Genomic DNA, 57,671 nt, shown 5'->3' with positions numbered 1-57,671 from the left:
CTAAGAATGCATCTTGAGGTACTTCAACGTTACCTAGTTGCTTCATTCGCTTTTTACCTTCTTTTTGTTTTTGTAGCAGTTTCTTCTTACGGCTCACGTCACCACCGTAACATTTTGCGATTACGTTTTTACGTAATTGCTTAACTGTTGTACGGGCAATAACATGCTGACCAATCGCTGCTTGAATCGCAATATCAAACTGCTGACGTGGAATTAAGTCTTTCAGTGCTTCAGCTAACTGACGACCACGTGATTGTGCAATATCACGGTGAACAATAATCGCTAACGCATCAACACGCTCACCATTAATTAATACGTCAACACGTACCATGTCTGAAGCTTGGAAATGCTTGAAGTTATAATCAAGCGATGCAAAACCACGGCTTGTTGATTTTAACTTATCAAAGAAGTCCATGACTACTTCAGCCATCGGTAATTCGTACGTCACCGCAACTTGCTTACCATGGTAGCTCATTTTAGTTTGCATACCACGCTTTTCAACACAAAGCGTAATTACGTTACCTAAAAACTCTTGCGGAACTAATATGTTAGCTTCAACAATTGGCTCACGGATTTCAAGAATATTATTCACTGGCGGTAAGTCAGACGGGTTATCTATCTGTTTAGTTCCGTCTTTAGTCTCTACTTCGTAGATTACTGTTGGCGCAGTGGTAATAAGATCAATGTCGTATTCACGCTCAAGACGCTCTTGAATGATTTCCATGTGTAGCATACCTAAGAAGCCACAACGGAAACCAAAGCCTAGTGCTGTTGAGTTTTCTGGCTCGAAGAATAACGACGCATCGTTCAAGCTTAATTTATCAAGCGCATCACGGAATGACTCATAGTCATCTGATGAAATTGGGAACATACCTGCATAAACCTGCGGTTTAATGCGTTGGAAGCCCGGTAAACGCTCAGGCGCAGAATTACGTTGTAAAGTGATGGTATCACCTACAGGTGCACCATGGATTTCTTTAATACCCGCAATAACAAAGCCTACCTCACCGGTTTTTAAGATACCCGTGTTAGTTTGTTTTGGTGTGAAAATACCCACTTTATCTGCGATATGAACTTGATCATTCGACATGATCTTAATTTTATCGCCCGAGCGTAATTCACCATGTTTGATACGTACTAGTGATACAACGCCTTGGTATGGGTCAAACCATGAATCAATAATAAGCGCTTGTAGTGGCTTGTCTTTGTCACCTTCTGGCGGCGGAATATCTTTAACAATAATTTCGAGTACTTCTTCAATACCAATACCCGTTTTAGCACTACATTGCACTGCATCTAGGGCATCGATACCAATGATGTCTTCAATTTCTTCTGCTACACGAAGTGGATCGGCTTGTGGTAAGTCGATTTTATTTAGAACTGGAATAACTTCTAAGTCCATTTCGATTGCTGTGTAGCAGTTAGCTAAAGTTTGAGCTTCTACACCTTGACCCGCATCAACAACTAAAAGTGCACCTTCACAGGCTGCAAGTGAACGTGATACTTCGTATGTGAAGTCAACGTGTCCTGGCGTGTCGATAAAGTTTAACTGGTATGTTTCGCCGTCTTTAGCTTTATAATTTAGCGTTACACTTTGCGCTTTGATGGTAATACCACGCTCACGCTCTATGTCCATTGAGTCTAACACCTGCTGCTGCATTTCACGGTCTGTTAAACCACCACAAACTTGGATAAGACGGTCAGAGAGAGTCGATTTACCATGGTCAATATGGGCGATGATCGAAAAATTACGGATATGCTTCATAAACTGGATTCTAAACTTCTATATAAAATGGACTAAGTGTATAAAGCGACAATTTTACATTTAATTGGCTTTAATCACCATCTATTTGAGTGAAAGGAATAGTAATTGGGTGAATTTTTATTACTTTAATATCATGCTTCAGGCTCTTAACCCTTGATTTTGCTATCGCATAGCCCGTCAAACCACCAATCACGGCGGCTAAAATTTGCCAGCCTTCGGCAAGCGAAAAAGCCGAAAATGCGATTAAAGCAAACCCTAAACTAAACAAAAGGGGTAGCATGTAAACAGCCATAGCGTGTTTAACTAAGTGGCTATCATCGAGTGCTAAAGTTACTTTTTGCCCTACTTGGAGCTCTTTTTCGAAGGTATAAGGAAAGGTTTTTTTAGCTGTTCCAAACAGCTTTGCAAAAACTTGCGAACCACAACGACCATTACAGCCGGCACAGGCTTGCTTTTGTTCTGCTTCTAAATTCGCTGTCGTGCCTTTAACTGACACGACAGTGAGTGTTTGTTCAATCATGATTTAAAGAGGTCGCGCTACCGACTCAGCTATAGCTTTGGCTGTCATAGCTGGGATATTACCAACAACCGATACATCAAAGCTACCACCATTGTGCACATACACAGTCGTTGCACCTGAGGTTAAAGCGCCGCTTGCACGCTTTCCAGGTAACGGTCTTTGAATAAAAACAGACACTTCAACAAACCCATCTGAATATAAATAATAGTCAGCAAGTTCATTATTTAAATCAAGTTTATGGCGATCTGACTTTAATAACTTAAAGCCATCAGGGAGCCAACCAATTTTCCAATCATTCGCTGCGCCGTCACCATCGCTGGCTAAATCGTTAGTCGCCAACACCGCAGGAAAGTCACGGTTTTGCATTTCAACTAACATAGGTGCTGGCTGCTCTGTTACGCTGATATGAGTTAACTGTAACTGCTCAAGCATTTCACCTTTGTGATTCACATAGGCAGATTTAAGCAACAACGATGACTCAGTATCTAGCCAAATCCAATAGTTATATTTGTATTCATCTTTTGATTCGATACGCACTAACTGTGCTGAGCGCCCTGCAATACGGCCTTTTCCGCCAAGCACAAAATCATAGTGAGCGCTTAGTCGATTAATATCTTTAAAAAGTACTTCAGGAATTGGCCCGGCTATAGAGTCTGTTTTCACTGAATAAGGCTCAGAATGAGGCTCAAAATAGGTCACTTGATCGTCAACGCGCACCATTTCTAGGCCAGCGCCATTGAGTAAACTTAAATGCTCAAGCTCAATATCGCCTTGTTTTGCATGTAACCAGCGATAGGGTTCCATGGCTTGGCCTTTTACAACCACAAATGATGCGTCAAAGTTGCGAGTATGAACGGCCATAGCCATATCATTTAATAAAGTCTTGGCGGGATTTTCGTCGCTGGCAATGGCTGGAGCCGTTAATACCAGCGACAAAATAAAAGTAAAAACTTTCATTTAATTAGTTTTTTTCCTCGTCTGCATTTTCTGCAGTTTGCGATTTTTCTAGCGAATATGCAACACGTGCTTGACGTTGGTGCTCAAGCACTAATGCACCAATACGCTGTTGTTGTAACTCACGTAAACCTTGCTCTGCATTTTCTAATGCAGGTTGCTCAGATGAGTAACTAACAGGAGAAGCCATACCGGTTAATGGTACAGTTTGTAATGTTGGGATGTCATTTTGTGGCACTTCACTGTTTTGTGGCAAAGTTTGTACGCCCACAATAGCAAACATGGCAACACTAGCAGCAATGGCCACTTGGGCAAATGGACGACGCCAATTAAATGCTACTACGTTATCAGTGCCTGTTGCCGCCACGATTTCTTCGCTTTTTGGTGCCGTTGTTTTATTCGCGAAATCTGCGTAAACAGGTTCTTGCTCTAGTGATTCAGCCACTGCATCTGCAATGTCAAAATTAAAAGCGTTGTTATTTGCCTCAGCACGCATTACATCACCAATCAATGCGTAACGACCAAATGTAGACACATCGTCGTTTGTGATCGCTTGATCAGTTAACTGCTGCTCGCCGTCAAGTAACGCGGACAACTGCTCATTATCCAACTTGTTAACGTCTGCTTTTGTCATACTAAGACTCACCTATTAATGGATTCAATTTATTATCAATCGCCTCACGGGCACGGAAAATACGTGAACGCACCGTTCCCACAGGGCAATCCATAACCACGGCTATTTCTTCATAGCTCATACCTTCAATTTCACGAAGGGTAATCGCGGTTTTTAGATCTTCAGGCAAACTATCAATCGTATTAAAAATTACAGCACGTACTTCGTCACTTAATAACAGGTTTTCTGGCGATGCGTTTGAACGCATTGCATCTGCACTGTCATAAAATTCTGCTTCTTCGGCATCAACATCGTTAGCTGGGGGTTTGCGGCCCTGCGCAACTAAGTAATTTTTAGCACAATTTACGGCGATACGGTACAACCAAGTATAAAAGGCGCTATCACCTCTAAAGTTAGGTAAAGCACGGTAGGCTTTAATAAAAGCTTCCTGTGCGACATCAGCAACATCACCTTGGTTCGATACATAACGTGAAATCAAACCTGCAATTTTATTCTGATATTTTCTAACTAATAGGTTGAAGGCGTTTTTATCTCCTTGCTGGACCCTTTTAACTAGCGCTAAATCCAAATCCTGCTCGCTCATTCGAGCCGGTACTCCTCTGTTTGATTCTTGCTTGCTATTCATATACTCGCCATTGTTTACACAAACTCTGACTGCACCATGAATATAAAAGTTCAGTTTAAAATGATTTTTTTATAAAATAGCACGCAAATAAATTGAGTCATACCAATCTTATTACACGACAACCTCAATAACTGCTTAAGAATCAACGGTTATCTAAATTAAACTCACAATTTAAAACAGCTAACAATAAACTGTTTATGTGACGATAAAACTAATAAGATTGGTATAACGTATTAAAATGACTAATAGTGTTAAAGCAAATATGGTACATATACGTATACCACATAAAAATTTATTTGCTCAAACTTTTGACACTACTAGCCGAGCATTGTAACCGCAAAGACCACAGACATGAACCAAAATAAACATCACATTACTGATGTCGCTATCATTGGCAGCGGCGCCGCTGGCCTATCTCTTGCCTTATCACTTGCTAATCACTGTAAGGTGACAGTACTTAGTAAAGGCGCATTAACTGAGGGTTCTACCTTATATGCTCAAGGTGGTATTGCAGCAGTATTTGATAAAAAGAATGACAGCATTGAATCTCATGTTGAAGATACTCTCGATGCAGGCGGCGGATTATGTGACCGTGATGCGGTTCACTACACAGCGAGCAATGCTAAAAAATGTTTAAAGTGGCTTATTGAGCAAGGCGTACCTTTTGATATGGAATTCGATTCAAAAGGTAAAGAGCGTTTTCATTTAACTCGCGAAGGTGGTCACAGTCATCGCCGTATTTTACATGCCGCCGATGCCACTGGCCGAGCAGTGCAAACAACCTTAATTAGCCAAGTACAAGCCCACCCTAACATCACCTTGTTAGAAAATTACAATGCCATTGATTTAATCACAGATAAAAGCTTAGCCAAAAAAGGCAAGCATGTTCACGGCTTGTATGTTTGGAACTGTGTTGATAAAAAAGTTGAAACTATCGCTGCCAAGTTCGTATCACTGGCAACAGGTGGCGCAAGTAAAGTGTACTTATATACTTCTAACCCAGATGTATCAAGTGGTGATGGTATCGCAATGGCATGGCGTGCGGGGTGCCGTGTAGCCAATATGGAATTTAACCAATTCCACCCAACAAGTTTGTATCACCCAGAGCTGCAAAACTTTTTGATCACCGAAGCAATGCGCGGTGAAGGTGCGTATTTAAAACGCCCTGATGGCACTCGCTTTATGAAAGACTTTGATGAGCGCGAAGAACTTGCCCCTCGCGATATTGTTGCTCGTGCTATCGATTTTGAAATGAAACGCCTTGGTGCGAACTGTGTGTACCTTGATATTAGCCACAAAGATAAAGATTTTATCATTGAGCACTTCCCAACTATCTACGCTAAATGTTTAAGTGTTGGCCTCGACATTACCAAAGAAGCTATTCCTGTGGTGCCTGCTGCACACTATACCTGCGGCGGTGTTATGACCGACTTTAATGGCCGTACAGATTTAGATAACTTATATGCGGTTGGCGAAGTAGCTTACACAGGCTTACACGGTGCTAATCGTATGGCGAGCAACTCACTACTTGAGTGCATTGTATTTGCCCATGCTGCCGCGAAAGATATTCTGAGCAAAATCGATGCAAGCCCTGCCCTTGAAGCCTTACCATTATGGGATGAAAGTCGCGTAACTAACTCAGACGAAGAAATCGTTATTACCCACAACTGGCATGAGCTAAGGTTATTTATGTGGGATTACGTGGGTATTGTACGCTCAACAAAACGTTTAGAACGTGCGCTTCACCGCGTTGAATTACTGCAGCAAGAAATTCACGACTATTACGCAAACTTTAGGGTGACAAATAACTTATTAGAACTTCGAAACCTAGTACAGGTTGCAGAGCTTATTATTCGCAGCGCCCTTGAGCGTAAAGAAAGTCGTGGTCTTCATTACACGATTGATTACCCAGAGCAAAACGAAAATCCAACACCGACAATTTTAACGCCTAAGTCGGTTGCTGCACTGCAATAATTGCACGCTTTAAGCGCGAGAAACTTTCTTCATCAACACTGGCTGAGCTTATAATCAGCCAGTGTGATTGATAAAACCCAGCCAACCTCAGCACTACAAAATTAGCAAACACATAACTTTTAGCCGTTATTTGGCCTTGTACTTTCAGTCTGTCGTTTGCAAATCTAAGCTCTGCTTGCTCTAAAATTATAAAACCCTTTTCAGGTTGTGCTTGTTGGACTTTTTTAAAACTAAGAATGGCTAAGAAAAAGCACGCAAAGCAAACCAACAGCTGAGCGATAACATGCTGATAAGCAAAACATAAAATAATGGCTGTTAAGCAAAAAAAGACCACAAAGGGTTTGTGGTCGGGGGTGTTATTTGTAACGGTAAACCTATACACGAACTCGGTCTAAAATTAACGCAACCATGCCGTTTAGCTCAGGGTCTTTACACTCTTCATGACCCATAAACCATGCAAATAAATCAGGATCATCGCACTCAAGTAAGCGTTGAAAAACGGCTTGCTGTTCTTTTGATAGTGAGTCAAACGCTTCTTCAACGAATGGCATAAATAAAACATCTAGTTCTAACATACCGCGACGGCATGCCCAACGAATACGTTCTTTACTGTGAATTTCAGTCATTTTAAACCTCGCACTTATTTGTCTGCAGTTTACCAAATTGCTATCGAATAAACAGCTATTTAAATTGCTACCCTAACTAAGTTATCATTAGCGCTCATTCATATCGTAAAGAAGGTTTTTATGTCGACTGTTTACGCATGTCCTTTATCTTATTCACTTATCAGCCTAACTGGCAAAGATAAGTTGTCTTACCTTCACGGACAAATTACGCAAGATATCAACAAATTAACTGATGATAACTTCCTTTGGGCTGGCCACTGTAATGCAAAAGGCAAGCTTTGGGGTGTATTTAGGTTGTTTTCACACCTTGATAGCTATTACCTTGCAGGGTCAAAGCCTGAGGTAGAGCAATCGCTAGTCGAGTTAAAAAAATACGCCGTTTTTTCGCAAGTAGAAATTCAGCAATCTGAAAAACCGCTAATTGGCTTACTAGGTGATGACCTAACAGCGACACTAGAAACCTTAGCAATTAATTTTGACAGTGAGCACAGCGCAGTCGATTTTGCTGGCGGTAAAGCGTTAAAGCTTGCAGATAACCGCGTATTGCTTATGGTCAACGAAGAATTTAGCTTACCTGATAACGTCACAGCTCTTGATGATGACGCGTTATGGCAACAGGCAGCTATTGCCGCAGGCGAGCCGTCATTAAACAGCGACGCTATTGGCGAATACGTACCGCAAATGGTTAACTTGCAAGCGCTTGGTGGTATCAGTTTCAGAAAAGGTTGCTACACAGGGCAAGAAACTGTCGCCCGTATGAAATACCTAGGCAAAAATAAACGTGCTATGTACATAGTTTCGGGCAAAGCTGAAGGCTTACTTGACGAGCTTGAACTAGAAACACAAATGGGCGAAAACTGGCGCCGTGCTGGCAAGCTTATTAGCCAAAGTTTTAATCAACAAACGCAAACCTTAATGGGCCTTGTTGTGCTTCCGAACGATAATGAAGCTGGCCAAATTTTGCGAGCTAAACACCTCCCTCAGGTAGAGTTATCTATTCAAGCTCTGCCTTACTCTCTCGAAGATGAATAAATAGGAATGACTATGATCGTAGCAGCAAACAAAGTGGTAAAAATGCATTATTCAGTATTGGATAATAACAAAAACACCATCGACAACTCTTTCGATGGCGAGCCACTGGTGTTTATCGTTGGCACGGGTTTCTTAATTCCAGGCCTCGAAAATGCGCTATTAGGTAAAGAAGCGGGCGACACATTCAGCGTAACTGTTGAGCCAGAGCAAGGCTATGGTGAGCGTCACGATGACCTAATGCAAGCAGTACCAAAATCAATGTTTGAAGGTATGGAAATTGAAGTGGGTATGCAGTTCCGCGCTACGACTGACGCTGGCGACCAATCAGTGATGATCATCGAAATTCAAGACGAAGACGTTATTGTAGATGGTAACCACCCACTTTCAGGTATTACCCTTCATTTTGATGTTGAAGTACTTGAAGTACGCGATGCAACTGAAGAAGAATTAGCACATGGTCATGTGCACGGTGAAGGTGGTTGTGGTCACAGCCACTAAACCATTACTATAAAAAAAAGCGCCACTGGCGCTTTTCTTATATCTGTTCGACTACTTCTTCTGTATCCACAGAAGCGTCTGTCACAGGTTCAGCAATATGTTCTCTAAGCGCAGCCAGTAAACCTTCTTGGTCATTGGTTCCTAAGCGATAGTACGTGCCGTCTTTCATTGCCAATTCAACAGCACTAAATCCAGATACACTGTAAACCCAGCCATCATGGGTGATACGCAGACCAATACCATGACGAAATGAATTACTTACCGCTCGAACAGATTCAATCTCATCAAAAGTCACGGTTTTTCCAAATACACCCGGACCGAATGCCCAGCTTACTGTTTTATCGCTCACCTTAATCGTTAAACCATGAAACAAAAAGGCCACCAGCACTAAGATAGCGCTAAACACCATAAGAGGAATATCTGCACCAATTAAGTTCCAAGCTAAGGCAATGAAGGCGCCAATCCAGCCTAAGATAACAAAAATAAAAATAGCGTACTGTTTATGTTGATACATTCTGAAGTATTCTCTTAAAAGCTATAAACAAAGGTTGCACTCAGCTCAGAGTCGTACTTGAGCTTATCTTCCTCTGGTTTTGAGTTATAGCGATACATGTAAGTAAATTTGAGTGATACATCACCCATAATTTTGCTGATCAGGGATGTTTCTGACTTTAAACGCGAGTTTAACCCTGACAATGATTGTTCATAACTGACATCTTGATTAAAGCGAGTGCGAGCAGAAACCGTACGCTCCCACTGCAGCGCTAGACGAAGCAGATAACCGGTTTTTGTTTCATCTTCTTCTGTTGCAGTCTCTTGATCAGCCACCGAGCGGTATAAACCAGGGCCCACATCGATATCGACTTTATTCTTGCTGCCTTGGTAAATGCGGTTACCGTAACCCGTCGCTATGGTGCTCTTAAACTCAAGACCACTAAACTTATCTCGCTCATAGTCACCGTAAATGAAAAATGACTCATTTTTCACATTTAGCTTATAGTTACCTTGGCCTGATACAAAAATACGGTCAGCAGAAACTTCTTCATCACCGGTTTCTTCATTACGGTCACGTTTGTATAAAGTATCGAGCTTAAATTGGTTACGCCACTTTTCGAAATCTTGGTAAAGGTTACCTTTAAGTTTGAAACTAGTTGAGTTGGTATTACCGCGGCTTACCATAAAACCAAACTCCATATCTCCGTACAGCAACTCGCCTTTATGAATTTTATGGATTTCTTCTTCTGATAATTGCCCGTACTCATGAAAGTCTTCAAACGGATCAACAGCAAAAGCCTGCCAACTGCAAACTAGCAGGGCGGGCAAAATAATTCGTTTTATTGAATTAAAACAACTAAAAGTAGAGTCAAACATCGGCTGGAGAGTTATTCGCTATCTTTCCAAAGAATGTGGCAAAACGGTGCATCTTTGTCTCGGCTAATTAAAATTTTCGCAAACAAGATATCTTGATTGTCGAATTCAAGTCCTACTAAGACTTGCACAAATAGCTCAGGTTCAATTTCTAGTGCAACAAAATCTTGCCACTGCTCGTCAGGCTCACCTTCTTCAATAAAGCCAAGCTCTTCTCTGTGCTCGTTAAAATCAGCAATATCTTGCTCGCTTAAATTATCAGGTGCTAACTCTAAAAAGATATCATAAGCCTGATGAGTTACTTCTTCTTCACTGTATAAGCGTGGACCAGCCATTCCTTAAACCTCTGCACATGTGTATCGCTTTGAATCTGGCTATGATAACAAACCTCTTTTGAGTTTTACCAAAAAAAAAGCCAGGTTGCCCTGACTTTTTTGTAATTAATAACAGATTTTACTCCGCACTTGCTGTGCCTTTTATCTTTTCGCGCATTGATTGCACGAGCGTATAAAATAGCGGAACAAGTAAGGTGCCAAAAATGGTTGCAGCTAACATCCCGAATAACACGGTAATACCGAGCGATATTCGACTGCCAGCCCCTGCGCCACTTGCAAACACCAGCGGTAATACGCCAAGTACAAACGACAATGCCGTCATCAATACGGCCCTAAAGCGTAATCTTGCCGCATTAAGAGCCGCTTCAAAAATACCTTTACCTGCCGCACGCTCTTCCATAGCAAATTCAACAATCAAAATAGCGGTTTTGGTGGATAGGCCAATCAGTAGCACTAAACCAACCTGCGCATAGATGTTGTTTTCCATACCAATCACATACAGCGCAAGCATGGCACCAAATAACGCCAACGGTACCGCTGCAATGACCGAAAACGGAATTGTCCAGCTTTCGTATTGCGCAACCAAGAATAGATACACGAATACCACCGCTAAGCCAAATAAGATTGGCGCCATATTACCCGCTTCAATCTCTTGTTTAGACTGCCCAGCCCACTCATACACATAGCCTGTAGGTAATTGCTCAGCTAGCTCTTGCATTGCTTTAATGGCATCACCACTGGCATAACCCGCTGCAGGTTGTCCGCTAATGCTTGCACTACGATATAAGTTAAAGTGCGTTAAGCTTGTAGGGCCTAAAATTGGCTCCAGCTTAGCCAATGTAGTGAGCGGCACCATTGCTCCCTCATCATTACGTACATAGTAGTACTGTAAGTCTGCTGGGTTTTGACGAAAACGGCTTTCCGCCTGCATGATAACGCGGTAAGTACGGCTAAATTGGTTAAAGTCATTTATGTATAACGAGCCAAGTTGCGCCTGCAAGGTTAAGAAAATATCGCTAAGCGCCACCCCTTGAGCTTTTGCCTTATTACGGTCAATTTCAAGGAAATACTGTGGCACATTTGCTCTAAATGTACTGTAAACATTTGACAGCTCTGGACGCTGGTTCGCTTCATAAATTAAGCCATTTAACACTTGTGCAAGTTCAGCAGGCTCGCGTCCTTCACTGTCTTGTAACCTAAACTCAAAGCCTGCGCTTGTGCCAAGTCCAGGTATTGAAGGCGGATTAAAGGCCATGATTTGCGCATCTGGCATCGCCCAAAACTGCCCCATCAGGCGCGTAAGTACTGCACGTAAGCCAAGCTCTGGGCTGGTACGCTCTTCCCAATCCTTGAGTACCACAATACCAAGCGCATTATTAGAACCCGCACCACCGAGTAATGAAAAGCCAGAAACCGCAATAAAGTCAGTTGCCGCTGGTTCATTTTTTACAATCTCGCCCAGCTTATGCATTACATCTTGGGTACGACCGCTAGCTGCCGCATCTGGTAATTGCACATCAACAAAAAGAAAGCCTTGGTCTTCTGCTGGTACAAAGCCTGTAGGCACTGTTTTTACTAGCCAACCTGCAGCCGCAAAAATAACCACCGCAAACAATGCCATTCTCGCGGTACGTTTGAGGATAAAGTTAATAACTTTACTGTAGCCATTGGTCGAACGAGTAATGATATTTTCGAATGGGGCTAACCACTTAATCGGCTTCATGGCTTTTTCATTTAACAATAAAGCACACAATGCAGGGCTTAATGTCAGTGCGTTTAAAGAAGAAATGAGTACCGCAAATGAAATCGTCACCGAGAACTGTTTATAAAGCTCCCCGGTTATTCCCGGCATAAAGCCTACTGGCACAAACACCGCAAGCAATACTAAGGTCGTTGCCACGATTGGCCCCGATACCTGCTCCATCGCTTTGGTAACCGCTTCTTTAATTGGCAGCTTTTCTTCTTTTAGTATTCGCTCAACGTTTTCAATAACGATAATGGCATCATCGACCACGATACCTATTGCAAGTACTAAACCAAACAAGGTGATTAAGTTGATGGAGTAATCCATCATCATCATAAACGCGAAAGTCCCCACCAAAGATACCGGAATAGCCACCGTTGGAATGAGCGTAGCGCGCCAATTTTGTAAGAATAAAAATACCACTAAAATAACCAAGCCAACCGCTTGGACAAGGGTGACGACCACTTCATCAATCGAGCGATTGATGAACTCTGTGGTGTCATAAGGAATTGAGTACTCAACACCATCAGGTAGCTGTTTAGCCAGCTCAGCCATACGGGCTTTTACATCAGCAGCTACTTGCGTCGCATTCGCTTCTGTAAGCTGATAAATAACGATGAATGCAGTGTCTTGCTGGTTTAATTTTGCTGTTGTGCTGTAGCTTGCTGCACCTAATTCAATACGGGCAATATCATTTAAGCGCACAAAGTTACCATCTTTGCTCGAGCGGATAATGGTTTGGCCAAACTCTTCAGGGGTTTTTAAGCGCCCTTTAGCCTGAATCGAATACTCAAATTGCTGACTCGGTGCTGAGGGTGCAGCACCCAGCTTACCCGCGGCTACGATGGTATTTTGCTCTTGCAGTGCCGCTTGAACTTCTGACACAGTTAAACCTAAAGATGCCATTCGATCTGGGCGTAACCACAAGCGCATTGAATAGGTTTGCTCCCCCATTACTTCAGCAGAGGCAACCCCATTAATACGGCCAAGTGGCTCGGTTAAGTAATTGGTTGCATAGTTACTTAAGAAAATAGCGTCGATATTTTCTTGATTAGAGTACAGGTTGATACCGAGAAGCATCGAACTCGACTTTTTCTTAACCGATACACCTTGGCGTTTAACTTCTTCAGGTAACCCTGCTTCAGCAAGTGCCACACGGTTTTGTACGTTAACTTGGGCTATATCTGTGTCTGTACCGACTTTAAAGTAAACAGTTATGTTGGCCGTGCCGTTATTCGACGATGTTGATTCGATATACATCATATCTTCAACGCCATTAACTTGCTCTTCTATGGGCCGGATCACCGACTCTTCAACAATTTGCGCACTTGCACCCGGGTAATTAGCACTAATTTGTACTTGCGGAGGGGTTATTTGCGGGTACATATTCACTGGCAGCAAGGCCATTGAAATTAAACCCGCAATGGTAATAACAATCGAAATTACCAAGGCAAATTTTGGGCGAGATATAAAGGTTTTACTGATCATATCTCACTCCTAAGAGTTAGCTTTGCTAGAAATAGTGCCGGTTGTTTCATCGACATTTTTTTCAACAGCTTTCACTTCAGCGCCTTGGCGTACCTTTTGTAAACCTTCAATAATGACTTTTTCACCCGCCTCTAAACCAGACTCAACCACCCACATTGCATTAATACGACGACCCAGCTTAACAATCCGCATAGCCACTTTATTTTCGTCATCAACAACGAGTACAAACTTTCCTTGCTGGTTTTCTTGCACTGCAACTTGAGGAATGAGTGCCAAGTCTTGTTTATTCGTACTTTCAACGATTAAAGTGACGAATAGACCCGGCATAACGATGCCATCAGGGTTATCAAAAGCGGCTCTTAGCTCAACCGTGCCTGTATTGCGGTTAATTTTGGTATCTGCAAAATCAAGTTCGCCTTTATCAGCAAAAGTTGAGTTGTTTGGTAAACGCAAAGTTAAGTCGATAGGCACATCACGAGGGTCTTTATCTGAAGGTGCTTGATTATTTTGGCGATAAGAGATGTAGTCAGCTTCTTCAACCTGAAAACTTACATAAATTGGGTCAACATCGGTCAGCTCTGCAAGCTCATTGGATGATGGCCCAACAATATTACCCACATCATAGTTCACTTTACCGATGCGCCCTGCAAACGGTGCGCGTATCTCAGTATAGCTTAAATTAAGTTTTGCTTTTTCAAGCTCAGCTTCCGCGGCTTTTACAGCTGCTGTAGCCTGTTCAAAATTTGTGGTGAGTTTATCGAGGTCTGATTGTGAAATAAAACCTTGCGCAGCCACATCTTTACCACGTTTTAAATCTCTTTCAGCGGCGCCCGCTGCGGCAATTTTACTTTTTAAATCAGCTTCAACTTCTGCAACAGTTGAGCGATACTCAGATGGGTCAATACGTAATAAAAGCTGATCTTTCTCAACCGATGAGCCTTCATTAAAGTGGCGTTCAATGAGTTCCCCCTCAACTCGGGCTCTAATCGCAACCTCTTGGAATGCTTCAGTACGCGCGACAAACTCTCGGTAATTACCAACTTCCTGTGTGACGACATTAAATACTGATACGGCCGGTGGCGGCGTAGTTTGTTGTTGTGCTTTATCATCTGAACAGCCAACTAATGTAGTTGTTAATGCGACAGAAATTGCAGCAAAAGCCAAAGAACGAGATGATTGTTTAGTTATGCGAGCTGTTTTGCCCATCAGCATATATTTACTCCTAGTAGCGCGACTTAAAACTAAGTCTAGTCGTGTCATGAGATTTTGCGAAAGTATCTAACTAATCACAAAACAAAGCTAGCTGCGAACTAGCACCTTTGTTTTAAAAATATACACCAATTTGTAACTAAATATATGACAAGGTTACCCATTTTTGGAAAATATAATGATTACTTGCGACACATCAGCAATTCTTTACTTAGATGTAATTAACTCGTAAGCTCTAACAAACAGGTCAGAGGAGTCACCATGATAAAACTAGAAATAAAACAACAAGTCGCATGGGTTAGCCTTGCTCGTCCCGAGAAACAAAATGCACTCAGTTTTGCTATGTTCGTTGAGCTTTCAAACGTAATCAAAGAAATTAAACGTGATCGCAGCTTGCGTGCGGTGGTTATCTCTGGAGAAGGTGAGCATTTTTGCTCTGGACTGGATGTTGCTGCAGTGATGAAAAAGCCAAGCAATATCATCAAGCTTTTATTCAAATGGTTACCAGGAAACCAAAATCTAGCGCAAAAAGTGGTGCTAGGTTGGCAAGACTTAAGTATTCCGGTGATAGCAAAAGTAACCGGACACTGCTTTGGTGGCGGTATGCAAATCGCACTCGGCGCTGATTATCGCATCGTCGATAAAAACGCTAAATTAGCGATCATGGAAGCCCGGTGGGGCTTATGCCCTGATATGGGGGCTAACGTGGTGCTTGCAGGTTTAATGAAGCGTGACCAAGCACTTTGGTTGGCAAGTCATGCAGGTCCTGTCTCAGCTGAAGACGCTAAAGAATATGGCTTAGTTACACAACTTACTGATGACGTTGATAAACAAACCGATGCTGTACTAGAAACCCTCATGGCGCGCTCGCCAGATACCCTTGCTGCAATTAAACGAATCACACAGCAAAGCTTTCGCTCACAGCAGCGCAAGATTCTCGCTAAAGAAACCTGGAGTCAAATTCGCTTACTGATGAATCCAAATACTAAAAAAGCGATTGCAAAAGCGAAAGGCGCAGAGGATATCAAGTTTAATAATGCCAAATCATGGTAAGCTAAAGTCGCATAGTACAACTGACAAGGGTATGATGTAGTTGTACTTTATTCGCAATTATCCTGACTTATGAAATACCTTATCAGTAGCGTTATTATTCTTACCTGCTTAGCCGTTGCAAAGTTTTTAACGGCTTTGCTTCAAAGCTCATTCCCTGCTCCATTACTCGGTATGGTGTTACTGCTCGTGCTACTGTTAACAGGCCTCGTTAAAGAACAGCATTTAAAACCAACAGCCAGCCCTTTACTTAATTACATGCCGTTGTTTTTCATCCCTGCAGGGGTTGGTATTATTGAACATCTGGGTTTAATTTCACAGAACTGGCCTTTATTACTGACTATTTTTATAGTCGTGCCGCTGAGTAGTGTTTTAATCATAGGCGCTGTTATCGCCTATTTTAAGGGCCGTGAAAATGACAGTTAGTTTATGGTGGCTCAGCGTCCCGCTTATTATTGTACTTTTCTTAGTACTGCGATTTTTAAACGCGAAAACCCAGCATGCCACTGCTAAAGCGCTTAGTAACCCTGTGTGCTGGGCAATTGTATTAATTGCAGCGTTGTTAGTGGCACTGAAGCTCCCCTATGAGCCTTTTGCCGAGCACAGTAAAGTTCTAAGCTGGTTGCTTGAGCCTGCCATTGTGGCATTGGCTTTACCGCTTTATCAGCAATTTATCCATGTCAAAAAGAACCTGCTGCTAATTCTCATAAGTTGTAGTTTAGGGGTGATCAATGCCACCTTTGTCGCGTCGCTTATTTGTTATTTTTTTGCAGCCCCAGCACAGTTAAGCGCATCTTTAGCAAGTTTATCTGTAACAACCCCCATCACCTTGTTAGTAACAGAGTCGCTAGGCGGCATACCTTCTTTAGCGGCAGCCATGGTGATTTTTATTGGCGTACTTGGGGCAATATTTGGTAATTTGATTTTCTCGCTGATAAATATTCGCAATGCCCAAGCAAAAGGTGTTGCTATTGGTACTGCTTGCCATGCCATTGGCACAGCATCACTGATTAGTGATCAGCCAAAAGCCGGTGCCTTTGCCTCTGTGGCGATGGCATTAAGTGCGCTTCTCAGCGCGATAATAGTGCCGATACTCTATCCTGTTATTCAGCATGTTCTGGTATAGTCAGAATTCGCAGTAACCTTGTTAGGAAAACACATGATTGACTCAGAAATTCAGCAAGTCGAAAAATACTACAATCTGATTATGGAATATTTGGTCACCTACAGTATGCAAATTTTAGGTGCTATCTTAATTCTATTTATTGGCCTATGGATTGCGCAAAAAGTATCGAAAATGGTTGCTGGCCTCATGCAGCGTCACAATATCGATATTACCCTCACCAACTTTGTCAGCAATGTCATCAAAGTATTGCTGATCATTATGTTCTTAGTTATTGCCCTTGGCAAAATTGGCATTAGCGTGACCCCATTTGTCGCTGCCATTGGTGCCGCATCTTTAGGTGCTGGTTTAGCAATGCAAGGCATGCTTTCAAACTACGGTGCGGGCCTTGCTATCATTGCAACAAGACCCTTTGTCGTTGGCGATACCATCGAAGTAAAAGGCGTCAGTGGGCAAGTTAAAACCATTGAACTTGGTCACACTATTCTGATTAACGAAGAAAAAGTCGAAATCACCATTCCTAACAAACATATTGTTGGCGAAATTATACATAACTCGTTTAGCTATTCGTTAGTTAAAGGTGAAATAGACATCGCTTATGATGCCAATGCAGACCTTGCAATTGAGCTTATCGAAAAGGTGCTAAACGATCATGAGCTAGTTAGTGATTCTCCTCATGCACAAGTCGGTATCGAGCGCTTTGCTGAGAGCGGTGTTACCTTGAGCTATCGCTTTTGGGTGCCAACCACCAAAATTATTGAGACTAAATTAGCGGTGAACCGCAATGTATTTAAAGTAATTCAAGAGGCGGATATCGAAATACCTTTCCCACAACGAATTGTTACCCTCAACCAAACTAATGATAAAGGCGCTTAAAGCGCCTTTTTTGCAGCTCGTCGACAGAGATTGTGTTTACTCAAAAGATTGTAGTACAATTTAAATGATAACAATTACTATCATCAATTAACGTCGGGCTATTTTTACCATGAGTAAACGTCTTTGGTTCCAACTACATGGTTGGTTTTCGCTCCCAGTATGGGTGCTATTTTGCTTTATTTGCGTCACAGGCACTGTATCTGTGATAAGCCATGAGCTTACTTGGCTGACCAACAGTGAAGCACGTGCAAACAACCCAAATGATTTACCAGCACTTGGTGTTGATCAAGTTATTAATAGCGTTGAAAAAGCCTACCCGACTGCCGATGTAATGAGTGTACTCAATTATGAGCCTTACTTGGTAAATGCGGTTATTTTCACTGATACCGACAAACCTTACGCTGTGGCTTACGTCAATCAATACACTGGCGAAGTACAAGCGGTTAATGAAACGATCTCATTCATTGAATTTATGCGTACCCTGCACGGCTGGCTATTCTTCCCTTGGCAAGAGGGTTACAGCGTAGGTTACTATCTTGTCAGCGCCATGGCTTTTGTTATTTTAGGTGCACTAGTAACAGGCTTAGTGATTTATAAAAACTTTTGGCGTGCATTTAGTCAGCCAAAACTACGTTTTAACCAAGGCAAAAAAACCTTCCTAAAAGATTTACATACCCTAAGTGGCGTTTGGTCAATTTGGTTTATGGCAGTAATGGCACTCACAGGCCTGTGGTATTTAGTGCAAGCCATCATGTGGCATAACGAAATAGACATAGAAGAGCATGCACCGCTCGTGGCGGTTTCAACTTTGCCTGCGAATAAACAAACACCGCCAACCGATTTAAAAGCGGCACTGGCTATTACCAAAGAGAAATTCCCAGATTTCAAACCTAGTTATGTGATGCTGCCAGAGCATAACCGCGGCATGTTTAATATCATGGGCAGTGGCGATACTATTTTCTACGATAACTACGCTTACTCAACTTCAATCAATCCTTGGACGGGTGAAATTGCAGCAAGTAAAAGCCCAGAAACCATGTCGGGATTACTTACCCTTTCGCATATCGCCGATCCGCTGCATTACGGTAATATTGGCGGTCTGTGGACAAAGGTTATTTGGTTTATCTTTGGTTTGATTTTAAGTGGTATGTCGATCACTGGTTTTATGATGTACGCCGCAAAATTAGTAAATAACAAACCTGTAAAAGCGCGCCAATCAGCGCCAGTGAATAACGTTCAGGAGGCAAACTAATGGCTCGTTTACAAGCAACTTGGTGGCAACGTAAAAAGTATGTTTTACATGCTGTGGTACTGGCTTTACCTGTATGGTTTATTTATCAGTCATTAAACCCTCAGTTTCCTGCACTTTGGCAAGAGCAACAAGCGGGCGAATTTAAAATCGCCCCGATGCCGCTAAATGAAGATGCCCCGTACTCACACCACAATGAGTATGTGAAGGATTTCTTTATCGCCTTTAATCAAGGTGACATAAGCAATGTTCGACAGGCGTATTTAAATATTGGCCAAGCGCCTTTAGCACTAACGGAGTTTGCTAAAGATGAAGAAGGCATAATGCATGGCACCAATCATGGTCAGCACGCCCACGCAATAGCTCCTAAAACCATATCAGCAGATGATAAACTGTGGATCACCATCCAAACTTGGCAAGGCCAACTGCATACCCTCAAATGGGATATTCCCAGCCAGTTTATTACTCAATAACATCCGAAAAGCCACTCACTGAGTGGCTTTTTTGTATCTCAGCTAAACACTAAAGTCCCTTCCAAAACAGTTGAAGGTAAAATTTTTGTTAATTATTTTCACCATTAACCTTTACAAAGGTAATAATATAATAAAGTATTATAAATAGTTTTCATTTGCACCATTACTCTTAATTAATTGGTGTTGATCAAAACTCATCCAAGGAGCAGAACACACAAGGAAAGCTCAATAACAATGATTTGGAGACACAATGATACTTTCAAAAAAAGCCCTAGCTGCACTCAGCTTGGCAACAACACTCATACTGCCCAATGCTTATGCGATTGATAATGGCGTATACACCATTAAATCAAAGTACAGTGCTAAATTTGTTGAAGTAGCCAGCGCGCAAACCAACGATGGTGCGAATGTTAGTCAGTGGGCTGACACTAATCACGACACCCAGCGCTGGTTAATCACTAACATAGGTGGCAGCAACTATTCGGTTATTAACTTAAACAGTGGTAAAGCCCTCGAAGTGTTTGACTTCTCGACTGCTGATGGCGGTAATGTGGTGCAATATGAGTATGCTGATGTTGCCAGCCAACACTGGCAAATTAATGATGAAGGTAGCGGCTATTACAGCTTCATTAACGATCACAGTGGTAAGGCACTCGACCTTTATGCTTTTGATGGCAACGATGGCGCAAATATTAGCCAGTGGAGCTACAACGGCAGCGATGCACAGCAGTGGCAGCTAACCAAGCTTGCTAATGTTGAATCAACCCCTTGGGATCCATCCACAACCAATGGCGCAGCAGATCACTGGCCACTTACTGGTAATTTAGTCACCCACGATCCTACCCTTGGCTATGAAAATGGCACTTGGTGGGTTTTTCAAACAGGCCCTGGTATCTACGGTAAATATTCAAGTAACGGTGTAGATTGGAATGATGCGCAACCGATTTTCTCAAATGGTTTAAGCTGGTGGAGCAACTATGTGCCAGATCATGATGGAATTGATGTCTGGGCGCCTGAATTAAAAAGCTACAATGGTCGTAGCTGGCTTTATTATTCGATTTCGACCTTTGGTTCACGTGTTAGCGCTATTGGCCTTACATCAGCAAGCAGTGTAGCAGCCGGTGATTGGCGTGATGATGGTTTAGTCATTAACACGACCAATAGCAATAATTATAACGCCATTGACCCTGATCTTGTGGTGGCAAAAGATGGTGCACCTTGGCTTGCCTTTGGTTCATGGAATTCGGGTATTAAACTAACGCGTATTAACCCAATGACCATGAAACCATTTGGTCAAATCTACTCTTTAGCAAGTCGCTCTGGTGGCATCGAAGCGCCTACCATAGTGTATCGCCAAGGCTATTACTATTTGTTTGTTTCAGTTGGCAAATGCTGTGATGGCACGAATAGTACTTACCGTATTGCATATGGTCGCTCTAGTGACATTCGCGGCCCATACCTAGATAAAAATGGCACCGACATGCTAGCTAGCGGCGGTAGCATTCTAGATGCGGGTAACAGCCAATGGGTAGGTCCAGGGGGACAAGACATTTTAAATACCGATGTGATTGTTCGTCATGCCTATGATGCAGGTGACAATGGCACCCCTAAATTGCTCATCAGCACCCTGAATTGGGATGCAAACGGTTGGCCTAAATACTAGTTCTCCCCACTAAGCGCGTGCAAGCGCGCTTTTTACAATCTATCTAATATACTGCGAACAAATTCAGAATTAAGAATCTGAGTAACTGCTCCGCTACACCACAAATAGGCACGTTGAATCGGATAACCTTTAAAAATCCAACGCTTACGCACATGATTAAAGTCATGCAAATAATCCGCCTTTGCTTGCGGTAACGAGTCTTTGGCTAACTTCTGCCACGCCTTATAAACCCCACTCATATCGGCACCACGCATAAAACGCTGTAACCAGCGCGGAAAGCGTGCAAAGCGAATCGCTGACTGAAAATCAATAATATAAGGCTTGCCATCTTTTGAACAAATCACATTTCCCAAATTACGTAAATCCAGATGCACCACCCCGCGGCGATGCATTTTTGCTACCAAACGCTCAAACTCTTTAAAGAAATCACCCGGTAAATGCTGCTGTTGCAAGGCAAGCTGGCGAAGTGGCGTGCCTTCAATAAAATCATAAGCGATGGCAATTGATGACAAACGACAAAAGTTATCGACCACTCCGTCTACGTCTTGCAGGCGTGCCAGCCCCTTGTACTCTTGATTGATAAATAGCGGCGCGATGGTTTTTCTCACCCACCACGGGCTGTGCTGAAAGTCTTTAATAATTAGATCAAATTGCGCGTCTTTATAACGATAAACAATGGCATTGGCAAAGCGGCCTGTGTGAACAACCGACAAACCTTCTGGGCTAAATTGATGAGCTGGAAATTGAGCGTGAAGCTGCGCAAGCAAAGATGATTCAAACATAACAACCCGGACTTGTTAAAATTAAATGCCTAGGCAACTATATTATCAAAATGCATCTACAGCGACAATGTACCGCTTAGAGAAATTTATGCTTTTAAATTATGAATTGCTCTAAATAGTAAGCTTGCGAGTTGCTTTTGCTCATCATCAGAGAAGCCTGTGAGTGCTTTGCGATAGATATCATTTACAGTGGGTAAAATTTCCGGGTAGAGCTGTTGGCCTTTTTCTGTGAGGCATAAAAGAGTTGAACGGCGATCTTCAACTGACTGCTTCTTAGCAACTAAGCCCTTGTCTTCTAAACGAGAAAGTAATCGACTCATGGCACCACGGTCATACACCATGTGCTCACAAAGCTCAGCCAAGGTATTTACTTTACCGCGTGCAAGTAGCACAACCACGATGTACTGAGCCGAGGTTAGCTCTTTATCCTCTAACGCATTATCAAGATGAGTCACCAGATTTGAACGTAAATAAGAGACTAAGCGACCTAAGTCTTGCACGGGATCTAAATCTTCAATACAGCACTGGCCAATTGATGCAGGTTCTTTCATATTTCCTCTAAAGCGATGAATAGCAATTCATAGACAGTTAATCGGCAAAATAATTCAATCCTATTAGATTGCTTCAACGGCTATGAATAGTGTAGCGTGAAGAAACGTACTAACTGTCGGGGGCGTTATGCTAACTAAACAACATATTATCAAGTATTTATCTCTTACAATACTGCTACTTCTTTGTTGGCTAGAGCATTATAACCATTTCATTATGCGCTTTATCGACAGCGCCCTTGTACAATCAACCCTAGTGTATGCTTCATCTCGTACAGTTAATGCTGCTATATCGCTATTGCAATCAGCCGAAGTGGGCATTGGTATTGCCAGTATTCAACCTGCACAACTACTCGACCCAGTAAATGACCTAGCTGAATACATGTCGGATGCTATGCGCCTTGCAATAGGCTCGTTATTTTTACAGCGCATTTTATACACCATTTCTTCTGGGGTTATTTTTAGTGGTGTTTTTACTGTTTCGGTCGTCGCTTACTTTATCTGTGAATGGCGTAACTATTTACCTAACTTACGTCATAAGATTATGGCAAGCCTGATTTTAATTCGCTTTTTAGTGCCTGCGGTGGTGCTGACAACAGGCCTCGTCAGCCAGATATTCTTAGATGAGCAAATTAACCAGCAAAGTGAGCTGGTGAGCGAGAAAGTCGAGACAGTGAATAGCAGTGCAAATAATACCTCGGCCTTATCTGCCAAGCTAAAGGCCGAGGTCGATAGTGAAAAACAAACCATCTTCGACAAGCTCTCTATATTAAATGAGCAGCAGATTAAGAACCACCAGCAAGCGACAGAACTCAAAGTTAAGCTAACAGAGGTCGATACCCAAATAGAAGCGATTCAAGCAACTCGCAGCTTGTCTGAGCGACTGACCTTTACTGAGCTTGAACAAGCCAAGCCATTACTTGATAAAAAGCAGCAATTAACAGCGCAGTTTAATGCGGTACTAAACCAGCAAAGACAGCTGAACCTAGACAAAGACGCCTTAAACGAACAACTAGAAAACTTAAATGCATCACTTAACCAAGACCAATCATCGCAAGTGAGCAAAATTATCGATACCGTCACCTCTGGCATTAGCAACATGGTGGCAGCCGTCGAAGACTTATTCATCGACTTTTTGAATATCTTGTCTCTACTAATTTTAAAGCTGTTATTAATGCCGCTAATATTTTTATACCTATTTAACAAAGCCTTTAAGGCTATTTGGCAGCGCCGCTTTATGGATATGGTAATACAAACAAAGCAACTGGCTGTTAATCGCTGATATTTCAGCTAAAGTTATAAACCTAACTCGTTTTTAAAGGATATAAGTATGACTGAGCAACGCCACAATCACATTCCCCAAGAAGCTTTCGATTGGTACGATGAATACGCCCATGGCTTGATGGACCGCCGTACCTTTATGAAAAAGCTAGGTGGCTTAGTCGCCCTTGGTTATTCAATGGCAATGCTAAGTAGCGCTTTACTGCCAAACTACGCATTAGCTGAGCAAGTGTCCTTTAATGACCCTGATATCAAAGCCAGCTATAAAACCTTTGACTCGTTTAAAGGTCACGGCGAAGGTAAAGGTTATTTAGTCGAACCTGCTAATTTAACGGGTAAGCACCCATTAGTGTTAGTGATCCACGAAAACAGAGGCTTAAACCCTTATATTAAAGATGTTGCTCGTCGCCTTGCCAAAGCTGGATTTATTGCCTTTGCGCCAGATGCATTACACCCTCTTGGTGGCTACCCTGGCAATGACGATGAAGGTCGCGCCATGCAGCGCTCTATGGATAAAGAAAAAATCCAACAAGACTTTATTGCCGCAGCTGAATACATAAAAAGACACCCAAATAGTAATGGCAAACTCGGTGCGGTAGGCTTTTGCTTTGGTGGTTATATGGTTAACTACCTAGCAGCCGTTGATAGCAAACTAATCAATGCGGGCGTGCCCTATTACGGCACTCCAGCCGTTAAAGAACTCAGACAAAATATCAAAGCCCCGCTACTTGTACACTTAGCTGAATTTGATAAACGCGTTAATGCAACGTGGCCAGAATACGAGAGCGACTTAAAAGCACATCAAGTGCCTTACACTATGCATATGCATGAACAGGCAAATCATGGTTTTCATAACGACTCTACCTCTCGTTATGATGAAAAACAGGCGGAGCTGTCGTGGCAGCGCACATTGGCGTTTTTCAATGAGCAATTGATTTAAACAGAGCAATTTCATACACTCTCGAAAAAATTTTAGGCTAGAAAAGAGATGGAATCGCAAGTCAGTTATCGCTTTGACTCACAGCAAACCGCCAATCGGTTTTTAAACAAGCTTAAGCATTGGTCAGTGGCTAAGGTCACTGCGAGTCTTTGCCAAGGTGGTTATGGCGTGAAAATACGTTACGAAGTCGATAATAGTGGCTTTGATTACACCCTTGCAGAGCTTGATGATTTAGCGATGCAACACGAAGGCGAAGAGATTTAATACCCATATTCTAAGCATAAAAAAACGGCTAACAAAGGTTAGCCGTTTTATTAAAGCCGTACTATAAAACGCTACTTATAAATCAAAGCTACGTGAAATAGACGCGACAATACGCTCGTCTGCGGTATCCCAGTCTAGGCTGGTATTTTCGCCAGCAAGCTCAAAATCAAAACCTGCAAAGCTTGTTTGATAGGCTAAACGATAATGGTTGTATGACTTGTCATTACCATCCCAAGCAAACTTATTGCCATCTAATGAGTTAGATACATCAAAACTGGCACGAATTGCATGATTTGGGGCAATTTCAAAGGTATGCGCAAGCATAGAAATTACATGTCCAGCATCGGTACCGAAATAATCCCAAGCGTACCAAAAGTTAAGTTCTGTGAAACCCAGACTATTGGTGTAACCAAACTTTGCATAAGTCTCAAAATAATTACCGTCGCTTGAGTAATCTTCACCATGGTAAGAGTAATAAGCAATACCATAATCAACACTAAGGGCATCGTTTATCTCAACATAATTACCAAAATAAGCATCCCACTCAATGTCAGTACCTTCACCAAAATCTACATTTGAAGCCCAAGTACCTACATACATGCCTGAATCGGCAAAGGCGTAATCTAAACTACCTTGAATTGCAGGATCATTCTGAGTCTGGCTTACACCATTGAAGGTGTAATCTGATGTCAATGTAACCGTAGTCGATAAGTCAGCCATGGCTGATGTCGATAGTAATGCCAATGGCAACGCTGCTGCTAATACTGTTTGTCTTGTTGTCATGTTGGTTTCCCCTAGCTAACTGTTTCTATTTTTGTGTAATCTAATTTATTGTCTTTTGGTGAGCCTTCGATATTTTTCACTGTTTTTAACTTGCTGTAGCCAATAAACGCAGCACAGCCGAAAAATAATGCAATAACGAGCGCACCAACCCATTGGATCTGTAAAAAGTCGAACTTAAACAGCAGGGTTAACAATGAAAGCGCCACCACATTTAAGGCAATATAATTAAATTTACCTAAACGTTTCACCGTTAAGTTTAGGTTATCTGTGTATAAACGGATCAAAGAATCAAGTGAGTTGATCACAAACACCACACCAACAAACACCATAGCGATGTTTTTCAGGCCTGCTGTTGCAATACCCGCTTCATGGTATTGATACAAAACACTAAACCAGATAGCGATTGGAATAGACGGGAAAATCAACATAGCTGCCAGCACTTGGTAAGTTTTTAAACCACCCACAAAGCGCGAAGTAAATTGACCAATCATAATGCTCCAAGCAAACCACCAAAACAGGTAGAAGGCATGGTAATCATTTAGTGGTAATACAAACTCATTAATGTTGCCAAAGTAGCTGCCAATTAACGCAAGATTATCAACAAATGCTGATGTTTGTGCATCAGAACCCACAAAGGCACCGAACCACATAAATGCGATTAAAGCGATAAACAACCAAGTAGTAGAAATACTTAAAAAGCGTACATACTTAATGTCTGTGCTCGAATACACAGCAAAACAAATCGCTGCAAACACCATTAAGTAGAATGTCGGAATAATTGACTCACCATCACCAAGCGACGGCAAATACCAAGGTAAATTCGACAGCAGTAAAAATGCAGTAAATGCGCATGTACCAATAATAACGATGTTATTTATTAGTTTTACCCAAGCAATTTCAAAAAATTTTACTTTGGGTTCTATTACACAGAAATAAAAGCACGTAAGGAAATAAAATCCCCAGATCAAGAAGCCCCAAAAACCAAACTCGATGGCTAATGGATTGGCAAACGCATACTCTGGGCTTGCTTTTATGTCTGCATAACCTGCAAACTCTGTCAGTGGAAACATAATCAAGCCAACATCTAGGCCCGATGTAAATAAAATTGCAATGAACGTAAACGTTCTAACCGGTGTGACGCCAACACACCTTACCGTACCCCATTTAAATAAAATAACCGCAATTGCTAACAGGGTAAAAATGATGCCAGCACTAAGCCAAAAGGTCATAGTTACCCCCCCAAAATAAGTAATAATACTTCATTGTTTCTCCAGTTTTATTCCTCGCATTAACGCATCACAAACAACTCGTGATGCGCGCCACTGCAAGCCCCACAGCCGAAACTGCGGGTGGCCTTATTAGATCTCCGAACTACGCTGCGTTGATTGCCATTGTTTTTCCATAGCAACATCTGCAGTTGATGCCGATAACACAGGCTTACCTAAGATGTGGTCCGCCGCTTTTTCTGCCACCATAATGGTTGGCGCATTTAAATTACCGTTTGGAACGGTTGGGAAAATAGATGAATCTACAACCCGTAAACCTTCGATACCGTGCACTTGAGTTTGCGAGTTAACCACGGCCATCTCGTCTTCACCCATCTTGCACGAACATGACGGATGGTAAGCACTCTCAACCGCTTGACGAACAAACGCATCTATTTCTTCATCGCTTTGAACATCTTTACCGGGTTGAATTTCACCATCGCGATACTCATCAAACGCACTTTGCTCAATAATCTCGCGAGTTAGACGTACACAAGCTCTAAAGCCTTCAATGTCATCTTGATGCTGTAAGTAGTTAAATTGGATCTTTGGCGCAACCTGAGGATCCGCCGACTTAATCGTTACTGCACCACGGCTTTTTGGTTTGTTATGCCCAACATGAACTTGGAAGCCATGACCATCAAAGGCACTTTTACCGTCATAACGAATGGCAGCTGGTAAAAAGTGATACTGAATATCTGGCCATTCAACACCCGGTTTTGAGCGAATAAATGCACATGATTCAAAATGGTTCGTCGCCCCTAAACCTGAGCGATTTAATAACCAACGAGCACCAATTAGCCCTTTTGAAACAAGGCCTAATTTTCCGTTTAAGGTAATTGGTTGCTTACACTTATATTGGAAGTAAAACTCCAAGTGATCTTGTAAGTTTTGGCCAACACCTGGTAAGTGGTGTTTAACCTCAACACCCGCTTCGCTCAGGATATCTTTATCACCAATACCTGATAATTGCAGAATATGCGGTGAACCAATTGGGCCCGCACTTAAAATAACGTCTTTTGCTGCAAATGCCTGCTGCTTAGAGCCAGACACTGAAAACTCAACACCAACGGCTTTTTTGCCTTCGAGCAATACTTTTTCAGCTAAAGCACCGGTGATTAGCGTTAGGTTTTTACGTGACTTAACTGGGTCTAAATACTCACGGCTAGCAGAGCTTCTTACGCCGTCTTTTACCGTCATATGCATTGGCCCAAAACCTTCTTGCTGGGCTGCATTGTAGTCATCAGTTTGCGCATAACCTGCTTGTTGGCCCGCTTTGATAAAGGCTTTATAAAGCGGGTTAGCCATTTCATTACCGTTATTAACCCCTAATGGGCCGTTATCGCCACGGTAACTGTTACCACCTAAGTAGAATGATTCAGCACGTTTAAAGTACGGTAAGCATGCTTGGTAATCCCAACCATTAGCGCCGTGTTGCTGCCACTCATCAAAATCTTTGGCATGGCCACGTACATACACCATGCCGTTAATAGATGATGAGCCACCTAACACCTTACCTCGCGGGCAGTGCATCTGGCGGTTATCTAAATATGGCTCTGGCTCGGTATGAAATTGCCATGCATATTTGTCAGTATTCATTGGGATTGATAGCGCGGTAGGCATCTTTATAAAAATGCTTTTATCACTACCACCCGTTTCAAGTAATAACACCTTATTAGAAGGGTCTGCTGATAGTCGGTTTGCCAACACGCAGCCTGCTGAGCCAGCACCGACTATGATGTAATCATAGTTCTGTGTACTCATTAAAATGGACTCTCTATATTGCTCATACCCACATAAATCGATTTAGTTTGGGTATAATGATCTAAGGTTTCGATACCGTTTTCACGGCCGATACCTGATTGCTTATAACCACCTACTGGCATTTCAGCAGGTGAATTTCCATAGCTGTTTATCCAACAAATACCGGCTTGTAATTGGTGGATCACGCGGTGTGCGCGCTGAATATCTTTAGTGAACACGCCTGCAGCTAAGCCTAGGTGGGTATCGTTTGCACGCTGAATAACGTCATCTTCATCATCAAACACCAACACACTCATTACCGGGCCAAAGATCTCTTCTTTAACTATGGTCATGTCGTCTTTACAGTCGACAAAAACGGTCGGTTCCACAAAGTAACCGTTTGGTGCAGATGCAGGTGACAGAGCCTTGCCACCGGTTAGCAAGGTTGCGCCTTCTTGAATACCTTTATCGATATAGCCAAGTACAAGCTCTTGATGTTTTTTAGAGATAAGCGCCCCTAAATTCACCTCCGGATCCATTGGGTCGCCAGCGATAATATTTTGCTCTGTGCGTGTTTTCAGCTCATCAATAAACTGCTGATAAACATTTTTATGCACATAAATGCGCGTACAGTTAGTGCAAATTTCGCCTTGCGTATAAAAATTACCTAACATTGCCGCACTAACAGCTTGTGATACATCGGCATCATCAAATACTAATAACGGTGACTTACCACCAAGCTCCATGGTCACATCTTTAAGTGAACCAGCAGCGCTTGCCATTACTTTTTTGCCTGTGCCTACTTCACCAGTGAAAGACACTTTTTCAATATTTGGGTTTGCTGTTAACCATTGCCCTACTTCAGCAGCGCCTTGCACAACGTTGAATACGCCAGCAGGTACACCCGCTTCGATGAAAATCTCTGCAAGTTTAATTGCACCAAGAGGTGTTTCTTCAGAAGGTTTGAAAATAACCGAATTACCCGCAGCCAGTGCTGGGCCTGATTTCCAACACGCAATTTGCAGTGGATAGTTCCATGCACCAATACCGGCACAAATACCTAAAGGCTCTTTACGTGTGTAGTAAAAGTCATTGCCAACCATTTGTTGCTGACCCACTTGCGCAGGAGCAAGACCAGCAAAATATTCGATAACATCGGCGCCTGTTTCAACATCGACACACTCGGCTTCTTGCCAAGGCTTCCCCGTATCAAGTACTTCTACTTTTGCCAGTTCATCGTTACGTTCGCGTAAGATTGCCACGGCTTTTAATAAAATACGGCTACGCTCAATTGGCGTCATTGCAGACCATGCTGCAAACCCTTGTTTTGCGCTTTCGATTGCCGCGTTTTGAATAAACTCATCAGCGATTTCAACGTGATAAATCACTTCATCCGTTGCAGGGTTCTTAACCGCAAAGGTATCGCCAGTTTGATTCTTTAAAAAATGGCCATTAATAAAATTTTCGTAAACAGGTGTGGTCATTTTAGGCTCCATACTGTTTTATCAGTGAACGAATGTAGTCTTTAGCTAATTGCTCACAATGTTCGAATTGATCTTGGTCTGACTTACTTAATACAGCTCTTAGCCATAAACCATCGATCATGGCTGCACTTAACTCAGCGGCTAAGTTGGCATCACTATCGCTCATTAACTGTTTGAATGAGCTTAATAAGTTACTAAATAAACGTTTACTATTTACGTTTTGTAAGCGATGCAACTGGGCGTCGTGCATTGAATGCGCCCAAAAGCTCAACCAAGTTTTGGTGTTATTGCTTTGCTGCTGAATGCGCGAAAAGTTTGCTTCAACGATAAACATTAATCGTTGCTCAGGGCTGGTCTGCGGCGTTACTTGGTTCATCAGAGCTTGCTTTAAGCTGGTCAATAAATAACGCACAGTGGCTTCAATTAAGCCCTGCTTACCACCAAAATAATGACTGATAATGCCAGACGATAAGCCCGCCTTTTTACTAATGCTATTTATGGTGGTGCCTTGCAAACCAAGCTCTGCAACCGACTCTATTGTGGCGTCAATTAACTGCTGACGACGAACAGGTTCCATTCCAACTTTCGGCATAATTTTTTATTGATTGAACGTTCAATTAAAATAAAGGTTAAGGTAATGAGCATGGCAATTCAAGGTTGACAAATTGTAAACAACCGCAAAGCTACACTCGTAAGTTAAGCTAACCCACTGTTCTTACGTTTATTATCCGAAATATAAAAAAGTTTTAAATTTATTCAAAATAAAGCCTAAAAAGTATGAATTTAGGCTGAAATACGGAAAAAAGAGAAAATTTATTGCAGGCGTATTTTTAATAAAAAAGCGCTTATAAAAGCGCTCATATTAGGCTAAAAGTTAAGCGAGGCTCATTCGTGGTATTTACGAATAACCGCTATCTTGCCATCTTCGATTTCGAGCACATCCATAATGGTTTGCGTGTATTCAATTTCTTGCTGGTTTTGCGGGTGTATACCTTTAGCATGATGGGTATAACGCAAGGCAATGGCAGAATCATTAAAAATAAAGGTATCGAGTAAGTTTGCTTGGTATTCAGTGTGTGCCCCAAGATAAAAAGTCATGCCTTTACGCATCATCGCTTTGCCATCTGGCTCTCTTGAATCATCTGTTTGATAAGGTAAATGTTGATTTGCTACATCATCAGTTAATAAAGCTAAAAAAGCTTCTAGCTCTTTGTTGGTAGCATTAGGTGCTTGTGTTGCAACCATGGTATTAAAGTACTGCTGTGCTAATACTGTGAGCTCTGGGTTAGCTTGCTTTGCTTGGCTAGTAAATGTGCTTAACAGGCAAATAGCTAGAAAATAAAGGTGCTTCATCGTTATTCCTTGTGGTTTTAGTTATTGACTAATAATCAAACTACGCACCTAAAATAACGACAAAGCCCCGAACTATCAATATATTAGTTTAAGCTGTTTGTGGCCTTGGGGTCTCGCGTTTATCTAAATAACCGCTGTATCGTGTTGCAATTAACGCCGCTAGACTAATGATAGCACCAATCCAAGCAGTGTCTTGCAATGAGTAGTTTTCAACGACAACACCACCTAACACTGAGCCCAGCGCAATACCGATATTAAACGCTGCAATGTTTAACCCTGAGGCAACATCGACAGCATTCGGTGTGAACTTTTCGGCAAGTTTAACCACATAGACTTGCAGCCCAGGCACATTACCAAACGCAAATGCCCCCCATACAAGTATGGTCAGTACCGCAGCGACTTTAGATTGCATGGTAAAGGTCAGCACTAACAGCACAATACTCAAAGCACTAAAGATAATGGTCAGCGCACTAATCGGGCCTTTTTTATCAGCTAACTTACCGCCGTAGATATTGCCAACAGCAACCGATACCCCATATACCAGCATAATTAAGCTAATGGTGGCTGATGCAAATCCAGTTTGCTGCTCTAAAATTGGCGCTAAATAGGTAAAGGCAGTAAATGTGCCGCCATAACCAAGTATGGTCATCAAGTACACCAGTAAAAGCCTAGGTTGCACCATTACTTTTAGCTGCTCACTCAAAGTAGCTGGTTTACTTTGCTTTAAGTTGCTCGGAATTAAAAACGCGCTACCAATCAGTGCAATTAAACCCAGTAAAGACACCACTAAAAAGGTCGCTCGCCAACCAAAGTGCTGACCAATCCACGTTCCTAATGGCACACCGGTTACTAATGCAACCGTTAAACCGGTAAACATAATCGCAATGGCACTAGCTTCTTTATCTTTACTGACAAGCCCAGTAGCGATGGTTGAACCAATTGAGAAAAACACCCCATGGGCAAGGCCTGTTAGAATCCTTGCGGTGATCAAGCTACCATAACTAGGTGCTTGCCAAGCCAGTAAATTACCGATTACAAATAGGCTCATTAAGCTAAGTAATACATGTTTTCGATTCCAGCGTCCGGTAAGCGCAGTTAATACTGGCGCCCCCACCGCAACCCCTAATGCGTACAAGCTAACAAGTAGCCCGGCACTCGGTAACGAAACCGCTAAATCATCAGCGATGGTTGGCACTAAGCCGACAATCACAAACTCAGTGGTGCCTATGGCAAACGCACTGAGAGTTAATGCAAGTAATGCTATTGGCATCACATATCCTCTATTTAATTTTGAAAGTGCAGCTATTGTGGCTAAAATTAAATTTGCAAAAAATAGCAGTAGTGACAAAATACTTTTGTCAAAAATGAAAAGGTAAAACCATGAGCGTGATCTCCAACACCCAAGATTTAGAAGCATTTATTAGCGTGGTTGATACCGGCGGCTTCTCAAGTGCAGCCAATGCCTTAGATGAGCAAGTAGCAAAAATATCACGGGCGGTAACTCGGCTTGAAAAATCATTAAACGTTACCTTATTCAACCGCACCACAAGACGTATTGAGCTGACCGAAGAAGGCGAATTATTTTTAGGCTATGCTAGAGAAGCACTGAGTCAGCTTGCACAAGGCGAAGAGGCCTTAAAGCTTCTGCACTGCGCCCCTTCAGGAAAATTAAGAGTCGATGCCGCAAGTCCTTTTGTGTTTCACCAATTAGCACCACATTTAAAAGCCTTTAACCAAGCTTATCCTGACATAAAACTTGAGATCACCAGCCACGACAACATTATCGATTTGCTTGAGCATAAAACCGATATTGCTATTCGTATTGGCGAACTTGCTGACTCAAACTTGCATGCGCGCACTTTGGGAGTTAGTAAGTTACAGCTCGTTGCCAGCCCTGATTATTTAAAAGCGGCACCGCCATTAAATGAGCTAACCGATTTAGCCTCGCACCAGCTTATTGGTTTTACCGATGCGCCGCATTTAAATCACTGGCCGCTGACCACGCCTTTAGATCTTAAATTTTCAATCAGTGCATCAAGTGGTGAAACTGTGCGCCAGCTTTGTATTCAAGGTCATGGCATTTCCTTGTTGTCGGAATTTATGATCAACGAAGATTTAAAAGCAGGCCGTTTAGTTAAAGTGCTCGAAGGCGAAGTACTGAGCCCTAATCGTCGCGAAAAAGTGCATGCGGTGTATTATCAAAACAGCGGTGTATCATCACGAGTATTAGCGTTTTTAGACTTTATAGCACCCAGGTTAACGCTGTAGTTTTTTTGCACTTTTAACAAAAGTGTTTTGTGATTACCGGCATTAATTTCATAAATAATTTTCGTTATGCTGAAAGCATATTCGCTTTCAAGGAGCCGTAATGAACAAATTATTCGATACTATACAACTTGCCGGTCATACTTTAAAAAACCGTATTGTCATGCCACCGATGACTCGCTCTCGCTCATCACAACCGGGTGATATCGCCAATGAATTAATGGCCGACTACTATGCACAACGTGCCAGTGCTGGCTTAATTATTAGCGAAGGTACACAAATATCAGCCCTAGGTAAGGGTTATGCTTGGACACCGGGTATTTACACTGCCGAGCAAATTGCCGGTTGGAAAAAAGTAACCGACAAAGTTCATCAAGCTGGTGGCATTATGTTCGCTCAGCTTTGGCATGTTGGCCGCGTATCTCACCCAAGTAATACAGGTGGCGAGCAACCAATTGCGCCATCTGCGATTGCAGCTAAAGACGTAAAAGTTTTTATTGATGAAGATGACAAACCCGACTTTGTTGCCACTGCACAGCCACGCGCAATGAGCCATGACGACATCAAACAGGTTATAAACGAATATCGCCAAGCTGCCCGTAATGCAGTTGATGCAGGGTTTGATGGTATTGAACTTCACGCTGCCAATGGTTACTTAATTAATCAATTTATTGATTCAGAGTCGAACCAACGCACTGATGAATACGGCGGCAGTTTAGAAAACCGCTTACGCTTTTTACAACAAGTGACACAAGCGGTATGTGATGAAATTGGCGCTGAGCGAGTTGGCGTACGCCTTGCTCCACTCACAACCCTCAATGGGACGGTCGATGATAACCCGTTTGAAACCTATATTGGCGCAGCAAAAGTACTCAATGACCTTAACGTTGCTTACCTGCACATTGCCGAAGCTGATTGGGATGATGCACCTTTAATGGAGCAAAGTTTTAAGCAAGCGCTACGTGAAAACTATGCTGGATTAATGATTTATGCGGGCAAATACACTGGCGATAAAGCAGAGCAAGCATTAGCCGCAGGCTGGGCTGATTTAATTGGTTTTGGTCGCCCGTTTGTTGCCAACCCAGATCTGCCAGCGCGCATTGAACAAGGCATTGAACTGGCTCAGCATGATCCAGATACCCTATTTGGAGGCGGTGCTAAAGGCTACACTGACTACCCTTTAGCAACGCAGTAACGCACTAAAAAAAGTGGCTCGTCAACCAATAGCTCAATACAATAAAGCTGATGTTGGCGAGCGCTCTTAACCACCAAGGAGCAGAGCTAAACTGGAGTTGGCTGTACTTGCTTACTAATACCAAAGCGCCCATCACAGTAAACCAAGGAGTAAAAAAGAATAGTGGCTTTAACTTCACTAAACTCACCGCTAAATCGTGCAACGCACCACTGACGGCAAAAGTAATAACAAGGGCACACCAAACCGGCATAATGTCATTGCAAGGCTTCATGACATACCGAGATAAGTAATAGCTCCACACCGGATTCCAATATCGCCAAAATAAATAAAACGAGCTAGCACCCAGCGAGCGTGTCAGCATATTGCGCAGCGAATCTTTATGCCCTAGGGGCACACCTGTGCGTTTTTTAACGTATTGAGCAAGGGAAATAGCTGCAGACACTGGCTTTCTCTTTTTACTAATGACTCAATTAGACTACTAAACAGCCAATAAAAGAGAAACCAAAACAGGGTTAGAAATTGTAACGGTTTATTTTATTCGTATTGGTTTTGCGCAGATAGATAGCTGGTAATCACCCATTACTTCTGCTATCAACATTAGAGGGACACCAATGAAAACCTCATTATCATTGATTGGCTACTGAGTGAAACATTGAAAGTGTACCCTAACGGAGTATACTATGATTTATAAAACAAAGGATTTTGTTTCGCGCACGAAAAAAGAAAGCCTGTCTGATGCTGATTTAATAAACGCTTGCAAAGAGATGTCAGCAGGCCTTTACGATGCAGACCTAGGTGGTAATGTTTATAAAAAGCGCGTAGCCATGGGCAGTAAAGGAAAAAGAACTGGTTATAGAACTATCGTCGGGGCGGTAATTGGTGATAAATATTTCTTTCTCTATGCGTTTGCTAAAAACGCTAGAGCTAATATAAATGCTAAAGAAAAATTAGCATTAAAAGAGTTAGCAAAAGAGTTTATTCGTTTTTCCCAAAGTGAACTTGAACAACTAGTCGATGATGGCGAACTTTTAATTGTAGGTGATGATCATGAGTGACATATTAAAGTCAGTTCACAAAACAGTGAGTGGATTAAAAAAGTCAGGAGTTATAGACAAAACGACGATGCGTAAATTTGACGCATTATGCCTTACAAGTGTTCATGAATTTACCCCCGAACAAGTTCGTAACTTAAGACTGAAATACAATCTCTCACAACCGGTCTTTGCTCAATACTTAAATGTCAGTGACAAGTTAGTTAAAAAATGGGAGCAAGGTGATAGCTCACCAAGAGGAGCAGCATTGAAAATGCTCACTCTGGCAGAGCAAAAAGGGTTAGAAGTAATCGCTTAAGCCTAATCCAAAGTGTTGTAATTTTGAGCATTCAGCTTCATTAAAATCACATCTTACTTTTTACTTTATTAGTCGCTTGGCTGGTTGCGGGGTTATCTGGCCAAAAATGTTTTGGGTAACGCCCTTTCATTTCTTTTTGCACATCGCGGTAACTTGTTTGCCAAAAGTTAGCTAAGTCTTGAGTTAACTGCAGTGGTCGCCGCGCTGGTGATAATAGCTCCATTAATAATGGCAATTTACCTTGTGCCAGCAAAGGCGTGCTGGTCATGCCATACACCTCTTGCATGCGCACACTTAGCTTCGCAGGACCATCTAGCTGATAGGTCACTTTTACATTTGAACCACTTGGCACCGTTAATCGTAAGGGGAGCAATTCATTCAATAAACTTTGCTGCTGCCAATCAAAACAGCTTTTAATTGCTTCGCTGTAATTGAACTTTTTTAATTGCTCAAGGTTTTTAATATCATCCAAATAAGGTGCAAGCCATTGGTTATCGGCAATTAATTCATCGTGATTTAAAAGCGGGAATGACTCTGGTAACAGCTTACTTGCCAAGCTCATTCGAATAAGTAACTGCTCACTATCGGGCTGTTCATTAAATAACGAAAAGCCCTGCTTACTAAATAAGTTTAACCACGCTTTAGTGCGCTCGCTCTTATCTAGGGGCTGTTTACTTGGTTGACTCGCTATGGTGATAGCACCGAGCTTGAGCTCATCTTGATGGATAAAGCGCCCTGCTTTTTCATCGTATTCGCAGCGAGTTTGCTCAGTAAATAAATGCGAAAGATCATCTTCTAGCTCACTTGGCATAAAGGCAACAGCAGCAAAAACACGGTTTCCCTTATGGCCGCCCATATGCGCAATAGCAATATAATCATCGTTATGCCAAAACTCCTCACTTAAATCGGCGCCTGCACCATTGGCAAGTAAATAACCATTACCGCGCTTTTTGGCTAGGCGATCAGGAAAAGCAAGTGCCACCAGCAGCGACAAGTACTCTGTTTTAAGCTCATTAACCGGCTTGAGTTGCAAGCGCGATAGCCAATAATTTAATTGCTGCTTAAATACTGGGTGTGGTTTGCTGTGCTGACTATGTAATGCCAAATTAAGATCAGCTGGCATACTAATGCGGCTTTCAAGCAGCGCCGTTAAATACCCCGCTAATACATAAATACCAGGCATGCGCTGATCCAGTTGCTTTGCCTTAATGAGCATGTGCGAGAGGCGAATATCGGCTCCATAACTCAGCATTTGACTGCCAAGGGGTGTTAGCTTTTCATTTTTATCAATGGCTTCGAGCATTTTCAAAAGTGCCGTTGCCTGTTTAATTTGCTGGTTACTAGGTGAGTCGAGTAAGCTAAGCTCAGCAAGTGATGCCCCCCACTGCTTTGCCTCTAATAACAACTGACTAATATCACTGGTCAGAATTTCTGGCGCATCATGACTGTTACGGCGCTCAAAGGTTTGCTTAGAGCCTAAACGATACACAACCCCCGGCTCAATTCGCCCAGCACGACCAGCGCGCTGTATGGCAGAAGAACGAGAAATACTCTGCGTAACAAGCTCTGTAACACCGGTTTTTAAATTAAAATTGGCAGCACGGCGTTTGCCGCTATCAACCACAATGCGTATTCCTTCAATGGTCAAACTGGTTTCAGCGACATTGGTGGTTAGTACCACTTTGCGTTTGCCATTTTTAGCGGGCGCAATAGCAGCTTGTTGCTCTTTTTTATTTTGCTCACCATACAGGCTAAATACTTCAACGCTATCATTTAAATCATTTAAAGACTGCTGAACGCGCATGATTTCACGCTGTCCAGGTAAAAACACTAAAGCACTGCCCGATTGCTCACTAAGCGCCTGTTTTATTACTGCAGGTATGTCATCGAGCCAACGGCTTTCGTCTTTAAGTGGAATATACACTTCATCAATAGGGTAGCTTCGACCTTGTGATGAAATAATAGGACAGCTGAAAAACTCACTGTAACGTTCGCCATCTAAGGTTGCCGACATCAGCAATATTTTTAAATCATCGCGAAGTGCTGCCTGTGTTTCGAGGGCAAATGCCAAAGCCGTATCTGCGGCAATTGAGCGCTCGTGAAATTCATCAAAAATAAGTAAGTCTACATCACTAAGCTCTGGGTCATTTTGCAACATACGCGTCAGCATGCCTTCCGTGACAATTTCGAGTTTAGTTGTAGAACTTACTTTTGATTCGCCACGAATGCGTAAGCCGACACTGTCACCGACTATTTCATTCTGCTGACTTGCCAAATACTGGGCAATATTGCGTGCGGCCAGTCGTCTTGGCTCTAACATAACAATGCGTTTAAAGTGCCCTTCGCGCATTAAGGTAAGAGGCAGCCATGTTGATTTACCCGCTCCCGGTGGCGCTTGCAATAAGGCCATTGGGTTACTCTGTAATGTGGTTAACAGGGATTGATAAATATCTTGAACTGGCAGCACGTTAGGTATCTCTTACTTTCTTTTCACGCATTGTATCAAAAAACTAAAAATTGCGATGGCTATAGGCTTATTTTCTATTTCGGGCTTTAAAAGTGAAAACATTGCATTCTGCCAGTTTAGATTTATTCTTGATTAAACGACCGCACAAAAGTCAGAATAAGGAATAAACTTGTTCAGGATTTACACCCGTATTTTAATCACCTTGCTATTTTTAGCTTTACCGCTTCAAAAAGCATATAGCCAGCAAAAGATTACGGTTGCACTTGGCAATACACTTCCACCTTGGGTGATGGCTGAAGACAACACAGGCATTATTCCTGACTTACTTCGCGCGACACTGGGTGCTCAAGGTTATCAACTACAATTCGTCTACGTGCCTTATGCAAGACGGATCCTTTTATATAATGAAAACTTAGTTGATGTAGTATCTGATATAAACAATAAAGTTATTGAAGCTAATCAAATGAGCGGTTACTTTTCAGATATTGCTTACAACTATGAGAACTTTGCGTTTAGCCTAGCCAAGCGAAATTTCGACCTCAAGTCCATCGCCCAACTAAAACATCATACCGTGCTATCTTGGCAAGGTGCTAAAGCGCGACTTTCACCTGAATATCGCGACATGGCAAAAGAAAACCCTAATTACTCAGAAACATACGACCAATCAACCCAAGTACGGCTTTTATATCGTGAACGGTATGAAGTGATCCAAATGGACGGAAAAATTTTTGACTACTACCGAGCGTTAATTACAAAACATGAGGAGGTTGATGTGTCTGAACCGGTGCAGCGGTTTGCTTTGTTCGGCAAAAGCCCCAATGGTTTTTTGTTTCATGATGAAGCCTTAAGAGACCGGTTTAACGAGAGTTTACGTAAACTAAAATCAACTGAAGAATACACGCGGATAATCAATCGCTATACCTCTAAGAGCCACTAAGTATCTAAAACTAGCGCAACAGAAAATATTACAGGCTGATTCTAAAAACTACGTAGTAATTGCAAACTTTTAAATTCCACTCATTAGATTTAAAAACATAAAACAACTACAAATCAATAATTTAACAAGTTTCACCAAATTGGTACAGCGATTGCTCTTACTAAGGTGAATGTTTAACAGAGTAAGGAGATTATGATGAACAGCGATCGTTTAGAAGGCAACTGGAAAGAGCTTAAAGGTAAAGCACAACGTAAATGGGGTGACCTTACCAATGATGATTTAGATAAAATTGAAGGTAGCCGTAAAGAGCTGGTTGGTAAACTTCAGCAAAAATACGGTAAATCAAAGGAAGAAGCTGAACGTGAAGTCAGCGACTTTGAAAAAAGCCATTAATTTGAGCAATCAATAAAGCCGCTAATTGCGGCTTTATTTATCAAGCAGGCTCATGCTTTGCTAAATCTACTTCAGCAACCGTTTGATTTTTACCTTGTGATTTAGCGCGGTAAAGTCGTTTATCAGCAATGTTTAAGCAATGATCCATGCTCTCATCAGCGACGCGCACGTACAGGCCAATACTTAAGGTGACATGAAACCGGTGCTGGTCACTCGTAAATGGCTTTTCAGCGAGCTTCTTATGGATTTTTTCAGCGACTTTTCTGGCTCTAAGCTCATGCCCTGTTGGGATCACAATTAAAAACTCTTCGCCGCCCCAACGGGAAATAACATCTTCTTCTGTGCACACGTTTTTAAATACATCAGCGAAAAATATTAGCACCTCATCGCCCACTTGATGACCGTAGGTGTCGTTGATTTGCTTAAAGTTATCAACATCCATCAGCAAGAACACAGCTCCTTCGCCAAAGTGCTTATCTTGCAAACATTCGGTTGCGTAGCGACGGTTAGCGAGTTCTGTCATCGCGTCAGTGCGAGCCAGCTTTTGATTAAGTTTAAGTTGCTCCATTAACTGCAAACTGTATTTGTTGCGATAATATTCGTAGAAGCCAGCCAAAATACATAAAATAGAGAAGCACAGCATGACCCGTGTAGGAAAATAATGACTCGGATAGCTGTAGTAACCAAATCGATCGGTAAAGTAGAAAAGCACCGAGATAATAATGGCAAGCAAGATAAGATCAAACGCTCCGCGCTTTAAACCACGAATAAAAAAGGTCACAGGAGATACAATAAACAACCACAATGGCCCAGTGCCATTACTACCCCCAGAGACAATTAAAAAACACATCATCGAATAGAGAGCGTAAAGCATAAGTACTGCGATGGTTTCGTCACGATTTTTAATGACAAAAGGTGAGGCAAACACAAAGCCGCCAATAATTAATAAATAGCTAAGGGCATGGTAACCATCTTGATAGCTGGTGATCGCCATTAAAAACGAGGTGATTGAACCAATAAATGCAAAAACACGTAAAAATCGTGCTTTATCTTTGTCACTTGCATTCACTGTATCAATCACAATTTCACCTTAGATTTTTTGATCAATCTCAACAATACCAATCCGCAATAATACTTAATCATTTTGAGGGATTAAACCTGTCGCTACCTGCGTTAAAAATTTCTGATTTAGAACAACTAAATAACGAAATTTTTGCCTTGTTATCAACGAGGTTTCATTGCCTCAAAATAGACCACTTTATTAAGCGAATTGGTATCACTTTAACACAAATATTTAAAATAGAAGGAATTTGCCAGTATTAAAGCAATTAAAAAGATAAAAGTATGATAAAAAATGAGCATAAAAAAACGAGCCATTTGGGACTCGTTTTTAATTTAAACAAAAGCTAATAACTAAAGGTTATTATTCTGGTTCATAGCCCAAATTAGGCGACAACCAACGCTCAGCTTCTGCAAGAGTCATGTTGGTACGCTTAGCGTAATCTTCTACCTGATCTTGTTGAATTTGCGCCACTGCGTAGTACTTAGCTTCAGGGTGAGAGAAATACCAACCGGAAACCGCCGCACCCGGCCACATTGCATATGAACTGGTTAGCTTCATGCCGATACGTTGCTCGGTATCAAGTAACTGCCAGATTTTCTTCTTCTCTGTATGTTCAGGACAAGCAGGATAACCTGGCGCTGGGCGAATACCTTGGTAGTTTTCACGAATAAGTTCATCGTTCGATAGATTTTCATCTACCGCATAGCCCCAATACTCTTTACGCACTTGCTCATGTAAGTACTCTGCAAATGCCTCAGCCAAACGGTCTGCAACGGCTTTAACCATGATCTTATTATAATCATCTTGCTTCGCATCGAAGGCATCGGCAAGGTCGTCTTCTTCAAGACCACCAGTAACCGCAAACGCACCAAAGTAATCAGGAGTGCCTTTTGGCGCAATATAATCAGCTAAACAGTAGTTAGCAAAGTCGGTTTTTTCCGTTTGCTGACGTAAATGACACGATGTAGTTAAAAGCGTTGTACGCGACTCATCGGTGTAAATCTCAATGTCATCCCCTACTCGGTTTGCAGGGAATAAACCAATGACACCTAGAGGTTGCAGCGCACCTGATTGCTCAAGCTCATCAAGCATTGCATTAGCATCAGCGAATAAGCTTTTAGCTTGTTCACCTACAATTTCATCTTCAAGAATACGTGGGTACTTACCAGCAATTGACCACGTCATGAAATAAGGAGTCCAGTCGATGTACTGTCTTAACGTCGCAATCGAAACATCTTTAAACTCAGTCACACCCAGTTTTTTCGGCACAGGTGGTGTGTAGTTGTCCCAATCAAGTTTTACAGCGTTGTCGCGAGCACGCTGTAAAGTAACAGGTTTTGAGCGCGGCTTTTTACGTGCTTGTTGTTCACGTACTTTTTCATACTCAGCCTTGGTTTTCTCTAAAAATGCTGGCTTTAACTCTTTCGACAATAAATTAGAAACCACACCTACAGCGCGGCTGGCGTTATTGACATAAACCACACCTTTATCATACTGAGGCTCAATTTTAACCGCAGTATGCGCTTTAGAGGTTGTTGCACCACCAATCAGTAACGGTAATTCAAAACCACGACGGGTCATTTCTTTGGCAACATGCACCATTTCATCAAGTGATGGGGTAATAAGCCCTGATAAACCAATAATGTCGGCTTTTTCGTCAATGGCGGTTTGCAAGATTTTCTCTGCCGGCACCATCACACCAAGGTCGATAACTTCGTAGTTATTACATTGCAGTACCACGCCTACAATATTCTTACCAATGTCGTGTACGTCGCCCTTAACGGTTGCCATAACCACTTTACCGTTGGTTGCGCCCTCTTCTTTTTCAGCTTCAATGAAAGGGTCAAGATAGGCAACGGCGCGCTTCATCACACGAGCTGACTTAACAACCTGAGGTAAGAACATTTTACCCGCACCGAATAAGTCACCTACTACGTTCATGCCGTCCATAAGCGGGCCTTCGATCACTTCGATAGGCTTAGCTTTGCTCTTGCGGCACTCTTCGGTATCTTCGTCGATGTACTCGGTAATGCCTTTTACTAGCGCATGTTCAAGGCGCTTTTCGACAGGCCAAGTGCGCCATTCTAAGTCTTCAACTTTCTCTGCTTGCGCCATACCTGAGTATTTTGGTGCAAGTTCAACAAGTCGCTCACCGGCACCTGGGTCGGTATTGAGGATCACATCTTCTACAGCTTTGCGCAGCTCGTCGGGAATATCATCGTAAACCGCTAATTGACCTGCATTTACAATGCCCATGTCCATACCCGCTTTAATCGCGTGGTATAAAAACACAGAGTGAATAGCTTCACGTACTGGGTTATTACCTCGAAACGAAAACGACACATTCGATACACCACCCGACACTTTACAGTGCGGTAGGCCTTGCTTAATTCGGCGCGTACCTTCAATAAACTCAACCGCGTAGTTATCGTGCTCTTCAATGCCCGTTGCGACGGCAAAAATGTTCGGGTCAAAAATAATATCTTCTGGCGGAAAGCCAATATCTTCAACGAGTATTTTGTAACTGCGCTGACAAATCTCGAACTTACGATCAGCGGTTTCTGCTTGCCCTGTTTCATCAAACGCCATTACAACCGCAGCAGCACCAAAGCGTTTAATTAGCTTAGCTTGGCGGATGAACGGCTCTTCACCTTCTTTAAGTGAAATTGAGTTAACAATGGCCTTACCTTGAATACACTTTAAGCCTGCTTCAATCACTTCCCATTTAGACGAGTCGACCATGATAGGTACTTTTGAGATATCAGGCTCTGAGGCAATTAAGTTTAAAAACTTTACCATCGCCGCTTTCGAGTCCAACATGGCTTCATCCATGTTGATATCAATTACTTGCGCGCCATTTTCTACTTGTTCACGGGCAACATCGAGAGCGGTCTCGTAATCTTCTTCCATGATCAAGCGCTTAAACTTAGCCGAGCCTGTTACATTGGTACGCTCACCGACGTTAGTAAATACAGCAATTTGGTCAGTCATGTCGGTTTCCTAGTTTAAGTTACACGCTTCAAGGCCCGATAAGCGCATACGCACTTCAAGCTCAGGTAATTGGCGAGGTTTAACACCTTCAAGGCCTTTCGCAAACGCCTTAATATGAGCCGGAGTGGTGCCACAACAACCACCTACAATATTGATAAAGCCAGACTTGCCCCAATCAATAATTTCTTGGGCCATTTCAGGAGCTTCTAAATCATATTCGCCAAACTCGTTCGGTAAACCTGCATTTGGATGCACCGAGGTAAAGGTTTCACAAACGCGCGATAACTCTTCAACATACTGGCGCAGTAAGTCAGGGCCAAGGGCGCAGTTAAGGCCGATTGATAGCGGTTTGATATGACGAATTGAGTTATAAAATGCTTCTGTGGTTTGCCCTGATAAAGTTCGGCCTGAGGCATCGGTAATGGTGCCTGAGATCATCACAGGTAAACTACGACCAGCTTGCTCGAAAGCTTCTTCTACGGCAAACGAAGCCGCTTTAGCATTAAGGGTATCAAAGATGGTTTCTATTAAAATAAGGTCAGCACCACCTTCCATCAGTGCCAATGTTGACTCAACGTACGCCGCCACCAGCTTATCGAAGTTGATATTACGGTAACCCGGGTCGTTTACATCTGGAGAGATAGAGCAGGTTTTTGATGTTGGTCCAAGTACACCGGCTACATAACGCGGTTTGCTAGGATCGCTTGCTTCAAGTTCATCACACACGCTGCGTGCAAGCTTCGCTGACTCGAAGTTGATTTCGCGGCTAAGGCTCGCCATGTCGTAATCTTCCATCGAAATAGTCGTGGCATTAAAGGTATTCGTTTCGATGATATCGGCACCGGCTTCTAAGTAAGCACGGTGAATATCAGCAATGATTTTTGGCTGAGTTAGGCTTAATAAATCGTTATTGCCTTTAATAAGTACATGCCAGTCTTTAAAGCGCTCACCGCGATAATCCTGTTCTTCTAATTTATATTCTTGGATCATGGTGCCCATCGCGCCATCGAGGATTAAAATTCGCTGTTTTAGCGCCTCGGTTAATTGTTCGCGTTTATTCACTGCATTACTCGGCATAGTTGTTAGTCCTTACATCTTGGCTAACTAAGTTAATATCATACGGTGTAGTTTGGTACACATAATAGTTTAACCAATTCGAAAACAATAAAAAGGCATGGCTTTGCCACGTTTTCGACGGTTCGTTGTCTGGGTTATCGTCAGGGAAGTAGTTTTCTGGCTTAGGCGCATCCGCTGATTTTTCTTGGTCGCGTAAATACTCCCCTTTTAAGGTATGAGCATCGTACTCTGGATGGCCAGTAATATACACTTGGCTGCCTGATTTATTTTTAATTAAGTAAGCACCAACTCGCTCTGATCCGGCTAACACCACCAGCTCTTCGCAGGCAGTGATCTTATCGATATCAATATGACCATAACGAGAGTGTGGCACTAAAAAGGTATCATCAAAACCACGAGTGAGTGCTGCATGGTCAAAATAACTTTTATGGGTAAATACGCCGCTTAATTTATTTGGTTTAAGTTCGCGCTTAAGGCCATAGTGATGATATAGACCCGCATGGGCCGCCCAACACGAAAACAGCGTAGACGTAACATGTTGCTCAGCCCAATCTAAAATAACTTTTAGCTCGTCCCAGTAAGCAACTTCGTCATACTCTAAATGAGCAAGCGGCGCGCCTGTTATGATCATGGCATCGTAGTTATTATCTTTCACTTCTGAAAAATAGCGATAAAACGTATCCATGTGCTGCTCAGAGTGACTACTGGTGCGGTGAGTATCTAAGCGCAACAGCTCAACATTAACTTGTAGCGGTGAATTAGCTAACAAGCGAATAAACTGCACTTCGGTTTCAACCTTGTTTGGCATTAAGTTTAAGATGGCCAAACGCATTGGGCGTATCTCTTGCGTTTTCGCGCGACTTTTTGGCATTACAAACACGTTTTCTTGGCGTAATTTTGCAATGGCTGGCAATTCATCTTTTACTGTAATGGGCATAGCTGGCTCCGAGCATACTTATCTGACTGCTAATTATGAACGGATAGTTAGAAATTTCAACCTCTAGATGTTTAGATGTCCAAATGAAGTGGTATTTCTGAGTGGTCATTAATTAAAATGTATGACTCTTTGAGTAAATAACACCTTGATGTTAAGCCTATCATAAACGCTGAATTCTGTATTTTGAGGTAGTTTGGGTATACAATACTTGCTGTTAATTTTTCTTATAAATTGAAGGCTCCTTTCATGGTGTTACCAGATAAGTTTATATTCTCGATGAGTCGAGTTTCTAAGGTTGTGCCACCTAAGCGCACTATCTTAAAAGATATTTCTTTACACTTTTTCCCAGGCGCAAAAATTGGTGTGCTAGGTCTAAACGGTGCAGGTAAATCAACATTACTTCGCATTATGGCTGGTGTTGACCAAGACTTTGAAGGTGAAGCTCGCCCTCAACCAGGCACTAAAATCGGTTACTTACCGCAAGAGCCTGTGCTAGACGAAAGCAAAACAGTTCGCGAAACAGTTGAAGAAGCAGTAAGCGAAGTTAAAAATGCACTAAACCGCCTTGATGAAGTATACAACGAGTATGCAATGGACGGTGCTGATTTCGATGCGCTTGCTAAAGAGCAAGGCGAACTTGAAGCTATCATCCAAGCGCACGATGGTCACAATATCGACAACGTGTTAGAGCGTGCAGCTGATGCATTACGCCTTCCACCTTGGGATGCAAAAATTGAACACCTTTCTGGTGGTGAGCGTCGCCGTGTTGCGATCTGTCGTTTACTACTTGAAAAACCAGATATGCTTATTCTTGACGAACCAACCAACCACTTAGATGCTGAGTCAGTTGCTTGGTTAGAGCGCTTCTTACACGACTACGAAGGTACCGTGGTTGCTGTAACCCACGACCGTTACTTCTTAGACAACGTAGCAGGTTGGATTTTAGAGCTTGACCGTGGTGAAGGTATTCCTTGGGAAGGTAACTACTCATCGTGGCTTGAGCAAAAAGATTTACGTTTACAACAAGAACAGAAATCTGAAAAAGCACGTCAAAAATCAATCGCGCAAGAACTTGAATGGGTTCGTTCAAACCCGAAAGGCCGTCAAGCTAAGTCTAAAGCACGTATGGCACAGTTTTCTGAGCTTCAGCAAAACGATTACCAAAAGCGTAACGAAACGAATGAACTATTTATTCCACCGGGTCCACGCTTAGGTGACCAAGTTATCGAAGTGAAAGGCCTGAAGAAGAGCTTTGGCGATCGTGTATTAATCGATGACTTAAACTTTGCAATGCCGAAAGGCGCTATCGTAGGTATTATCGGTGCCAATGGTGCGGGTAAATCGACACTATTCAAAATGCTAAGTGGTGAAGAAACGCCAGATAGTGGTGAGATCATTGTTGGTGACACTGTTGAACTTGCAACGGTTGATCAGTTCCGTGGCGACATGGACGAGAGCAACACGGTTTTCCAAGAAATCTCTAACGGCCAAGACGTATTAAAAATTGGTAACTTTGAATTCCCAAGCCGTGCCTATGTTGGCCGCTTTAACTTCAAAGGTAACGACCAACAAAAATTCGTTAAAGACCTATCAGGTGGTGAGCGCAACCGTTTACACCTAGCTAAGTTACTAAAAGCTGGTGGTAACGTATTACTACTGGATGAGCCAACCAATGACCTAGACGTTGAAACACTACGTGCACTTGAGAACGCTATTTTAGAGTTCCCTGGCTGTGTAATGTGTATCTCGCATGACCGTTGGTTCCTTGACCGTATTGCTACACATATTCTTGATTACCGTGACGAAGGCCAAATTAACTTCTTCGATGGTAACTACACAGAATACGAAGAGTGGTTGAAGAAAACCTTAGGCGCAGAAGCGGCACAACCTAAGCGTATTAAATACAAAAAAATTGGCTAATTAGCTGATACTCAAAAAGCCCCTACTCAGGGGCTTTTTTGTTGTATTAAGCTTTGCTATCACTCACTCCATTATGATCTATACTATTAAGTAACTAAAGTTGGAGATACAGCTATGAATGAACGCAGAGAGTTTTCGCGGGTATTATTTTCTTGCCCTGCGGTCCTTCGTATCGAAGATAACGACTATCACTGTCATTTACTTGATCTATCTTTGCAAGGTGCGCTCATTACTAAAAGTGATTCATTTTTAGTGCCTATTCATAGTAAAGCTGACTTAATCTTTACCCTGCCAGAGTCAACTATCGAGATTAAAATGCAAGTGGAGCTGTGCCATGTTGAGCATCAGCATGCAGGCCTTCGCTGCGAACATATCGATATTGATAGTATTACTCACTTAAAACGATTGATTGAGCTAAATCTGGGTGATGAGGCATTATTACATCGCGAGTTAGCTCATTTAATTCACGCGCCAGAGTAAACATTTGCCTTTAGATTCGTTATGCTGTAGCAAATTCAGCTATTTAATAAGCTATGCAGTTAAATCCCCACTTACCCTTGGTGTATCATCCAAATTACTCGTTTAGTTTCGATCCTAACCATCGCTTTGTGATGAGTAAGTTTGCTTATTTATATGAGCATGTGCAAAACCTTGGATTAATAAATGACAACCTAACTCAACCGATGCTTGGCAGCCCTGAGCCCCTTGAGTTAGTGCACTGTGAAAATTATATCCAGGACCTTTGGCACAACCGCTTAGATGAAAAAGCGATGCGCCGTATTGGCTTACCTTGGTCAAAAGAGCTGATGGCACGTACCTTTACTGCGCCTCTGGGCACCTTACAAACAGCACGCTTAGCTCTTAAACATGGCGTTGCTTGCCACTTAGCGGGAGGCACTCACCATGCTCATACTGATTTTGGCTCAGGCTATTGCATGGTAAACGACCTCGCTTTCACCAGCGAAACCCTGATAAAAAGTGGTGAAGTAACCAATATACTTATTTTTGATTTAGATGTTCATCAAGGTGATGGTACCGCAGCAATGCTGGCGCATCAGCCCTATGCTTATACCTGCTCTATTCACTGTGAAAAGAATTTTCCGTTTCGAAAATCAGCCAGCGATTTAGATATAGGTTTAGCACCGAATGTCGCTGATAGTGAATACCTAAGCGTTGTTGACGATACGCTGAGTTATTTATTAAACACCCTAAACCCAGACTTAGTACTTTATGATGCAGGTGTAGATGTATGGCAGCAAGATGGCTTAGGAAAACTTGATATAAGCTGGCAAGGGATAGCACAACGCGACCATTTAGTTCTCAAACGCTGCCTTGAGCACAATGTACCTGTCGCAACAGTTATTGGGGGTGGTTATGATAAAGATCATCGCCGTTTAGCGGCTCGTCATGGCATTGTAGTAGAGCAAGCTGCTCGATTTTAAAAACAACAAAGAAAAAAGGCCCGGTGGAGAAAAAACCGGGCCTTTGCTACTGTAACATTGGGATATGTTAGCAACTTTTTTCTAAGTTAAAACAAGTAGCTGTGGAGCTACCGAATGGTAATCTAAAGCCATTGCTATGCTCAAAACCGTGATGTTTACAATTGAAAAAGCAAACACTTGGCGCGCCCAGCCGCTTACATCAATATTTCGACGATAGCCACGAAGCGCCATTAGCAACCACCAAAAACTCGTTGTACAGGCTACAGCCATAAAGGCTAAACCTGTATAACCACTAATGGTTAATAACATCACAACCAACGCATACACGGCGATATATAAAACAATGTGATGCTTTGCCTTCTCGATCCCCTGCGCTACTGGTAACACAGGAATTCTGGCCGCTTGGTAGTCGTTATAACGAAAGATTGCAATTGCATATGAATGAGGCATTTGCCATAGACTAAACATGACCAATAAAATCACAGCACCAGCATCAAACTGCCCAGTTACGGCACAATAACCCACTACAGGCGGTACTGCGCCAGATAAACTTCCTACAAAGGTGCCGTACACAGAACGACGTTTCATATATAAGCTGTACACACCTACGTAGATGACGTAACCAAAAGTAGCAAATAAGAGTGCCACTACGTTGGTATACACAGCTAATAACCCGAAACCAATAACACCAAGCACGATGCCATGTGCCATAGCCGCCTTTGCTGACATTTCGCCAGTTACTGTGACGCGTTTGCGAGTGCGCGCCATAGCAACATCAATATCACGATCAATCACGTTATTGATCGCGCATCCTGATGCCACTACTAAAGATAACCCTAGTAAGGTTGCGATCATTAACCATGGGTCAATATCACCGCGAGAGGCTAGCAAGAATCCCCCCGCGACAGAGATCAAATTGCCCATGATAATGCCAGGTTTAGTGACATTTAAATAACGTCGAAACACTTCCTCGACTCCTCTAATTTTCAGCACAAACGCAATATTACGAAAGAAACTAGCTAGTAACAGACTGTAAGAACTGGAGACACAACCTCAGACTAACCAGCTCCTTTCGTAAATCTTTTACCAATTACAAAGTAATTGTTATTAGTACATCATCATGGCGTTCGATTCGTAGATGATCCACACCGACAAACCAACCACCATAACAATGATTAAAGCACTAAAGATAAACGACAATGAACTTGCCTTGCCGTCTTCAGTTTTGAAGTTTAGGTGTAAGAAATATTTCAAATGCACCCAAATTTGCACAATCGCCATGCTCACGATGCACCATGCAGTGGTCGTTTTAGAAAACGAACCACTCATCACAGCCCAAAATGGAATAGCCGTTAAAACCACTGACAGTAGAAAACCAATTAAATAGTCTTTAACGCTGCCATGTGATTGATCATTATGTGCATGAACTTCTAAGTTATTAATTACATGTGATTCACTGTGACTCATTACATTGCTCCCATTAAATAAACAACGGTAAATACACAGATCCACACCACATCTAAGAAGTGCCAGAATAAGCTTAAACAACTTAGGCGTGTCACTGTTTGTGGGTTTAAACCACGGCGCACAACTTCAATCATCAGGACAGTCATCCAAATAAGACCCGCTGTAACGTGAAGACCATGTAAGCCCACTAAAGAGAAGAACGATGTTAAAAAGGCACTTTGCTGAGGGCCATTACCGTGCGCAATTAGGTGATGAAATTCGTACACTTCCATACCAATAAACACTGCACCAAAGGCAAAGGTAACCAGCAACCAAGTTAACGTAGCCGCCTTTTTCTGCCCGTGAGCAGAGATCATCGCAAAGCCAAATGTGATACTACTAAGTAGTAGAGCTGCGGTTTCAACCGCAACAAAATCAAGTTCAAAAATATCTTTACCCGACACACCGCCAGCAGTGTTCATGAACAATACTGCGTAGGTTGCAAAAAATGATGCAAACAACAGGCAGTCAGTCATAAGATAAAGCCAGAAACCAAATACGGTGTTACCACCTGTATCGTGGTGCTCATGGTCGTGTGCATCGACATGACCGTGTGCGCCGTTTAAGGTGTCGAGTCCTGCAGAAATGCTACTCATGCATTCACCTCCTTCGTAGCGGCTGTGTTATGAGCCGTTTCTAGTTCAACAATTTCATCTGGTTGCACGTAGTAATCAACATCGCTGGTGTAACAACGTTTGATGAACACCACGATAGCACCCAGTAAACCAAAGGCTGCAAGCCACCAAATATGCCAGATCATGGCAAAACAGAAGGTTGTTAAAGCTGCGCTCATTAATACACCTGCCGATGTATTTTTTGGCATATGAATTGGGCTATAAGAGGCTTCTTGCTTGTAAGCTAAGCCTTTTTCTTTCATGTCTGTCCACGCATCGATGTCATCAACATGAGGGATTTTCGCAAAGTTGTAGTACTGTGGAGGTGAAGCAGATGCCCACTCAAGGGTATGACCATTCCACGGATCGCCCGTTGTATCATCAAGTTGCTCGCGGTTTTTGAAGCTCACTACAAGTTGTACAACTTGGAACAAGATACCGAACATAATGATCACCGCACCGCCAGCTGCAATGTATAACCAAATGTTCCAATCAGGGTTGTTTGTGTGGTTTAAGCGACGTGTCATACCTAAGAAACCAAGTACGTATAACGGCATAAATGCCACGAAGAAACCAATTAACCAGCACCAGAAAGATCGTCTGCCCCAGCTCTCGTCAAGTTTGAAGCCCATTGCTTTAGGGAACCAAAACGCAAAACCAGCTAAATAACCAAATACCGCACCGCCAATGATGGTGTTATGGAAGTGAGCGATTAAGAATAAGCTGTTATGTAATACGTAGTCAGCACCAGGAATAGCAAGTAACACGCCGGTCATACCACCGATAGTGAACGTCACCATAAAACCTAAAGTCCAAAGGACAGGCACAGTAATACGTAAACGACCACGATACATAGTGAATAACCAGTTAAACAACTTAACCCCGGTCGGTACCGCAATAACCATGGTCATAACACCAAAGAAGGCATTAACGTTAGCGCTTGAGCCCATAGTAAAGAAGTGATGAAGCCAAACGATGAAACCTAAAATCGAAATTGCACCACTTGCGTAAACCATCGACTTATAACCAAACAAGCGTTTACCAGCAAACGTTGAGATAACTTCTGAGAAAATACCAAACGCAGGTAAGATCAGAATGTAAACTTCAGGGTGACCCCATGCCCAGAATAAGTTGATGTACATCATCGCGTTACCACCTAATTCATTCGTGAAGAAGTGGAAATCGAGATAACGATCAAGCGTTAACATAGCCAGTACAGCAGTTAAAATTGGGAACGATGCTGCAATTAAGATATTCGCCCACGTGCATGCCCAAGTAAAAATAGGCATTTTCATTAATGTCATGCCTGGTGCACGCATTTTAAATACAGTCGCTAAGAAGTTTACCGATGTTAATAAGGTACCCAAGCCGGATATCTGCAAGGCCCATATATAATAATCGACCCCGACACCTGGACTGAATGACAACTCTGACAACGGTGGATATGCAACCCAACCCGTTTTCGCAAACTCACCAAAGAATAATGAGATATTGATTAGGATTGCACCGCCAGCAGTTAACCAAAAGCTAAGGTTATTTAAGAATGGGAATGCAACATCACGGGCACCAATTTGCAGCGGTAAAATGATGTTCATTAAACCAATCATAAACGGCATCGCCATAAAGATGATCATGATCACCCCGTGTGCCGTAAATATTTGGTCATAGTGCTCTGGTGGTAAGTAACCACTTGCACCGCCAGTAGCCATTGCTAATTGCAGTCGCATCATAATGGCATCCGCGAAACCACGGAAAAGCATGATAAGCGCAAGAATGATGTACATAACACCCAAACGCTTATGGTCAATTGAGGTGATCCAGTCGTGCCAAATCACGCCCCACTTTTTATATTTTGTTACTAAGCCTGCCACTAACAGACCTAAGACAGCAACAACCGTCATGGTAACCATGATAATTGGTTCATGAAACGGGATTGCGTCTAATGTTAATTTACCTAACAACGACATGATTATTCCTCGTCCTCGCTGTGCTTCTTATGAGCTGAGTGCTCTGGCATAGCGTGTTGCATTGCACCGTGAGAGCCATGCGCTTGCATATATTTCATTACGATTGAATGGAACATATCTTTATCTACGCTGGCATAGTATTTAACTGGGTCGTATTCACTTGGTTTTGCAAGTTCAACATAGCTTTGCTTAGTCAATGCAGAACCAGTATTTTTTACTTTGTTTACCCAAGCATCGAAATCAGCTTCTGTGGCTGTTGCAATGGCATCGAACTTCATACCTGTGAAACCTGCACCACTGTAGTTAGCAGAGAAGCCTTTAAAAGTACCCGGCTCATCAGCAATTAAATGAAGCTTTGTTTCCATGCCTGCCATTGAATAAATTTGGCTACCAAGCTGTGGAATGAAAAACGAGTTCATGGTGCTTTCTGAGGTGATCTTGTACTGCACTGGCACATTGGCAGGAAAAACAAGCTCATTCACTGTGGCGATGCCTTGCTCTGGATAAATGAATAGCCATTTCCAGTTCAAAGAAACAACCTCAACAGTAAGGTGCTTACCTTTACCCTCAAGTGGTTTATATGGGTCAAGTTGTTGCGTTGACTGCCACGTGATCACACCTAAAATCGCAACGATGATGATAGGAATGGTCCAAACTACAGCTTCAATCTTATTAGAGTGCGCCCACTTTGGAGCGTAAATTTCTTGATCTCGTCCATCACGGTATTTCCATGCAAAATAAATTGTCATGGCAATAACTGGAATCACAACAATCAGCATTAACACCGTAGCTACGATAATTAAATACTTCTCGTCGACACCAATTTGACCTTTTGGATCGAGTACCCCGCCTTTACAGCCAGACAAGGCCAGCACTAAAGACGCTAGAGCAATATTACAAAGGTTTCGAATTGACAAAGGAATATCCTACAACCTAAAAGTTAACACTTGTCGAAATAAGAACACGACGCTTTTCTGCAACAGATGCTACAGATATCCCTCGGCTGACTAACAAGCACGACAAATCGGCACGCTAAGAAGTGAGGGATTTTAGGTTGGCTGCTGAAATTTGGGCGTAAAAAACCCACTAGGTGCTTAGTAAAGACAACTTAGAAAAACGACTAAATGGCTGAACTTAAGCAACAAAGCTTATTTACAGACAACCACTTACACGAGGAGGAGCACGACAGCCATGAGCGCTGTGTACTACTAAAGACTTTATCGTTTCACGCGCAGCGAAGGCCGCTTTACGTAAAATGACACCTGCACGACGCGCAGGGAAGAAATGGAAGACCAACCAGCATAAACCAATAAGTAATTGGCAAGACACCACAGGGTAAGCTAAAAAACTCAAAACATTAAGCAACGGTGTTTCGTATAAAGCACCTTCACTTAATAAACTTCTTAGCCCGTGAGCATCTTCTAATGTACCGTTGATTAGCATGGCTGAATTAATCAGCAACAAGGCTAAAACTGACATTAGTTCTTTGCCAGCAAAAAACGCACGCGCAGCCAATTGCAACCTAGCTAAGCTAGACTGTTTGACACCTTGTGACTGATTAATTGCTCGCAAAACTCACGCCTTTTATCGCTTTTACTGCATTTTAGGTAAATGGCTTACCCTATTTTTTAATGCGGTAACATGATCTTCATCAATAAAGTTTCAGTAATTACTGAAATTTCGATGTGGAGTATAACAAAGTCAACAGACGGTACAAGTAGAATTTTACAGCACACGGTTAAGTATTGTTTAGCCATTTGATAATAAACTGTAAAAAAACAAACCTATTGAAGCTAAGTACTTAAAAGTAATACTGTATTTTATATAGCGTAAAGCTATGAAGAAAAAGAAAATAGCATAAAAATAGCGATTTAAAGCATACTTAGTCAGTAGCAATCGAAGCTTTAACACTGAACAAGGATTAGCCAAACCATTAAAAATATAATATTCTACATAATATTAAAATAAAGAATAAAAGAGATAATTATGCGCCTATATGTACTCGCCACAGCCCTTTTAGCACTAAGTACCAGTACACTTGCAAATACGATTGAAGACACCGCTGTAGCTGGCTTAGATAAACCTGCGATTTACTACGCCGATATAGAGCCACACTTAAAAAGCGCAGCAAAACATCCAAGCGTCACACTAAAACAAATCGGCACCTCTTTCCAAGGACAGGCACTTAATTCTCTAAAAATCGGCACCGGCCCAATCAAAGTGATGATGTGGAGCCAAATGCACGGCGACGAAAACACAGCTACTGCCGCACTAATGGATTTTTTAAGCTTTATAACCGCAGATGAAAACGCACAATGGCTAGAAAGCTGGCAACAAAAAGTAACTCTTCTCATTATCCCTATGGTGAACCCAGACGGCGCGGCAGCTCAAACTCGCCATAATGCACAAGGTATTGATTTAAATCGTGATGCAAAAGCCCTTCGCACAAAAGAAGGACAAATACTCATGACTGCGGCTGATGAATTCAAACCTGACTTTGGCTTTAACTTACATGATCAGAATGCCTATTACGGTGCCGGAAAAATGGGAGAACAAGCCACTATTTCAGTGCTAGCACCCGCCTATAATGAAGCAAGAGAAGTGAATAAAATTCGTGGTGAGGCTATGCAATTTATTGCTCATTTAGCCAAAACGGTTGAAACCATGATCCCAGGGCACTTGGGGAAGTACAACGACAGTTACTCTTACCGCAGTTTTGGAGATACTTTTTCAGAAAAAGGTATCCGAACTATATTAATTGAATCAGGTGCTTACCCAAACGACCCAAACCGACAAATAGCCCGTAAAGTTAACCGTGTTTTATATAAAAAGACTATTGATTCAATAACTTCACAGGAATGGAAAAGCGCTAAAATAGCCCAGTACCACGCTATCCCATTTAATGCTAAAGACAATTGGGTAGACTTACTAATAGATGATGTAACTGTAAAGAGTGAGCTAGGTGATTACCAGATAGATATTGCAATAAACAACAAAGGACAGTCACCCATAATTAAAGAATTGGGTGATATAAGCAGTATCCGTCAAGGTTACACAAGTTTGGATGCAAGCAGCCTAAGCTTTAGAACAGGTAACAGTTTTGTTTTAAATGAGTCTTTCACGCTGACAGAAAGCAAATACAAAGCGCTTTTAAAACAAGGGTATAATTGTTTTTCTGGCGACCTTAGTATGCTAGAAAACGCCACAACATGGCCTATTTACGAGTGTAAAAGTGTATTTACATCAATACCTTCACTTCATGCATCTGCCGCCTTTTTCTTACACGCCAACGGTAAAAATAAGTACGCTGTTTTAGGAGCTAAGCTAATTAATTTAGATTGAACACGATTTAAAAGGACAGGCACTGTTAAAAGTGCCTGTTAAACCTCCAAATACCTTAAATTTGTAACCTAAATTAATAGCTGAGTAGACAAACTATCCTATTAGCTTAATCTAACAATAGAAACCAAGATAAAAGATTTAGTTTTATGAGAATTGAAAGCACAAGTTAGCTGCAAGAGTTTGCAAAAATAAAAATTGAGAGAAATTTAAGATTAACTGGCAAGTAATAACTTACAGCTTGCTAGATTACTTCGTCGCTTACGAGCAGTTTTACTGCAATAACTTTCAATAGCATCCACTCGACCTGCGGCTCCATGAAATAAGTTTTCAAATTGAGTTGTTAATGTTAACCAGTTTTTAGCTTCCAAATTCAGCCTTTCAAGAATAGGAGGTAAATGATGCTCTATATATCCAGGCTTATCCGCGCTGATACAACGCCCAGTTTGCTCCACAAGTAGCAGGTATGACTTTAACTCAAAAGGTATTCCCTTTGATTTATACTTACTCATGCCACCAATAAAACGAGCTAGTAATTTAGGTTGCTTTGACTCCTTCG

At 42.2% G+C, this 57,671-nt stretch carries 56 protein-coding genes and 1 pseudogene (1 of these 57 running past the window's edge); 23 read left to right on the top strand and 34 right to left on the bottom strand.

Annotated features, from left to right (window positions below):
• From lepA to rpoE, 5 genes are all read right to left on the bottom strand, one after another.
• Positions 1-1,765, bottom strand: the 5' portion of a protein-coding gene (gene lepA / locus JIG37_RS19195) for a translation elongation factor 4 (RefSeq protein WP_054554335.1). It extends 23 nt beyond the left edge of the window; only the first 1,765 of its 1,788 coding nucleotides appear in the window; its start codon is at positions 1,763-1,765; its stop codon lies beyond the left edge, outside the window.
• A 70-nt stretch (positions 1,766-1,835) separates the two neighbouring features.
• Positions 1,836-2,285 (bottom strand): SoxR reducing system RseC family protein, encoded by a 450-nt coding sequence (locus tag JIG37_RS19190; RefSeq protein WP_054554334.1) that lies wholly within the window; start codon positions 2,283-2,285, stop codon positions 1,836-1,838.
• A 3-nt stretch (positions 2,286-2,288) separates the two neighbouring features.
• On the bottom strand, positions 2,289-3,242 hold the full coding sequence (locus JIG37_RS19185) for a MucB/RseB C-terminal domain-containing protein (RefSeq protein WP_054554333.1): 954 nt from the start codon (positions 3,240-3,242) through the stop codon (positions 2,289-2,291).
• A 4-nt stretch (positions 3,243-3,246) separates the two neighbouring features.
• On the bottom strand, positions 3,247-3,873 hold the full coding sequence (locus JIG37_RS19180) for an RseA family anti-sigma factor (protein ID WP_054554332.1): 627 nt from the start codon (positions 3,871-3,873) through the stop codon (positions 3,247-3,249).
• A gap of 1 nt (position 3,874) precedes the next feature.
• Entirely contained in the window at positions 3,875-4,456 is a 582-nt protein-coding gene (rpoE, locus tag JIG37_RS19175; protein WP_036969086.1) for an RNA polymerase sigma factor RpoE, read from the bottom strand.
• A 393-nt stretch (positions 4,457-4,849) separates the two neighbouring features.
• Here rpoE and nadB point away from each other — a divergent pair, with 393 nt between their 5' ends.
• A complete protein-coding gene (gene nadB, locus JIG37_RS19170) occupies positions 4,850-6,472 on the top strand; it encodes an L-aspartate oxidase (RefSeq protein ID WP_054554331.1) in 1,623 nt (540 codons plus the stop codon).
• On the opposite strand, the gene JIG37_RS19165 is transcribed toward nadB, so the two are convergent.
• Together JIG37_RS19165 and JIG37_RS19160 are read right to left on the bottom strand one after the other, a co-directional pair.
• Positions 6,447-6,854 carry a protein YgfX gene (locus JIG37_RS19165; protein WP_199530098.1) on the bottom strand — a complete coding sequence of 136 codons (408 nt, stop codon included), beginning with the start codon at positions 6,852-6,854 and terminating at the stop codon, positions 6,447-6,449. The genes nadB and JIG37_RS19165 overlap by 26 nt on opposite strands.
• Entirely contained in the window at positions 6,847-7,098 is a 252-nt protein-coding gene (locus tag JIG37_RS19160) for a succinate dehydrogenase assembly factor 2 (protein ID WP_054562257.1), read from the bottom strand. Before JIG37_RS19160 ends, JIG37_RS19165 begins: the two co-directional genes overlap by 8 nt.
• A gap of 120 nt (positions 7,099-7,218) precedes the next feature.
• Here JIG37_RS19160 and ygfZ point away from each other — a divergent pair, with 120 nt between their 5' ends.
• Together ygfZ and JIG37_RS19150 are read left to right on the top strand one after the other, a co-directional pair.
• Positions 7,219-8,130 carry a tRNA-modifying protein YgfZ gene (ygfZ, locus tag JIG37_RS19155; RefSeq protein ID WP_187490605.1) on the top strand — a complete coding sequence of 304 codons (912 nt, stop codon included), beginning with the start codon at positions 7,219-7,221 and terminating at the stop codon, positions 8,128-8,130.
• A gap of 12 nt (positions 8,131-8,142) precedes the next feature.
• Positions 8,143-8,628, top strand: coding sequence for a peptidylprolyl isomerase (locus JIG37_RS19150; RefSeq protein ID WP_054554327.1), 486 nt, complete (start codon positions 8,143-8,145; stop codon positions 8,626-8,628).
• A gap of 37 nt (positions 8,629-8,665) precedes the next feature.
• Here the strand turns inward: JIG37_RS19150 and JIG37_RS19145 are convergent, their stop codons facing one another.
• From JIG37_RS19145 to JIG37_RS19125, 5 genes are all read right to left on the bottom strand, one after another.
• On the bottom strand, positions 8,666-9,142 hold the full coding sequence (locus tag JIG37_RS19145; RefSeq protein WP_166341794.1) for a hypothetical protein: 477 nt from the start codon (positions 9,140-9,142) through the stop codon (positions 8,666-8,668).
• Positions 9,143-9,156: 14 nt separating this feature from the next.
• The gene (locus tag JIG37_RS19140) at positions 9,157-9,966 is read right to left on the bottom strand and encodes a DUF481 domain-containing protein (protein WP_054554383.1); all 810 of its coding nucleotides are present in this window, start codon (positions 9,964-9,966) and stop codon (positions 9,157-9,159) included.
• Positions 9,967-10,010: 44 nt separating this feature from the next.
• Positions 10,011-10,331, bottom strand: coding sequence for an HI1450 family dsDNA-mimic protein (locus JIG37_RS19135; protein ID WP_054554325.1), 321 nt, complete (start codon positions 10,329-10,331; stop codon positions 10,011-10,013).
• Positions 10,332-10,449: 118 nt separating this feature from the next.
• Positions 10,450-13,563, bottom strand: a complete 3,114-nt coding sequence (locus tag JIG37_RS19130) for a multidrug efflux RND transporter permease subunit (RefSeq protein ID WP_054554324.1) — start codon at positions 13,561-13,563, stop codon at positions 10,450-10,452.
• Between the two features lie 9 nt (positions 13,564-13,572).
• Positions 13,573-14,769: an efflux RND transporter periplasmic adaptor subunit gene (locus JIG37_RS19125; RefSeq protein ID WP_138600319.1), complete on the bottom strand. Its 1,197-nt coding sequence runs from the start codon at positions 14,767-14,769 to the stop codon at positions 13,573-13,575.
• A 264-nt stretch (positions 14,770-15,033) separates the two neighbouring features.
• On the opposite strand from JIG37_RS19125, the gene JIG37_RS19120 reads away from it, so the two are divergent.
• The 7 genes from JIG37_RS19120 (at position 15,034) to JIG37_RS22885 (ending at position 21,206) form a co-directional block, all read left to right on the top strand.
• A complete protein-coding gene (locus JIG37_RS19120) occupies positions 15,034-15,825 on the top strand; it encodes a crotonase/enoyl-CoA hydratase family protein (protein WP_054554323.1) in 792 nt (263 codons plus the stop codon).
• A gap of 69 nt (positions 15,826-15,894) precedes the next feature.
• Complete coding sequence (locus JIG37_RS19115; protein ID WP_166341798.1) at positions 15,895-16,248, top strand: CidA/LrgA family protein; 354 nt, start codon at positions 15,895-15,897, stop codon at positions 16,246-16,248.
• Entirely contained in the window at positions 16,238-16,948 is a 711-nt protein-coding gene (locus JIG37_RS19110; protein ID WP_199530097.1) for an LrgB family protein, read from the top strand. Before JIG37_RS19115 ends, JIG37_RS19110 begins: the two co-directional genes overlap by 11 nt.
• Before the next feature lie 33 nt (positions 16,949-16,981).
• Positions 16,982-17,821 carry a mechanosensitive ion channel family protein gene (locus JIG37_RS19105; RefSeq protein WP_199530096.1) on the top strand — a complete coding sequence of 280 codons (840 nt, stop codon included), beginning with the start codon at positions 16,982-16,984 and terminating at the stop codon, positions 17,819-17,821.
• A gap of 100 nt (positions 17,822-17,921) precedes the next feature.
• Positions 17,922-19,073, top strand: a complete 1,152-nt coding sequence (locus JIG37_RS19100; RefSeq protein ID WP_152967169.1) for a PepSY-associated TM helix domain-containing protein — start codon at positions 17,922-17,924, stop codon at positions 19,071-19,073.
• Positions 19,073-19,543, top strand: a complete 471-nt coding sequence (locus JIG37_RS19095; protein ID WP_054554318.1) for a hypothetical protein — start codon at positions 19,073-19,075, stop codon at positions 19,541-19,543. Before JIG37_RS19100 ends, JIG37_RS19095 begins: the two co-directional genes overlap by 1 nt.
• A gap of 250 nt (positions 19,544-19,793) precedes the next feature.
• The gene (locus JIG37_RS22885) at positions 19,794-21,206 is read left to right on the top strand and encodes a family 43 glycosylhydrolase (RefSeq protein ID WP_199530095.1); all 1,413 of its coding nucleotides are present in this window, start codon (positions 19,794-19,796) and stop codon (positions 21,204-21,206) included.
• A gap of 32 nt (positions 21,207-21,238) precedes the next feature.
• Here the strand turns inward: JIG37_RS22885 and JIG37_RS19085 are convergent, their stop codons facing one another.
• Both JIG37_RS19085 and JIG37_RS19080 read right to left on the bottom strand, forming a co-directional pair.
• A complete protein-coding gene (locus tag JIG37_RS19085; RefSeq protein WP_054554316.1) occupies positions 21,239-21,988 on the bottom strand; it encodes an RIO1 family regulatory kinase/ATPase in 750 nt (249 codons plus the stop codon).
• Positions 21,989-22,074: 86 nt separating this feature from the next.
• On the bottom strand, positions 22,075-22,539 hold the full coding sequence (locus JIG37_RS19080; RefSeq protein WP_054554315.1) for a MarR family transcriptional regulator: 465 nt from the start codon (positions 22,537-22,539) through the stop codon (positions 22,075-22,077).
• A gap of 127 nt (positions 22,540-22,666) precedes the next feature.
• Here JIG37_RS19080 and JIG37_RS19075 point away from each other — a divergent pair, with 127 nt between their 5' ends.
• From JIG37_RS19075 to JIG37_RS19065, 3 genes are read left to right on the top strand one after another with little or no spacing between them, the layout of a single operon-like run.
• Entirely contained in the window at positions 22,667-23,818 is a 1,152-nt protein-coding gene (locus JIG37_RS19075) for a hypothetical protein (RefSeq protein ID WP_199530094.1), read from the top strand.
• A gap of 48 nt (positions 23,819-23,866) precedes the next feature.
• The gene (locus JIG37_RS19070) at positions 23,867-24,757 is read left to right on the top strand and encodes a dienelactone hydrolase family protein (RefSeq protein ID WP_199530093.1); all 891 of its coding nucleotides are present in this window, start codon (positions 23,867-23,869) and stop codon (positions 24,755-24,757) included.
• 48 nt (positions 24,758-24,805) lie between these two features.
• Positions 24,806-25,021, top strand: a complete 216-nt coding sequence (locus JIG37_RS19065) for a hypothetical protein (RefSeq protein WP_054554312.1) — start codon at positions 24,806-24,808, stop codon at positions 25,019-25,021.
• A gap of 75 nt (positions 25,022-25,096) precedes the next feature.
• Here JIG37_RS19065 and JIG37_RS19060 read toward each other — a convergent pair whose 3' ends face one another.
• The 7 genes from JIG37_RS19060 to JIG37_RS19030 form a co-directional block, all read right to left on the bottom strand.
• Positions 25,097-25,804 (bottom strand): TorF family putative porin, encoded by a 708-nt coding sequence (locus JIG37_RS19060; protein WP_199530092.1) that lies wholly within the window; start codon positions 25,802-25,804, stop codon positions 25,097-25,099.
• A gap of 11 nt (positions 25,805-25,815) precedes the next feature.
• Positions 25,816-27,033: a choline transporter gene (locus tag JIG37_RS19055; protein ID WP_054554310.1), complete on the bottom strand. Its 1,218-nt coding sequence runs from the start codon at positions 27,031-27,033 to the stop codon at positions 25,816-25,818.
• Positions 27,034-27,162: 129 nt separating this feature from the next.
• On the bottom strand, positions 27,163-28,833 hold the full coding sequence (gene betA, locus JIG37_RS19050; protein WP_138619403.1) for a choline dehydrogenase: 1,671 nt from the start codon (positions 28,831-28,833) through the stop codon (positions 27,163-27,165).
• The gene (betB, locus tag JIG37_RS19045) at positions 28,833-30,296 is read right to left on the bottom strand and encodes a betaine-aldehyde dehydrogenase (protein ID WP_166341810.1); all 1,464 of its coding nucleotides are present in this window, start codon (positions 30,294-30,296) and stop codon (positions 28,833-28,835) included. The genes betA and betB overlap by 1 nt, the downstream gene beginning before the upstream one ends.
• A 1-nt stretch (position 30,297) precedes the next feature.
• Positions 30,298-30,888, bottom strand: a complete 591-nt coding sequence (betI, locus tag JIG37_RS19040) for a transcriptional regulator BetI (RefSeq protein ID WP_054554307.1) — start codon at positions 30,886-30,888, stop codon at positions 30,298-30,300.
• A 293-nt stretch (positions 30,889-31,181) separates the two neighbouring features.
• Positions 31,182-31,649 carry a nuclear transport factor 2 family protein gene (locus tag JIG37_RS19035; RefSeq protein WP_199530091.1) on the bottom strand — a complete coding sequence of 156 codons (468 nt, stop codon included), beginning with the start codon at positions 31,647-31,649 and terminating at the stop codon, positions 31,182-31,184.
• An 88-nt stretch (positions 31,650-31,737) separates the two neighbouring features.
• On the bottom strand, positions 31,738-32,919 hold the full coding sequence (locus JIG37_RS19030; RefSeq protein ID WP_054554305.1) for an MFS transporter: 1,182 nt from the start codon (positions 32,917-32,919) through the stop codon (positions 31,738-31,740).
• A gap of 110 nt (positions 32,920-33,029) precedes the next feature.
• Between JIG37_RS19030 and JIG37_RS19025 the strand changes: the two genes are divergently transcribed.
• Positions 33,030-33,917: a LysR substrate-binding domain-containing protein gene (locus tag JIG37_RS19025; protein WP_199530090.1), complete on the top strand. Its 888-nt coding sequence runs from the start codon at positions 33,030-33,032 to the stop codon at positions 33,915-33,917.
• Between the two features lie 100 nt (positions 33,918-34,017).
• Positions 34,018-35,109, top strand: a complete 1,092-nt coding sequence (locus JIG37_RS19020) for an alkene reductase (RefSeq protein ID WP_199530089.1) — start codon at positions 34,018-34,020, stop codon at positions 35,107-35,109.
• Between the two features lie 4 nt (positions 35,110-35,113).
• Here JIG37_RS19020 and JIG37_RS19015 read toward each other — a convergent pair whose 3' ends face one another.
• A complete protein-coding gene (locus JIG37_RS19015; RefSeq protein ID WP_166341818.1) occupies positions 35,114-35,551 on the bottom strand; it encodes an MBOAT family O-acyltransferase in 438 nt (145 codons plus the stop codon).
• Between the two features lie 238 nt (positions 35,552-35,789).
• Between JIG37_RS19015 and JIG37_RS19010 the strand changes: the two genes are divergently transcribed.
• Both JIG37_RS19010 and JIG37_RS19005 read left to right on the top strand, forming a co-directional pair.
• Positions 35,790-36,164 carry a type II toxin-antitoxin system RelE/ParE family toxin gene (locus tag JIG37_RS19010; protein ID WP_166341820.1) on the top strand — a complete coding sequence of 125 codons (375 nt, stop codon included), beginning with the start codon at positions 35,790-35,792 and terminating at the stop codon, positions 36,162-36,164.
• The gene (locus tag JIG37_RS19005) at positions 36,157-36,459 is read left to right on the top strand and encodes a DNA-binding transcriptional regulator (RefSeq protein WP_138600233.1); all 303 of its coding nucleotides are present in this window, start codon (positions 36,157-36,159) and stop codon (positions 36,457-36,459) included. Before JIG37_RS19010 ends, JIG37_RS19005 begins: the two co-directional genes overlap by 8 nt.
• 46 nt (positions 36,460-36,505) lie before the next feature.
• Here JIG37_RS19005 and hrpB read toward each other — a convergent pair whose 3' ends face one another.
• On the bottom strand, positions 36,506-38,926 hold the full coding sequence (hrpB, locus tag JIG37_RS19000; RefSeq protein WP_199530088.1) for an ATP-dependent helicase HrpB: 2,421 nt from the start codon (positions 38,924-38,926) through the stop codon (positions 36,506-36,508).
• A gap of 169 nt (positions 38,927-39,095) precedes the next feature.
• On the opposite strand from hrpB, the gene JIG37_RS18995 reads away from it, so the two are divergent.
• Together JIG37_RS18995 and JIG37_RS18990 are read left to right on the top strand one after the other, a co-directional pair.
• Positions 39,096-39,863, top strand: a complete 768-nt coding sequence (locus tag JIG37_RS18995; protein ID WP_240921066.1) for a transporter substrate-binding domain-containing protein — start codon at positions 39,096-39,098, stop codon at positions 39,861-39,863.
• A gap of 195 nt (positions 39,864-40,058) precedes the next feature.
• Entirely contained in the window at positions 40,059-40,256 is a 198-nt protein-coding gene (locus JIG37_RS18990) for a CsbD family protein (RefSeq protein WP_138619436.1), read from the top strand.
• A gap of 40 nt (positions 40,257-40,296) precedes the next feature.
• Here JIG37_RS18990 and JIG37_RS22950 read toward each other — a convergent pair whose 3' ends face one another.
• The 4 genes from JIG37_RS22950 to metA all read right to left on the bottom strand — a co-directional run bounded on the left by JIG37_RS22950 (position 40,297) and on the right by metA (position 46,324).
• Positions 40,297-41,337: a GGDEF domain-containing protein gene (locus JIG37_RS22950; RefSeq protein WP_199530087.1), complete on the bottom strand. Its 1,041-nt coding sequence runs from the start codon at positions 41,335-41,337 to the stop codon at positions 40,297-40,299.
• A gap of 342 nt (positions 41,338-41,679) precedes the next feature.
• Positions 41,680-44,310: a methionine synthase gene (metH, locus tag JIG37_RS18980; protein WP_199530086.1), complete on the bottom strand. Its 2,631-nt coding sequence runs from the start codon at positions 44,308-44,310 to the stop codon at positions 41,680-41,682.
• A 9-nt stretch (positions 44,311-44,319) separates the two neighbouring features.
• Positions 44,320-45,387 (bottom strand): homocysteine S-methyltransferase family protein, encoded by a 1,068-nt coding sequence (locus tag JIG37_RS18975; RefSeq protein ID WP_199530085.1) that lies wholly within the window; start codon positions 45,385-45,387, stop codon positions 44,320-44,322.
• Positions 45,377-46,324 (bottom strand): homoserine O-succinyltransferase, encoded by a 948-nt coding sequence (metA, locus tag JIG37_RS18970; RefSeq protein ID WP_194442608.1) that lies wholly within the window; start codon positions 46,322-46,324, stop codon positions 45,377-45,379. The genes JIG37_RS18975 and metA overlap by 11 nt, the downstream gene beginning before the upstream one ends.
• A 246-nt stretch (positions 46,325-46,570) precedes the next feature.
• Here metA and ettA point away from each other — a divergent pair, with 246 nt between their 5' ends.
• From ettA to JIG37_RS18955, 3 genes are all read left to right on the top strand, one after another.
• Positions 46,571-48,244 (top strand): energy-dependent translational throttle protein EttA, encoded by a 1,674-nt coding sequence (gene ettA / locus JIG37_RS18965; RefSeq protein WP_054562291.1) that lies wholly within the window; start codon positions 46,571-46,573, stop codon positions 48,242-48,244.
• Positions 48,245-48,358: 114 nt separating this feature from the next.
• On the top strand, positions 48,359-48,724 hold the full coding sequence (locus JIG37_RS18960; RefSeq protein WP_199530084.1) for a PilZ domain-containing protein: 366 nt from the start codon (positions 48,359-48,361) through the stop codon (positions 48,722-48,724).
• A 53-nt stretch (positions 48,725-48,777) separates the two neighbouring features.
• Complete coding sequence (locus JIG37_RS18955) at positions 48,778-49,686, top strand: histone deacetylase (protein ID WP_199530083.1); 909 nt, start codon at positions 48,778-48,780, stop codon at positions 49,684-49,686.
• A gap of 81 nt (positions 49,687-49,767) precedes the next feature.
• Here JIG37_RS18955 and cyoE read toward each other — a convergent pair whose 3' ends face one another.
• The 6 genes from cyoE to JIG37_RS18925 all read right to left on the bottom strand — a co-directional run bounded on the left by cyoE (position 49,768) and on the right by JIG37_RS18925 (position 55,345).
• On the bottom strand, positions 49,768-50,652 hold the full coding sequence (gene cyoE / locus JIG37_RS18950) for a heme o synthase (RefSeq protein ID WP_054554292.1): 885 nt from the start codon (positions 50,650-50,652) through the stop codon (positions 49,768-49,770).
• A 141-nt stretch (positions 50,653-50,793) separates the two neighbouring features.
• On the bottom strand, positions 50,794-51,153 hold the full coding sequence (cyoD, locus tag JIG37_RS18945) for a cytochrome o ubiquinol oxidase subunit IV (RefSeq protein WP_138600215.1): 360 nt from the start codon (positions 51,151-51,153) through the stop codon (positions 50,794-50,796).
• Positions 51,153-51,788, bottom strand: a complete 636-nt coding sequence (gene cyoC, locus JIG37_RS18940; protein ID WP_054554290.1) for a cytochrome o ubiquinol oxidase subunit III — start codon at positions 51,786-51,788, stop codon at positions 51,153-51,155. Before cyoC ends, cyoD begins: the two co-directional genes overlap by 1 nt.
• Positions 51,785-53,773, bottom strand: coding sequence for a cytochrome o ubiquinol oxidase subunit I (gene cyoB / locus JIG37_RS18935; RefSeq protein ID WP_054554289.1), 1,989 nt, complete (start codon positions 53,771-53,773; stop codon positions 51,785-51,787). Before cyoB ends, cyoC begins: the two co-directional genes overlap by 4 nt.
• Positions 53,774-53,775: 2 nt before the next feature.
• Positions 53,776-54,690 carry a ubiquinol oxidase subunit II gene (gene cyoA, locus JIG37_RS18930; protein ID WP_054562298.1) on the bottom strand — a complete coding sequence of 305 codons (915 nt, stop codon included), beginning with the start codon at positions 54,688-54,690 and terminating at the stop codon, positions 53,776-53,778.
• Positions 54,691-54,925: 235 nt separating this feature from the next.
• The gene (locus JIG37_RS18925) at positions 54,926-55,345 is read right to left on the bottom strand and encodes a hypothetical protein (protein WP_063706310.1); all 420 of its coding nucleotides are present in this window, start codon (positions 55,343-55,345) and stop codon (positions 54,926-54,928) included.
• A gap of 414 nt (positions 55,346-55,759) precedes the next feature.
• Here JIG37_RS18925 and JIG37_RS18920 point away from each other — a divergent pair, with 414 nt between their 5' ends.
• Positions 55,760-57,115 (top strand): M14 family zinc carboxypeptidase, encoded by a 1,356-nt coding sequence (locus JIG37_RS18920; RefSeq protein ID WP_199530082.1) that lies wholly within the window; start codon positions 55,760-55,762, stop codon positions 57,113-57,115.
• Positions 57,116-57,327: 212 nt separating this feature from the next.
• Here the strand turns inward: JIG37_RS18920 and JIG37_RS18915 are convergent.
• Positions 57,328-57,671: pseudogene (locus JIG37_RS18915) on the bottom strand (transposase); the annotation flags it as partial.

It is taken from the genome of Pseudoalteromonas sp. bablab_jr010, from assembly GCF_016464105.1.
In the GTDB taxonomy this organism is placed as follows: Bacteria; Pseudomonadota; Gammaproteobacteria; order Enterobacterales; family Alteromonadaceae; genus Pseudoalteromonas; species Pseudoalteromonas simplex.
The sequence above is the reverse complement of the archived record's forward strand: the minus strand, read 5'-3'. Positions and strand labels throughout refer to the sequence as shown.

Bases quoted from the DNA above. Each gene is read 5' to 3' on its own strand.
- JIG37_RS19190 (WP_054554334.1), bottom strand. From the start codon at position 2,285: ATGATTGAACAAACACTCACTGTCGTGTCAGTTAAAGGCACGACAGCG.
- JIG37_RS19185 (WP_054554333.1), bottom strand. From the start codon at position 3,242: ATGAAAGTTTTTACTTTTATTTTGTCGCTGGTATTAACGGCTCCAGCC.
- JIG37_RS19180 (WP_054554332.1), bottom strand. From the start codon at position 3,873: ATGACAAAAGCAGACGTTAACAAGTTGGATAATGAGCAGTTGTCCGCG.
- rpoE (WP_036969086.1), bottom strand. From the start codon at position 4,456: ATGAGCGAGCAGGATTTGGATTTAGCGCTAGTTAAAAGGGTCCAGCAA.
- nadB (WP_054554331.1), top strand. From the start codon at position 4,850: ATGAACCAAAATAAACATCACATTACTGATGTCGCTATCATTGGCAGC.
- JIG37_RS19160 (WP_054562257.1), bottom strand. From the start codon at position 7,098: ATGACTGAAATTCACAGTAAAGAACGTATTCGTTGGGCATGCCGTCGC.
- ygfZ (WP_187490605.1), top strand. From the start codon at position 7,219: ATGTCGACTGTTTACGCATGTCCTTTATCTTATTCACTTATCAGCCTA.
- JIG37_RS19150 (WP_054554327.1), top strand. From the start codon at position 8,143: ATGATCGTAGCAGCAAACAAAGTGGTAAAAATGCATTATTCAGTATTG.
- JIG37_RS19145 (WP_166341794.1), bottom strand. From the start codon at position 9,142: ATGTATCAACATAAACAGTACGCTATTTTTATTTTTGTTATCTTAGGC.
- JIG37_RS19135 (WP_054554325.1), bottom strand. From the start codon at position 10,331: ATGGCTGGTCCACGCTTATACAGTGAAGAAGAAGTAACTCATCAGGCT.
- JIG37_RS19130 (WP_054554324.1), bottom strand. From the start codon at position 13,563: ATGATCAGTAAAACCTTTATATCTCGCCCAAAATTTGCCTTGGTAATT.
- JIG37_RS19125 (WP_138600319.1), bottom strand. From the start codon at position 14,769: ATGGGCAAAACAGCTCGCATAACTAAACAATCATCTCGTTCTTTGGCT.
- JIG37_RS19120 (WP_054554323.1), top strand. From the start codon at position 15,034: ATGATAAAACTAGAAATAAAACAACAAGTCGCATGGGTTAGCCTTGCT.
- JIG37_RS19115 (WP_166341798.1), top strand. From the start codon at position 15,895: ATGAAATACCTTATCAGTAGCGTTATTATTCTTACCTGCTTAGCCGTT.
- JIG37_RS19110 (WP_199530097.1), top strand. From the start codon at position 16,238: ATGACAGTTAGTTTATGGTGGCTCAGCGTCCCGCTTATTATTGTACTT.
- JIG37_RS19105 (WP_199530096.1), top strand. From the start codon at position 16,982: ATGATTGACTCAGAAATTCAGCAAGTCGAAAAATACTACAATCTGATT.
- JIG37_RS19095 (WP_054554318.1), top strand. From the start codon at position 19,073: ATGGCTCGTTTACAAGCAACTTGGTGGCAACGTAAAAAGTATGTTTTA.
- JIG37_RS22885 (WP_199530095.1), top strand. From the start codon at position 19,794: ATGATACTTTCAAAAAAAGCCCTAGCTGCACTCAGCTTGGCAACAACA.
- JIG37_RS19085 (WP_054554316.1), bottom strand. From the start codon at position 21,988: ATGTTTGAATCATCTTTGCTTGCGCAGCTTCACGCTCAATTTCCAGCT.
- JIG37_RS19080 (WP_054554315.1), bottom strand. From the start codon at position 22,539: ATGAAAGAACCTGCATCAATTGGCCAGTGCTGTATTGAAGATTTAGAT.
- JIG37_RS19075 (WP_199530094.1), top strand. From the start codon at position 22,667: ATGCTAACTAAACAACATATTATCAAGTATTTATCTCTTACAATACTG.
- JIG37_RS19070 (WP_199530093.1), top strand. From the start codon at position 23,867: ATGACTGAGCAACGCCACAATCACATTCCCCAAGAAGCTTTCGATTGG.
- JIG37_RS19065 (WP_054554312.1), top strand. From the start codon at position 24,806: ATGGAATCGCAAGTCAGTTATCGCTTTGACTCACAGCAAACCGCCAAT.
- JIG37_RS19060 (WP_199530092.1), bottom strand. From the start codon at position 25,804: ATGACAACAAGACAAACAGTATTAGCAGCAGCGTTGCCATTGGCATTA.
- JIG37_RS19055 (WP_054554310.1), bottom strand. From the start codon at position 27,033: ATGACCTTTTGGCTTAGTGCTGGCATCATTTTTACCCTGTTAGCAATT.
- betA (WP_138619403.1), bottom strand. From the start codon at position 28,833: ATGAGTACACAGAACTATGATTACATCATAGTCGGTGCTGGCTCAGCA.
- betB (WP_166341810.1), bottom strand. From the start codon at position 30,296: ATGACCACACCTGTTTACGAAAATTTTATTAATGGCCATTTTTTAAAG.
- betI (WP_054554307.1), bottom strand. From the start codon at position 30,888: ATGCCGAAAGTTGGAATGGAACCTGTTCGTCGTCAGCAGTTAATTGAC.
- JIG37_RS19035 (WP_199530091.1), bottom strand. From the start codon at position 31,649: ATGAAGCACCTTTATTTTCTAGCTATTTGCCTGTTAAGCACATTTACT.
- JIG37_RS19030 (WP_054554305.1), bottom strand. From the start codon at position 32,919: ATGCCAATAGCATTACTTGCATTAACTCTCAGTGCGTTTGCCATAGGC.
- JIG37_RS19025 (WP_199530090.1), top strand. From the start codon at position 33,030: ATGAGCGTGATCTCCAACACCCAAGATTTAGAAGCATTTATTAGCGTG.
- JIG37_RS19020 (WP_199530089.1), top strand. From the start codon at position 34,018: ATGAACAAATTATTCGATACTATACAACTTGCCGGTCATACTTTAAAA.
- JIG37_RS19010 (WP_166341820.1), top strand. From the start codon at position 35,790: ATGATTTATAAAACAAAGGATTTTGTTTCGCGCACGAAAAAAGAAAGC.
- JIG37_RS19005 (WP_138600233.1), top strand. From the start codon at position 36,157: ATGAGTGACATATTAAAGTCAGTTCACAAAACAGTGAGTGGATTAAAA.
- JIG37_RS18990 (WP_138619436.1), top strand. From the start codon at position 40,059: ATGAACAGCGATCGTTTAGAAGGCAACTGGAAAGAGCTTAAAGGTAAA.
- metH (WP_199530086.1), bottom strand. From the start codon at position 44,310: ATGACTGACCAAATTGCTGTATTTACTAACGTCGGTGAGCGTACCAAT.
- JIG37_RS18975 (WP_199530085.1), bottom strand. From the start codon at position 45,387: ATGCCGAGTAATGCAGTGAATAAACGCGAACAATTAACCGAGGCGCTA.
- metA (WP_194442608.1), bottom strand. From the start codon at position 46,324: ATGCCCATTACAGTAAAAGATGAATTGCCAGCCATTGCAAAATTACGC.
- ettA (WP_054562291.1), top strand. From the start codon at position 46,571: ATGGTGTTACCAGATAAGTTTATATTCTCGATGAGTCGAGTTTCTAAG.
- JIG37_RS18960 (WP_199530084.1), top strand. From the start codon at position 48,359: ATGAATGAACGCAGAGAGTTTTCGCGGGTATTATTTTCTTGCCCTGCG.
- JIG37_RS18955 (WP_199530083.1), top strand. From the start codon at position 48,778: ATGCAGTTAAATCCCCACTTACCCTTGGTGTATCATCCAAATTACTCG.
- cyoD (WP_138600215.1), bottom strand. From the start codon at position 51,153: ATGAGTCACAGTGAATCACATGTAATTAATAACTTAGAAGTTCATGCA.
- cyoC (WP_054554290.1), bottom strand. From the start codon at position 51,788: ATGAGTAGCATTTCTGCAGGACTCGACACCTTAAACGGCGCACACGGT.
- cyoB (WP_054554289.1), bottom strand. From the start codon at position 53,773: ATGTCGTTGTTAGGTAAATTAACATTAGACGCAATCCCGTTTCATGAA.
- JIG37_RS18920 (WP_199530082.1), top strand. From the start codon at position 55,760: ATGCGCCTATATGTACTCGCCACAGCCCTTTTAGCACTAAGTACCAGT.